The sequence below is a fragment of the Priestia sp. FSL H7-0729 genome, assembly GCF_038005685.1.
Lineage (GTDB): Bacteria > Bacillota > Bacilli > Paenibacillales > Paenibacillaceae > Paenibacillus.
On record NZ_JBBOTQ010000013.1, the window covers coordinates 1 to 57,671 of the forward strand.

Consider the following 57,671-nt stretch of genomic DNA (forward strand, 5'->3'; position numbering starts at 1 on the left):
CGGCGAGTCCGGCGAATGCGGACACGCTGAAGGGCTTGCTGCTGCAGCTTGCCAGCAGCGAAGGTGCACCGGCGGCACTTAAGGATGCCGCCGGACAGGCTGTGCAATATCTGACAGGTCAGCAGTTATTGCTGACGACAGATCGCAGTGCTACTTTTGCACAGATGCACTGGTTTATTCCGATCACTGGACCGGACGGGGAAGAAACGGCGTCTGTTCAGATTCAGTCACGTCGTGGAGCACGTGGAGAGTTGGATGCGTCCAACTGCCGTCTATGGTTCGATCTGGATATGAAAAGTCTTGGACCTACACTGGTAGATGTACATGTGGTTAATAACATTGTCAGTCTGCGTGTATTGAATGACCGCGAAGGAATGGGACCTCTCCTGGAGAGTGGACGAGAGATAATCCATCAGGCATTGGACAAGCTAGGTTATCAACTGCTGACCTTCAAGGCGGAACCGTGGCCTGTGGGCCAGGAGCCGGGAGCGGAACGAAAAATGAGGGCCTCAGACTATAGTCCCGAACGATACAAAGGGGTGGACTTGAAGGTATGAAAGACGAGTCGTCACAACCAGACCTGCTCTCCAAAAAGGCAGTTGCCCTTAAATATGTTCCTGGAGAGAGCGAAGCGCCAGTTGTTGTAGCCAAGGGGCGCGGCAAAGTCGCAGAAGCCATTCTGGATAAAGCGAGAGAAAACGGCGTAGCTGTTCAGGAGGATGCAGCACTTGTGGAGGTGCTCTCCAAGTTGGATCTGGATGAACAGATTCCAGCGGAACTGTATCAACTGGTCGCCGAGGTGCTAACGTATGTCTACCGTGCAGATCGACTCGCCTCAGGACGTGAGGAAAATGAGTCATGGTAGAACGTAGATTGCGCCAGGAACCGGGTGTGAAGCTTACGCGACAACAGAAGGGCCGATTAGGTGAAGAAGCTGCCTGTCAATGGTTACGAGAGAATGATTATCGGATCATTAGACAGAACTGGCGTTGCCGTAGCGGTGAAATTGATATCATTGCTTCTTGCGAGGGGCTGATCGTCTTCGTAGAAGTAAGGAGTAGAAGTGGAGCCGCTCAGTACGGTACACCTCAGGAATCGGTTGATATGCGCAAAATGCAGCAGGTACGTTCAACCGCATCCGTTTATTTGCAAATGACGGGAGAGACAGAACTTCAGGTCCGTTTTGATGTCATCGCCGTGATGCTTGATCAATCAGGAGAGACTGTCTCTGTAAATCATATTGTTAATGCTTTTTAAGAAAAACAATAAAAATTATTGCTGTAATTTAGAGATACGAAATGTATCGTTTTGATGTAAATATATAAGTTGTTACAAAGTACAAGTTTAATTATGTTTTATCTTTGCGTTCGCTTATGTTTTATAATTATTTTCTATATTAAAGTCGTGGTCCCTCATCATACAGGAACTACGGCTTTTTTTGATTGAACTATGAAACCACAAAAATGAGGACAGAGCATTAATCATAAAATCATCGTATTTCAGAAATTTATAGATACAAAATGTATCATTTGTAATAAAATAAAAAAGTTGAAATTTAAAGAGAGGTTGGTGGGATGTATGGAAGAGTTTCGGAATAATTCAAACAACACAGTAAAACAAGTATGGGAGTGCCCTCGGATGGAAGTGTTGGATATCAGTGAGACCATGAACGGTGGGCAAGGGATCTGGCAATATGTATGGGACGGAGAATTCTGGAAGCTTGAACTTATGGTCAGTTAAAGAGTGCTATTGAATCCATTAAAAAATAAATGGTGAGGTGTAGTGAGAAAATGCATACTAGTATCAAATGGATGATTCGACTAAGTGTACTATCTTTATGTTTCATTTTGTTTGGAATTATGTATTCTGGCGATTCTTATGCAGCAGATCCGTCTACACAGGCAAAGGTATCAGGTAAAGTTACGGATCCTGAAGGATTTCCTATCCAGGATGCAACAATCAAGTATTCCCTTAGATATCAAGGGGAACATACTGAAAAAAGCGTGAAGACAGATGGTACTGGAAGTTATTTAATCCTTGAGTCTGTTCAGGATTATACGGAAATTAGTTTTATAATTGAAGCAGAAGGATATGTGACAGACAGGCATCGTAATACTTACTATTTGTCAGAAGGGGAACAGATTTTGGTTAATTTCGAGCTATACGAACCTTCTACGATTGTAGGAACTGTAAACGATCAAACAGGCAAACCGATTCCAGATGCCCTGGTCAAAGTAACAGGGGCGTCGGATCGACCGGTTAAAACAGATCAGCAAGGTCGGTATGCCGTTACTGGGCTTGATTTCGACTATAATCCAAACATTGCCATCTGGGTAGATTCTGCCGATTATATCCTTTATGAGCAGGATCGTTTGAATGTTCAGGCTGGAAAAACCTTAATCGTAGATGTTGTTTTGACAGAAGCAGCACACGTGCGTGGAAAAGTTGTAGATGAGTCGGGCAATCCAGTCACTGGAGCTAAAGTGAATGCTGGAGTCTCGGCAACAACGGATGCTCAAGGCAACTATTTTATAAAACGCGTGCCAACAGGCGCCAGAACAATAACGGGGGAAGCATCAGGATACTTAAAAACTAGCCTTAACGTTACCCTTGTACAAGGGGATCATAATACGTTTAATATCGTACTTAAGAAAGATGCAGATGTTACTCCCCCAGTAACCAAGTACAGATTAGTTCCAATCACAGACACCGTAAATGGGAAGACATACATTAAAGGATTTACCTTTAGACTCCAGGCAACCGACGAAGTCAAAGGATCAGGTGTAAAAAAAACGCAATATCGAATCAATGGAGGAGCATGGAAGAACTATGAAGGGCCTGTCCAATTTTTTGCTCCCGAGGTCAAGGTGGTAGAGTATTACAGTACTGATGTTGCTGGTAACCAGGAGAAGTACAACAAAATGGATTTTGTTAAAGGTACTTTTGAAGGAGCAGGTCCATACTGATTCGAGCGTTGACGTGATCTTAATTTCCTAAAGGTGCAAAATGGCTGGTTTAAATAGACGGCTCTGACTTGATGATCGCCATTAGTGGATCAGGATTTCGGAGTCGTCTTTTCTCTTTCTTAGCACCTGTAGCCTTAGTCGTCGGAGGCATCCCTTTGAATCTCCTGAACAGAAGGGTGTATAATCAAGGGTGTAATCTGGAGTTTTAATCTTTTGATTTGTCATAAACGAGTTATTCAAGACCCTAAGCCTTCGTTACGGTTACAAATCAAATTATAAACAGGGAGGTACGGACGATGAGTAAAATTACTAAAACAATGAATGAAGTAAGAAATGCCATTCAAAACCGTCGCACGGTGAAAAAATTTAAAAAAGAAGCTGTTCCTACACAACAAATCATAGAATTGCTGGACACAGCAGTCTGGGCTCCTAACCATAAACTGCGTGAACCTTGGAGATTTTTGCTGTTTACCGGGAATGGGCGGAAGAAACTGGCTGAAGCCATTGACGCAGAAATGGGAGAAGACAATAAATTCTCAGCCAATATTATGCAAGTGCCAGCTGTTATGCTTGTTGTTCTGGAGGAAGATCCAAGACAGAATATTTGGGACGAAGACTTCGCTGCGGTAAGTGCATTGGTTCAGAACTTTATGCTTGCAGCCTGGAGTGAAGACATTGGAACGTTCTGGGTGACTAAGCCATTCCTGTACGCTCCCAAATTCCGCAAACCTCTTGGAATAGAGGCGGGTGAGAAGATTATAGGGATGGTTTATATGGGGTACCCCGATGTTATTCCTTCTGCGAAAGAACGTACACCTGCCAAGGAGAAACTGACTCTTTTTGAATAATAAATTATTGTAATAAATAGCTACACATGCACTATCTGTTTCAAAAAAATTGACGTACAAGTACCTTTCTCCTCAACAGAGAGGCACATGTACGTTTTTTTGTCATGTTGACATACCGTAAAATAAAACCTGAGTGAATCATCCATTGTCTTGGCCACGTTATTCATTGTACAGGTTGAACTTCGCGTTATTGTATTTGGTAAACCTGTTCTTCCTTCATATGCCCATCAAAATAAATTAAGATCCAATTGACGATACTGTATGGCTTCAGCCACATGAGCTGTCACAATTTCACCTTCATGGTCCAGGTCAGCAATGGTCTGTGCCATCTTGATAATCCGGTCGTGTGCACGCATGCTCAGGTTCAATGTTTGCAGTGTTTGCTCTAACAGTTGTTCTGCCTCTTGGGGGAGATGGATCGTTCGTCGCAAAAGCGTGCCCGAGAGCTGGCTATTCCAGCGAACGGAACTTTGGGCATAACGGGAGGCCTGTATCTGATGAGCGTGAATTACTTTTGCCTGCATTTCTGCAGAAGAAGGCGAGACCGTAGACTTGCGCCACTCGCCTGGTGAAGGGACTTCAACCTGAAGATCAATGCGGTCCAGCAGTGGTCCTGAAATCTTGGCACGATACGCGGCAACACGGGCTGGACTACATATGCAACGCTGTTCCTCCGAATGAGCGGATAAATAACCGCACGGACAGGGATTCATGGAACATGCAAGCATGAACTGGGCCGGAAAGGTGAATGCAGCACGCGCCCGACTAATTGTCACTGTGCGATCCTCTAACGGCTGCCTTAATACCTCCAGCACTTGGCGCTGGAATTCAGGTAGTTCATCGAGAAAGAGTATGCCCCGGTGGGCAAGGCTGACTTCACCCGGTTTCGGGATACCACCGCCTCCAATCAGACCGGAGGTGGATATCGTGTGGTGAGGGGAGCGAAAAGGTCTGTCTGCAATCAGCCCTTGAGGCGCTTCTTTTAACTTGCCTGCGGCACTTAATACTTTGGTCACTTCCAACGCTTCATCTTCTGACAACGGCGGAAGGATGGAAGGCAAACGTTTGATTAACATCGTTTTGCCCGTGCCTGGCGGTCCAACGAGCAATATATTGTGCATGCCTGCTGCAGCGATCATAAGCGCGCGTTTGACATGATGTTGCCCCAAAACATCACTATAGTCATCTGCAAATAAAGCTGTTTGTCTCAGCGTTCTATCCATCGTCTTGTTAGTTTTAACTGTTTTAGGAGCAATAAGGTGAGCATAATTTTTCAACACGATTGGTCCTGCATTCGAATGATGTGGTATCCCCACTGAACGAGCAGGCTCATCTGGTTTTTTCGGAGCAATATCCTGCAAATGGCGAATACCAAACACCTGAACACCTCGAATCAGTGATGCTTCTTCCACGTTATCCAAAGGCAGAAGCACAGACGTAAAGCCTTGTCGCTTAGCCAGATCCACCATGGATAAAATGCCAGGCACGGACCTGACCGAACCGTCCAATGCCAGTTCGCCAACCACGAGTGTTCGTTCCTGGGGAGGAAGTACAAGCTGGCCGCTTGTCATAAGTAAACCCATCGCAATGGCAAGATCAAAGGAAGATCCTTCCTTGCGCAGATCAGCAGGGGCCAGGTTAATTGTGATCCGCTGTAAAGGATACTGATATCCGCAGTTTTTAATCGCCGCACGAACACGTTCAACGGCCTCACGAATGGCTGAATCCGGTAAGCCGATGATGGATGTCTGTGGCAGACCGTTGGATAAATCGGTCTCCACCTCGATCAGAACGCCATCAATTCCGTACAAACACGCACTATGCAATTTTCCGTACATGACAAAGAAACACCTCACTCGATTCTTGGCACCGCATAACACGGGCCAGTCTACGAATTAAGGTGCTTCCTCAGCTTCTACTAAGCATTTTATATAAAAGGAATCAAGGAGTCAACCTGTCATTCTCATCGCTGTAGTCACCATTCCTGATCCCTGAATTTTATTGCTGGATAGAAATTTGTAGATATCATTGGTGAAAAATTTGGCTTGAGAAAGCGTGAACTTAATCGAAGGACCTTATCTAATATATTTGTTAAATCATGCGTATGTACTGTTGGCGAACTATTCAAATTTATATTTTACACAATCTAATTTAACATAATTAAATGGAGAGGTAAAATCATTTGTGCTCAATTATTCTGTTTTTTTTCTAATTTGTGATAAGATAGATTTATAATTCCTTTTTATAAGGAATAGAATGCACAATAGGCAGGTGAGAATGACATATGCAGACTGACAGTTTGAAGCTGGATAACCAATTATGCTTTGCCATATATGCTTGTTCACGTGAGATTACGAAGATGTACCAGCCTTATCTGGAAGTACTTGGTGTGACGTATTCCCAGTATTTGGTTTTAATGGTGTTGTGGGAACGTGAAGAATGTACGGTTAAAGAGATCGGAGAGGCACTTTATCTCGATTCAGGAACATTGACACCACTTCTCAAACGTTTGCAGTCCGCAGGACTTATTAATCGCGAACGCTCGGCTCAGGATGAACGCAAAGTATTAATTACATTAACCGACTCCGGCCGTGAGTTGCAGAACAAGGCATTGTCCATACCTGCATCCATTCAGGGGGACGCTTGTTTGAACAGTGCAGAGTTTGAGGCGTTGCTGGGTCAGTTCAAAGGGTTGCTGGAGAAGGTTCATGAAACCAACACGAACGCAGCAAAAAAATAAAATGTAGATTACATCAAGGAAACCTTAGCTTTTAGCTGAGGTTTTTTCCATATATACCCAAGCATTCACAATATGGGATCATACTCATATCAAAATACTGTCTATTAACCATTAATTTTTTAAGGAAAGCGTTTTAAAAACGTGTTACAATGAATTGGGTTTAAGTGAAAATAGTCAACATTTGTCTTTTGTTAGTCTACCAACCCGCCTTGTTGCAGTCATGTTGATAGGAGGATTCGAGAATGAATATCCATGAATATCAAGGAAAAGAAGTACTGAAACAGTATGGAGTTACCGTTCCAAACGGAAAGGTTGCTTATACAGTCGATGAAGCGGTTGCGGCCGCAGAGGCACTGGGCAGTCCGGTGACTGTTGTTAAAGCGCAAATTCACGCAGGTGGCCGGGGTAAAGCCGGCGGCGTAAAAGTGGCGAAGAGTACGGATGAAGTTCGTGCCTATGCTTCCGAAATTCTGGGTAAAGTATTGGTAACACACCAGACTGGACCAGAAGGCAAAGAAGTGAAACGTCTTCTGATTGAAGAAGGATGCGATATCCGCAAAGAGTATTATGTGGGTGTTGTTGTGGACCGTGCCACAGGCCGTGTAGTTATGATGGCTTCCGAAGAAGGCGGTACTGAGATTGAAGAAGTAGCTGAAGCTACACCTGAGAAAATTTTCAAAGAAATTATTGACCCTGCCATTGGATTGCAAGTGTTCCAGGCGCGTAAACTGGCTTACAGCATTCAAATTCCGAATGAACTGGTGAACAAAGCCGTTAAGTTCATGCTCGCGCTGTACACTGCATTTGTCGAAAAAGATTGCTCTATTGCCGAGATCAATCCTCTCGTTGTTACCGGAGATGGAAACGTTATCGCTCTAGATGCGAAATTGAACTTTGACTCCAACGCGCTGTTCCGTCACAAGGACATTTTGGAACTACGTGACCTGGATGAAGAGGATGAAAAAGAAATCGAAGCTTCCAAATACGACCTCAGCTACATAGCACTCGATGGCAACATCGGCTGTATGGTCAATGGTGCGGGACTTGCGATGGCAACGATGGACATTATCAAATACTACGGTGGAGACCCGGCCAACTTCCTTGACGTTGGGGGCGGTGCTACAACGGAGAAGGTGACTGAAGCATTTAAAATCATCTTGTCCGATGCCAAAGTAGCGGGAATCTTTGTTAACATTTTCGGTGGCATCATGCGCTGTGATGTAATCGCCAATGGTGTTGTTGAAGCCGCGAGGCAGCTTGGCCTGACCAAACCGCTGGTTGTTCGTCTTGAAGGAACTAACGTGGAGCTTGGCAAACGTATTCTAGGTGAGTCTGGCCTGAATATTGTTCCTGCTGATTCCATGGCCGATGGTGCACAGAAAATTGTTGCCCTCGTAAAATAAGTTCATTCCTTAGTACCGGAGCTGTCCGGGAATTGAAAAATAACCGTAAGGATGTGAAGCAACGTGAGTATTTTGATCGATAAAAATACAAAAGTCATTACGCAAGGCATTACGGGTTCAACGGGAATGTTCCACACGAAGGGCGCATTGGACTACGGAACCCAGATGGTAGGCGGAGTTACACCGGGTAAAGGCGGAACTAATGTGGATATCACATTGGAAGACGGAACAGTAGCCAGTCTGCCAGTGTTCAACACTGTGCAGGAAGCGAAGGAAGCTACAGGCGCAACAGCGAGCGTCATTTACGTTCCTCCTGCATTTGCAGCAGATTCTATTATGGAAGCTGTTGATGCTGAGCTGGACCTCGTAATCTGTATTACAGAAGGTATTCCGGTTCTTGACATGATCAAGGTTGATCGCTTCATGGAAGGTAAAGATACTGTCCTGATCGGACCGAACTGTCCAGGTGTCATTACACCGGGCGAATGTAAAATCGGTATCATGCCTGGTTATATCCACATGGCAGGACATGTTGGCGTGGTTTCCCGTAGTGGAACACTTACCTATGAAGCCGTTCATCAACTGACGACGCGTGGCATTGGACAATCTTCTGCTGTAGGAATCGGGGGAGACCCTGTAAAAGGTTCCGAGTTCATTGATATCCTCAAACGATTCAATGAAGATCCACAGACTCATGCAGTCATCATGATTGGTGAGATTGGTGGTACAGCTGAAGAAGATGCTGCAGATTGGGTACGTGAAAACATGACCAAACCGGTTGTTGGCTTTATCGGTGGCGTAACAGCGCCTCCGGGCAAACGGATGGGCCATGCTGGCGCTATTATCTCTGGCGGTAAAGGTACAGCCAAAGAGAAAATTGCGAAGCTGGAATCTTGCGGTATCAAAGTGGCACCAACGCCTGCTGAGATGGGCTCGACTTTGGTGAGCGTACTTGAAGAGCGCGGTATTTTGAATTTGTGCACGACACATTAATTCTTTTTCGTTATAATAGAAGAAACGGCTCGGAAATGAACCATTTCTGCTAGACCGACTATTATGGATACGGAAAAGGTAAGCAACCTTTTGTCCTTAAACAGGGCGAAGGGTTGCTTTTTTGCGTTTGTTTACGGAAAAAAGGAGAGGAATTACTTCTCATCTGCGTAAACGCTTGCATTCCGTGATCACATAACACACAATATGAGGGAAGATTCTCTTCCCGCTCTGGGAGGTTTATGGTATGGAAGAACGATGGATTTTGTTTGGATTGCATGAGATGGAGGGCATTGGCAAGAAAACAATCTCGAAACTAATTCAGGGACAACATCGATTGTCCGATCTTTTGGATTATGAGGAAGGTGACTGGACTGCGGCAGGCTTGCGCAAAGATCAGGCTGCCCGTTTGGCTAGTCAATTTAATATCGACTGGATTGAGTGTAAAAGAGAATACGTTTACAATCAGGGGATAGAGGTTATTACTTATCTGGATCAGAATTATCCTATATTAATGAAGGAAACCGTTCAGCCTCCTTGGGTAATGTATGGTCGAGGAGATGTTAGTTTGTTACACAGCCCTTCAATTGCGATGGTGGGAACTCGTATGCCGACCGTGTATGGGCGCAAAGTTGGTGAGAAACTGGCAGAACAATTATGCAATGCAGGACTGACGATCGTAAGCGGGCTTGCCCGCGGTATTGATAGTGTATGTCATGAGGCCGTATTGCGTGCTAAAGGAAAAACGATTGCGGTTTTCGGAACAGGGATTGATAATATATACCCACCCGAAAATACAAGTCTTGCCGAGCGAATTGCGGAGACGGGTCTGCTTTTGTCGGAATATCCACCAGGTACGAGAGCACGCCAGGGACTATTTCCAGAACGGAATCGAATTATTGCTGGCTTAACGCTGGGAACATTGGTCGTTGAGGCTGACATTCGCAGTGGTTCACTCATCACAGCAGATGCTGCGCTTGAAGCAGGCAGGGATGTATTCGCAGTTCCTGGACCCATTACATCACCGAAGAGTCGGGGGGCACACAATCTAATTCGTCAAGGGGCCAAATTGGTCACTTGTGCAGCAGATATATTGGAAGAGTATCGTTTGGGCTTGCCAAATGCAGATCAACTTCCTTACAATAGAGGACGTTCGACAGAAACAACTGAGCCTTCCGGGAAAGGGATATTCGCTGAGGTTAAGCTCTCTCCAGATGAACAACGTGTGATTTATCTGTTGGAACAGGAGGAGCAATCACTGGATCAACTGGTTGAACAGCTGGGTTGGGATTTTGGACATTTGCATTCAGTTCTGTTATCTTTAATCATAAAAAAGCAGATTAGCCAATTACCAGGCACCAAATATGCGCGGGTATGACGATGCTGCAACCTACGCAGCGTGTGGAAATATATAATTAGCTGAAGTTATTTAACCTATGCATAAGCATACAGAAACAGTTACATGACAGTTTCATGACTGAGAGGAGGATGAACCTATGGCGGATGCACTCGTAATCGTGGAGTCGCCCTCAAAGGCGAAGACGATAGGCAAATATTTAGGCAGCAAGTTCATCGTGAAAGCTTCGATGGGACATGTTCGCGATTTGCCAAAGAGTCAGATCGGCGTTGAGGTGGAGAATGATTTTAATCCGAAATATATTACGATCCGCGGCAAAGGTTCAATTTTGAAAGAACTGAAGGATGCACGAAAGAAAGTGAAAAAAGTGTATCTCGCAGCTGACCCGGATCGCGAAGGCGAGGCTATTGCATGGCATTTGGCCCATGCTCTTGAATTGGACGATACGGCAGATTGCCGTGTAGTATTTAATGAGATTACAAAACAGGCGGTCAAAGATGCGTTCAAAACGCCGCGCAAAATCAATATGGATTTGGTGAACGCGCAGCAGGCAAGACGTATTCTGGATCGACTTGTTGGATATAAAATTAGTCCATTGTTATGGAAAAAAGTTAAAAAAGGTTTATCTGCAGGCCGGGTTCAGTCCGTAGCTGTCAAAATCATTTTGGATCGTGAAAATGAAATTGATGATTTTGAACCGGAGGAATACTGGAGCATTACCGCCAAACTGACAGCAGACGGCAGTCCGTTTGAAGCCAAGTTTCATAAATTGAACGGCGCCAAAACAGAGCTGGGCAGTGAAGCGGAAGTGCAAGCGATCCTTAAACAGATCGAAGGTGCAGACTTTACGATCAAGGAAGTTAAAGAGAAGGAGCGGAGCCGTAACCCGTCCGCCCCGTTTACGACGAGTTCTTTGCAACAGGAAGCAGCTCGTAAATTGAATTTCAGAGCTTCCAAGACGATGTCGGTCGCTCAACAACTATATGAAGGTGTAGACCTTGGAAAAGAAGGCACAGTAGGTCTCATTACGTATATGCGTACGGACTCCACACGAATTGCAGCATCTGCACAAGAGGAAGCCAAAGAATATATCGTTGGGAAATATGGAGAACCATTTGCACCAGAAACACCACGAAATTATTCCAAAAAGGCAGCCAATGCTCAGGATGCGCATGAAGCGATACGTCCAACTTCCATTTTGCGTGATCCTGATTCAATCAAATCATTCATGAGTCGTGATCAGTTCCGGTTGTATAAACTGGTATGGGAACGTTTTGTAGCGAGCCAGATGTCTTCAGCCATCCTGGACACACTCTCTGTAGATATTGCTGCGGGGGATACGATTTTCCGTGCAGCAGGTTCAAAAGTACGGTTCCATGGTTTCATGAAGGTATATGTTGAAGGAAACGACGATGGTACAACCGATGAAGATCGTCTGCTGCCTCCGCTGAAAAGTGGAGATGTGCTTGAGAAGCAGGAGATTGAGCCAAAACAGCATTTTACACAACCACCACCCCGGTATACGGAGGCAAGGTTGGTTAAGACGCTTGAGGAATTGGGTATAGGGCGTCCGAGTACATATGCGCCAACGCTGGAGACCATTCAGAAGCGCGGATATGTTGCGATAGAGGAAAAGAAATTCATGCCGACCGAGCTAGGTGAACTGGTCATTGAACAGATGGAAGAATTCTTCCCGGAAATCCTGAATGTTGAATTTACGGCTAACATGGAAGGCGATCTTGACCATGTGGAAGAGGGTTCGGAGGATTGGGTCAAAGTACTCGCAGAATTCTACGAATCTTTTGAGAAACGGCTTGAGTTTGCGGAAGAAGAAATGAAAGAAATCGAGATCGAAGACGAAGTATCGGATGAGATCTGTGAGAAGTGCGGCAAACCGCTGGTTTATAAACTCGGTCGTTTTGGCAAGTTTCTCGCATGCTCCGGCTTCCCTGATTGCCGGAACACCAAACCAATTATTAAGGATATCGGCGTAACTTGTCCGAAATGTAAGGAAGGTCATGTTGTTGAGCGTCGTAGCAAAAAAGGACGTATTTTCTACGGTTGTGACAAGTATCCTGAATGTGATTTTGTTTCATGGGATAGACCTTCAGCCAAACCATGTCCAAGTTGCGGCTCGTTAATGATCGAAAAGCGGAACAAAAAGGGAGCCCGATTGCAGTGTACTTCATGTGATCATCAGGAGCCAGTGGATGAACCGGATGACGAATCAGCGGATTAGTACTAAATAGAATTCATTTTTGTGAATAATGAAATTGTTTTGTGGGGGTAAATGATTTTGACGAATGAACAACAAGTAACGGTTATTGGTGCCGGGCTGGCAGGAACAGAAGCGGCTTGGCAGATTGCAAGTCGCGGCGTACGCGTAAAATTATATGAGATGAGACCTGTGGTGAAAACGCCAGCTCATCATACCGACAAATTTGCAGAACTGGTATGTAGTAACTCGCTGCGTGCGAATGGATTGAGTAATGCAGTGGGTGTGCTAAAAGAAGAAATGAGAATGCTCAATTCTCTTGTATTGTCAGCGGCAGACAAACATGCAGTTCCCGCAGGTGGAGCACTTGCTGTGGATCGGGATGGATTTTCAGGTGAGATTACATCTACTTTGCACCAGCATCCGCTCATCGAAGTGGTGAATGAGGAACTAACTTCTCTGCCGGAAGATGGCATCGTTGTTGTTGCAACGGGGCCGTTGACTTCCCCTGCATTGTCTGAGCAGATCAAGGCACTGATGGGAGAAGAGTATTTCTACTTCTATGATGCAGCTGCACCGATTATCGAAAAAGATTCCATTGATATGAACAAAGTGTATCTGGCTTCCCGTTATGATAAGGGTGAGGCGGCATATCTGAACTGTCCGATGACAGAAGAAGAGTTTGATGTCTTCTATGAAGCTCTCATCACTGCTGAAGTTGCTCAATTGAAAGAGTTTGAGAAAGAAATCTACTTTGAAGGCTGTATGCCAATTGAAGTGATGATGAAACGCGGAAAACAGACGGCTCTGTTTGGACCCATGAAACCGGTAGGCCTGGTTAACCCGCATACAGGAGAGTTGCCACATGCGGTTGTTCAACTTAGACAGGACAATGCAGCTGGCACCCTGTATAACCTGGTGGGTTTCCAGACGCATCTGAAATGGGGAGAACAAAAACGTGTCTTCTCACTTATCCCGGGACTTGAAAATGCAGAGTTTGTCCGTTATGGTGTGATGCACCGCAATACATTCATTAATTCTCCTAAACTTCTTCTTCCGACGTATCAGTTTAAAGAGCGTCCAAACCTGTTCTTTGCAGGTCAGATGACCGGTGTAGAAGGATATGTGGAATCTGCTGCATCAGGGCTTATTGCCGGCATGAACGCAGCCAAAGCAGCGCTTGGGCAGGAACTGGTGGTATTGCCTGTAGAAACAACACTTGGCAGCATGGCTCAGTATATTACAACGGCTGACTTCAAGCACTTCCAGCCAATGAATGCAAACTTTGGTTTGTTGCCTAAGCTTGAAACGAAAATCCGCAACAAAAAGGAAAAAAATGAAGCTCTTGCACAGCGCGCACTGGATGGAATCACTAGTTTTGCTGCGGCAGAAGGTCTAACTGTTCCGGAACGCGTATAAATTATTCGTGGGAGGAGGCTGATATCATGGATATGTCATTTCATGCTACAACGATCTGTGCTGTTCGTCATAATGGTAAGGCAGCCATCGCCGGTGATGGTCAGGTGACCATGGGCCAAAGTGTTGTGATGAAGAATACAGCCAAGAAGGTAAGACGTTTGTACCGCGGACAGGTTGTGGCTGGGTTTGCTGGTTCTGTGGCGGATGCAATCACCTTGTTTGAGAAATTCGAAGGCAAGCTGGAGGAGCACCATGGTAACTTGCAGCGTGCTGCTGTGGAGCTTGCCAAGGATTGGCGTCAGGATCGGATTTTGCGTAAGCTTGAGGCACTGTTGATTGTAATGGACAAATCAGGCATGCTGCTCATTTCTGGCGGCGGGGAGATTATCGAACCGGATGATGACGTCATTGCTATTGGATCAGGTGGAAACTTTGCCTTATCTGCTGCACGTGCGTTGAAACGTCATGCTGTAAACCTTGAAGCTAAAGATATTGCTCGTGAATCACTTCAGATTGCTTCTGAACTATGTGTATATACCAACAGCAATATTATTGTAGAAGAGTTATAAACCAAAGAAATCTCCCGTAGTGGAGCATGATTCTATAATCTGCTTCAGGACGTTTAGGGGATTCTTTGTCCTTGTTAGGTAAAAATAATCCAACATACTGATAGGAGGGAAGCAATATGAATACTCAAGCGCTAACACCAAGACAGATTGTTGCAGAGCTTGACAAGTATATTGTAGGTCAAAAGAAAGCTAAAAAATCAGTAGCCGTAGCCCTTCGTAATCGCTATCGGCGTAGCCTCTTGCCTGAGCACACTCAGGACGACATTGTGCCTAAAAATATCCTGATGATTGGACCTACAGGTGTGGGTAAAACGGAAATCGCCCGTCGTCTTGCTAAACTGGTAGGTGCGCCATTTGTGAAAGTGGAAGCTACCAAGTTCACTGAAGTAGGTTACGTTGGCCGTGACGTTGAATCGATGGTGCGTGATCTGATTGAGACATCACTGCGGATGGTGAAGCTGGAGCGGACTGAAAAAGTGAAGGACAAAGCTGAAGAAGCTGCCAATGAACGAATTGTACATATTCTGGCTCCCTCACAGTCCAAGTCCAAGAATCAGCGTAATCCGTTTGAGATGATCTTTGGCAATAATGGCAACAACGTACAGGAACAGGATGAGCCAGAACCGGATACAGGAGTTGCGGAGCGTCGACGCAAGATCAAGTTTGATCTGTTGTCCGGCAAGCTGGAGGATGACATCATTGAAATTGATGTGGAGGACACTGCTCCTAACATGATGGATATGTTTGCTGGTCAAGGTAATGATCAGATGGGCATGAACATGCAGGAGATGTTTGGTAGCTTGTTGCCTCGTCGTACGAAAAAACGTAAGCTCGCCATTAAAGAAGCGCGCAAAGTGTTGATCCAGGAAGAAGCAGGAAAATTGATCGATATGGATGATGTTACTCAGGAGTCCATTCGCCGGGCAGAACAGACAGGTATCATTTTCATTGATGAAATCGACAAGGTTGCCAGCCAAGGACGCGGTAGCGGTCCGGATGTATCCCGTGAGGGTGTTCAACGAGACATTCTTCCTATTGTGGAAGGTTCTACAGTGATGACGAAATATGGTCCTGTTAAAACGGACTATATTCTGTTTATGGCAGCTGGTGCATTTCACGTCGCCAAGCCTTCTGATCTGATCCCTGAGCTTCAGGGACGCTTCCCAATTCGTGTGGAACTAAGCAGTCTTACATTGGAGGAGTTTGTATCCATTCTGACCGAACCTCAGAATGCACTGACCAAGCAATATGTGGATCTGCTGCGTACCGAGAATATTGAGATTGAGTTCTCGGATGAGGCCATTCACGAGATTGCCAAATTGGCTGAATCCGTCAATCAAAATACAGAAAATATAGGTGCTCGTCGTTTGCATACGATTCTTGAAAAGCTTTTGGAGGATTTATCCTTTGAGGCGCCTGAGCTTACACTGGAACGTATGGTGATTACTCCGGAGTACGTCCGTGAGAAATTGAATGATATTGCGCTTGATCGTGATTTGAGTCAGTATATACTTTAATATTAGGGCTAGCCATTAATTGCCTAAATGGTCGTATGAATGAACGATATGCACTGAAGAGTAGAGAGCACTTGCGAGATCGACGAAGGAGGGTCATTCCTTAATCGAATCGTGTAAGGTACTCATACTGACCAGTACATATCGTTTATTTTTGTTTCCACCTAAAGGATTGCGTTCTTATAACCGATAAAAGATGTGGGGTTGTTATACGGATCGACAAAAACTAGGACTTGTGCCGCATGTATGCGGAGTTAAAACCTATCGGGTTGGTCGTTATTCCTCGTTTCTGTATCCAATCATTCCCATTAAAAGAATTTTGCTTATTCCAAGTCTGGTCATCGGTTTAGTTGATGGATTGGTAAATGTTGCGTAAATGCGCAAAATGATGAATTGTAGAAAAGTGTGAAGTCACCAATTGTTTTCTGGAGATTAAAATATATAGACCCCACTTAATTGTTAAGAAAGTGTTGTGTAGAAAAGACGAGTTTTCTTCATTCTTGAAAAATATCTTGTCAATTGATTAAGATACAGCTTTATACGTATACCTACCATATTGTCCATAAACCCTTAGTGTGACGCCAAAAAATTCTAATAATAACCATGTTAAAATATTCGAAAATAAACATAAATACGAGCGTTAATCGCTCATGTAGAGACTGGAAAGTCTTTTTTTATTTTAAGAATGTTTAAGAACAATAAGGCAGAGTATTAACATACTTTTGTTTTGGGCCTGAACATTTACGAAAAAATTCATAATTTGCAGAAAATACACAAAAAGCCCTGTCTTTCAGAAAAGATAGGGCTTTTTTCTTATTGTAATAAATCCCAAACTCGAAGAAACTTATGTTATACGACAACATCAGAGTTAATTCTACTTAAGTCCTAGAAAACCGTGTAAAGACGAATGTTTTTGTCGAAAAAACATAAGAATTTTCAAGGGAAAAGATTCAATCTTTTTCCATAACTTCTAAAGAGAGGAGGGGGATTGTGAATCTTTTAAATGATATCAGCTTTAGAAGATTGCAAGGTGCACTCGACGCGGCCAATATCAGACAAGCAACGCTTTCTGACAACATCGCGAATGCCGATACCCCGTATTTCAAGCGTTCGGACGTTTCTTTTGAAGAAATGCTGCAAGGGCAAATGAATGGAGATACGCCTGTTCTTAAAGGTAAAGTAACTGATGCAAGGCATTTTGTCATAGGTCCTTCCTCTTCCATACCAACGCCAGTAGTTAATATGGACCAGTCAACGTCCATGAATAACAACCAGAATAATGTCGATATCGACAGAGAAATGAGTCTTCTGGCGGAGAATCAGCTGCAATATAACGCTTATATTCAGCAAGTGAACGAACAAATTAAAATGATGCGTGTTGGCGTGGAAGGGAGATAACCTAAATTGAACATTAGTAATAGCTTTAGTATCAGTAGCTCGGCACTGACAGCCCAACGGTTGCGGATGGATGTTATATCTTCCAACATTGCCAACGCAGAAACGACGCGCGCGAGCGTATCCAATGGTGAAGCGGTACCTTACAGACGTAAAATGGTTGTGCTTGAGCCGAATAAAACGTCATTCGGTACGATGCTGCAAAATCAGATGAGAGGTAGCGGTTCAGGAGATGGCGTCAGAGTAACTGAGATTCGCGAGGACCAGTCACCATTGAAACCTGTTTACGATCCTTCTCATCCAGATGCCAACGCAGAAGGATATGTATTTATGCCTAATGTGGATATTGCGAAAGAAATGGTCGACATGATCTCTGCTTCGCGTTCCTATGAAGCAAACGTAACGGCACTGAATTCGACCAAAGCGATGATCTCCAAAGCTATGGAGATTGGAAAATAATCTGCCACGAAATGAAAATAAGAAATAAACAAACCAGGGATGAAGGGGAGGGACATTAATGATTCAGAACAACATGTTCAGCACTCAGGCAATACAACCGCTACAGATGAAGAGTGCAGCCGAAAGTAAGCCTTCTACACCAGCCGAAACCATTCAGAGCTTCGGTACATACTTACAGAATGCATTAGGGTCCGTCGCAGCTCAAGAGACTCAATCGCATGAAATGTCGAATCAATTTTTGGTCGGCAAAGCGAACGTGGATCAGGTGTTGATTGCTTCAGAACAGGCCTTGTTAAGCCTGCAACTCACAACTCAAGTCCGAAACAAAGTGGTCGAAGCATACCAGGAAGTTATGAGAACGCAAATATAAAATAACCTACTTGCGCTTCGATAATAGCGCTGATCATTACAACAAAGCAGCTGCGATGCTGCTCCTGATCATCAACCTATCGAACGGCTAAGGTTGAGTAAGGACAGACTAAGCAAAGTTTCGGATGGGGTGACAGAGTGAATGAGAGAATCGCCCAGTACAGGGATAAGGCATCTCAGTATTGGAATAGTTTTAGCAAAAAGCAAAAAATATTATTTATATCCACCTTCCTGTTTCTGATTTTGGCTGCAGTTGTGCTTACGATGCAATTGTCCAAGACGGAATACGAAGTTGCTTTTACAGATTTGAACGCAAGTGATTCAGCAGGCGTAATCAGTTATCTCGATTCATCTAGCATTCCATACAAATTAAGTTCAGATGGCAAGACCATATCCGTACCGAGCACAAGTGTTGCAATCGCAAAGGTGAATGTCGGATCTCAAGGGATTATTCAGAATGGTTCATTAGGGTATAAGTCATTCGAGGAGTCATCATCCCCTATCGGGATGACAGACAAAGAGTTTGATGTAAAGTACAACAACGCTATAAACGGAGAAGTTGAACAGTTACTTCAGCGGATGCAAGGCATACAAGATGCTAAAGTACTGGTGAATATGCCGAAAGATAACATTTTTGCTGGTTTAGAAGAACAAGACAAAGCATCAGCATCTGTAGCTCTCCAATTCAAACCGGGTTATCACCCAAATCAGGCAGCGGTAGATGGCTACTTCAACTTGGTTAAGACTGCAATTCCTAATCTACCTATTGAGAACATTACAATAACGAACACAGATGAAGCAGAATTGATTCCAACTGCCCGGGGTGGCAGTGGAGGTTTGTCTTCCGAAGTCCAAGAAAACATGGCATTACAGAAAAAGTTTGAAAATGATGTCCGCAACAACGTAAAACAATTTCTTTCCCAGATTGTAGGCGAAGACAAAGTTAATGTGTTGGTAGCCTCCAAGCTGAATTTTGACAAAGAAACACGTAAGGAAAATCTGGTCACACCTGTTGATGTAGAGAATATGAAAGGCATCGAGATCAGTGTGCAGGAGATTCAAAAGAGTTACACTGGGGCAAGCAATCCGACAGGTGGCGTTGCTGGCACAGGACAAGAGGAAGTTCCGGGTTATCCATCAGCTGATGCAACAGGTAACTCGACCTCAGAAGAATCATCAAGCACTATAAACTACGATGTTAATCGAATTGCCAAGGATATTATTTCCAGTCCTTATACTGTAAAAGATTTAACCATTAACGTTGCAGTTGAACCACCGAATGGAGAAACAGAATTACAGGGACCGGTTCAAGACGCGATTGAGAACATTCTGGTTAACATTGTTCGCGCTTCATTGGCAGATTCCGGTACTGTAATAAGTGACGCTGATCTAACAAAGAAAGTTTCAGTCATGTCACAAGGGTTCCAAGCTGCATCGACAGCAAATACAGGTTTCCAGTTGTCCCCAGCCATGATGTGGGGCGGAGGCGCACTCATAGCGGCATTGATCGCAGCGGTTGTTATTTTGTTAGTACGCCGTCGCCGCAAACAAAACGAAGTCGAAGAAGAAGAGATTCCTCTTCCAATAGCAACAGAGTTCCCGTCCATTACGCTGGACAGTGTAACGAACGAAAGTCAGGTGCGCAAACAATTGGAGAGTTTGGCCAAGAAAAAGCCAGACGAATTCGTCAATCTGCTGCGTACATGGCTGGCTGACGAATAGAGGTGAACGCATTGGCGAAGGCAAGCAGTCAAGGTTTGACTGGAAGACAAAAAGCAGCAATTTTGCTGATTACATTAGGTCCGGAAGTATCGGCTCAGATCTTCAAACATCTGCGTGACGAGGAGATTGAGCAATTAACGTTGGAGATTGCCAACGTTCGCAAGGTTGATTCTTCCGAAAAGGACATGATCATGGCCGAGTTTCACCAGATCTGTCTGGCACAGGAATACATCTCTCAGGGCGGTATCAACTATGCGAGAGAAATCCTGGAGAAAGCTCTGGGTTCATCAAAAGCACTTGAAGTCATTAATCGTTTGACAGCTACGCTGCAAGTCAGACCGTTTGACTTTGCACGCAAAGCGGATCCAAATCAAATCTTGAACTTTATTCAGAATGAAAGTCCGCAAACGATCGCGCTTGTTCTCTCTTATCTTCAGTTCGAACAGGCTGCAGCGATTCTATCATCCTTGCCACAAGAGAAGCAGGCAGATGTTGCTCGCCGGGTGGCGGTTATGGATAGTACTTCGCCAGAAGTCATCTCTCAAGTGGAGCGGGTCCTGGAACAGAAGTTATCTTCTACCGTAACGCAGGATTACACGAATGCTGGTGGTATCGAATCGATCGTTCAGATTCTGAACGGAGTCGATCGTGGTACAGAGCGTACCATTTTGGACTCACTTGAAATTCAGGACCCGGAGCTTGCAGAGGAAATCAAAAAACGTATGTTTGTATTCGAAGATATCGTCAATGTGGATGATCGTTCGATCCAGCGTATTATTCGGGATATCGACAACGCCGATCTGCAACTTGCACTCAAGGTGGCAAGCGAAGAAGTTCGGGATGCTGTGTTCCGGAATATGTCGAAGCGGATGTCCGAGACATTCAAAGAAGAGATGGAATTCATGGGTCCTGTGCGATTGCGTGATGTTGAGGAAGCTCAGACACGCATTGTAGGAACGATCCGCAGATTGGAAGAAGCCGGTGAAATCATTATCGCACGCGGTGGAGGAGATGATATCATTGTCTAATTTGATTAAATCTTTCCAGTATGTACCTGTTGATGACCGCAAAAGACTTGAAAATCATCATCATTATGGTGGTACTGAGGAGTCTGACACGGAATTATACGGTGAAAGTGCTGAAGGTTCTGAAGCGGAAACGCTTCAAGCACGCGTGGACGAAGAAACACAACGTCTTACCGCAGAAATGCTGGAAGATGCCAAGGAGTTTGCAGAAAAGCAAGTACGTGAAGCTTCAGAAGAGGCAGAGCGCATGCTTCAAGAGGCCCGTGAACAGATCGACAGCTGGTGGCAGGAACAACGACAACAGGATGAACATCTAACTGAAGCGCTTCGTTCACAAGGTTTCCAACAGGGTTTTGAAGAAGGCAAAGTACAAGCTGAACTGGATCTCCAAGTGCAGATCGATAAGATGATGATAGAAGCGCAGGAAGTGCTCAAGGAAGCTTATGTAGCTAAAGATCAGATCATTCAGGAAGCCGAACCGTTCCTTGTGGATCTCGCTTGCGGGATCGCTGAGAAAGTCATTGATAAGCAACTTACCATTGAACCCGATCATACATTGGAACTGATTCGTCAGAGTTTGTCACGTAAACGCGAGCAGGGGTTAATCACACTCTGTGTGGCACCTGATCAGTTTACATTTGTACAGGCAGCTCGTGAAGAATTGTCTCTGTCCATTGACTCCCAGGCAGAATTGCAGATTTTGCCTGATTCAACAGTCAAAGATAAAGGATGTGTCATTCGTTCTTCGTTCGGAAGTGTAGATGCGAGAATTGATACACAGCTTGCTGAAATTAAAAAAGAACTGGTCCGCATAGCACTTGAGGATGAGGAGCGAAAAAATCAACATGAAGGTTCTTAGTTCACAGCGATACATGGAACATTTGCGGCAATTCGATCCTGTTCGTATTAACGGCAAAGTAACTCAGGTCATTGGTCTTATGGTGGAGTCAGAAGGGCCGGATGCGAGTATCGGTGACGTATGTTATATCTATCCTGGTAAATCAGCCAAGCCTCTACAGGCTGAAGTCGTTGGGTTTCGAGATAACAAAGTGTTGCTTATGCCACTGGGGGAACTTCAATCTATCGGTCCTGGTTGCGATGTAGTAGGTACGGGGAAACCACTCGGCGTTCAGGTAGGCTCTGAATTGCTCGGTAAAGTATTGGACGGACTTGGACAACCGCTGGACGGTTCCCTTCTTCCATCCAGAATGCCGATGTACTCTACCTCCAATACTCCGGTCAATCCAATGGATCGTCCACGTGTACTTGAAACGATGGGTGTTGGTGTAAGAGCTATCGATGGATTGCTGACCGTAGGTAAGGGACAGCGTGTAGGTATTTTTGCCGGTTCTGGTGTTGGTAAGAGTACTTTGATGGGCATGATTGCTCGTAATACAGCAGCAGATGTCAATGTTATCGCGCTTGTGGGTGAGCGTGGACGTGAGGTGCGCGACTTTATTGAACGGGATCTGGGTCCGGAAGGGCTGGAACGCTCCGTAGTCATTGTAGCAACATCAGATCAGCCTGCCTTGATTCGGATCAAGGGAGCCGTTATTGCAACGACGATTGCAGAGTATTTCCGGGACCGTGGAATGAACGTGATGCTTATGATGGATTCGGTAACTCGATATGCCATGGCACAAAGGGAAGTTGGTCTGGCTGTAGGTGAACCTCCGGCAATGAGAGGATATACGCCATCGGTTTTTGCAAGTTTGCCCAAACTGCTTGAACGGGCGGGTACTGGACCTACGGGCTCGATTACAGCCTTTTACACCGTTCTGGTCGATGGGGATGACATGAATGAACCGATCGCGGATGCAGTAAGGGGTATTTTGGATGGACACATTGTGTTAAATCGATCTATTGCGAATAAAGGTCACTTTCCAGCGATTGATGTGTTAGCCAGCATAAGTCGTGTTATGAAGGATATTGCTCCGGAAGAACAGTTGGAAGCTGTTAATAATATGAAACGTTTAATGGCTGTGTACAAAGAATCGGAAGATTTGATTAATATTGGGGCTTACCAGCGGGGATCAAATGCAGCCATTGATGAATCGATAGACCAGATTGATAGTATATGGAACTTTACCAAGCAGAAAGTCGACGAGAAAGTCACCTTAAGTGAAGTACAGGAACGTTTGATTCTTGAATTTGCAAGGAGATGAATGGGTAAACGATGAAATTTCGATATCATTTCCAGAAAGTTGTTGACCTGAAGAGTAATGAAAAAACACAGGCAGAGTGGATGTTATCCACAGCGATCGGTAAACTTCAGACGGAGGAAGAACATCTGATACAACTTCTTAATGATAGAAGTAATCTGGTCAGCATTATCCAATCTGCTACGGAAAATACAGCGTCTGTAAACAGTCTGCAGGAGATGCAACGTTATGTACATCACCTTGACGAGTGCATTTCACGCAAAAACAGTGATGTTAAACATGCTCAGGTCAATGTGCAGCGGAATCAGACCTTTCTCAACGGTAAGATGATTGACGAAAAAGTATGGCTTGGAGCGAGAGACAAGGCCAAAATCAAATTTCAGCAGGAGATGCTCCTCCGGGAACAGAACGATCTGGACGAGATGGCTACTGTACGCTTCGCTGCCAAAGCCGGACGCGCGAATTGATGTGAGCCGGAAGCGAAGTTGTCTCGTGAAGGAGGAATGAACGATGGCTGTTAAAGATGATAGCGACATGGAAAAAGAGTCGGGAGGCGGTTGGGAAAAATTTCTAATGATCTCGATCCCGATTGTATTCACCGTAGTATTGCTGGGTGTATTACTTACGCTATTTAATGTAGATATTCGTAATAATTTGTTTGAATTCGCCAACAAGATCCCGGTAGTCAAGGAATGGGTACCTGATCCTGTACTGGATCCGGAGAAAGAGCAGCTGGAGAAGAGTGAGCAGCAGGTTGAAAGTGCTGAAGCCACAATCGAAAAGCTGAAGTCCCAGGTAACTGCCAAAGAAACAGAGCTTAAGGCAGCACAGGAAGCAAAAACAACCGAAGCGAAGAAGGCCACGGAACTTCAGAAGAAGTTGGATGATGCGGAAAAAGCGGCTGAAACGGCTGCAGCAGCAACGCCTGAAACGGAATCCGATTATCAAAAGCAAATTAAAGATTTGGCTAAAATGTATGCTGACATGAGCCCGAGCAAAGCTGCACCGATCTTGCAAAATATGACGAATGAGGAAATGGTGTTGTTATTGAATGCCATGCAATCATCTGCTCGGACCAAAGTGCTTGAAAAGATGGACCCAAAAACAGCAGCCGATGTCACCATGATGATGAAGGATGCCAAACCATCCGGAGATCTGGCACTGGATGCACTGCAATCCAGATTGAAGAAAGAAACCGCAGCAACTTCAACTGCATCCACAACAACAAGTAAAAACCTGGATAAAAACCAGCTTAGTCAAACATTTGCTTCGATGTCTGCTTCAAGTGGTGCCAAGTTATTGTTGGAAACCTATAAGTTAAGTCCTGACAAAACATTGACCATTCTGAATTCGGTAGATGATGCAACACGCTCTCAATTACTTGAGAACATGTCTTCAGAGGACTCGGTTGAAACTGCAAAAATTTTGAACAGATTGATGGGCAACAAGTAAAAAGGATTACACTGAACTAATTGAGAGGAGGTGAAAATAAATGTCGATTGTATATCAAATGGCATCCACAGCATCTGCAAAAGCAACGGGAACAGGTCAGACGACTGGAGCACAATCGAAAGGTTCAGCTGCAGGTACTAGCGGTGAATTTCTCCAAACTCTTGCACAATCGTTATCGGGTGGAAACACAGAAGGTGATAGTTCAAGCGCTACTGGAAGCCTAACTGCTAATCCGTTGGTCTTTTCCTTTGCTACAAGTGAAGAAGATGGGGAAGCGACATCAATCACGGATGTACTGAATTCATTGTTCACGGACTTGGATTCGCTTGACGAAGCTTTGGAAAATGATCCAACTCTACTTGCAGGCTTACAGACTCTGATTCAACAGTTGTATGCACAACTAAATGATGCTTCTGGTACGAACGCAGAAGGTTCCGACGAGCCTTCGGATGGAGCGAAGAGCGCGAGTGTAGTACCTGCAATTGAACTGTCGCAACATCCGGCAGCAGTACGTTTTGTTCTGCAGGATGTGCTTACACAATTAGTAGCTGCGTTGAATGAACCTGAGAGTACTGTTGCGAAGAATGCTCCTGAATTCAAGCATCTGCTACAATCTCTGCAGAGTCAGCTTCAAGAGGCTGGAGTAGATACGGCGAGTAACAAGGGATGGACTGAATTGAAATCCATACTGGATACACTGACTGCAGTTAAGGATCAGGTTGTGCAAGTCGCTCCAACGACTTCGCTTCAAGCGTCGAAACAAGATTCGGTTGTACCTCAGGTTCTTGTTGCGGCAGTGGCAAACTCTGGAACCCAGGTGAAAGATGAGACGGAAACGACATCTGCTTCAAAAGCAGGTGGAGAATTGGAACACTCCACCATCATTACTGCGGGAGAGCTGTCCTTGCGTTCATCAGGTACAACAGCAGGAAAACCGGCTGAACCTGTAATGCAGACCTCACAGTTTGCCAAAGAAATGACACAATTTGTAGTCAACAAGCTGGATATTGTACAGCAAAAAGGATTTTCCGAGGCGACCATCTCACTTCGACCTGAACATTTAGGGAAGTTGGACGTTCAAATTACTTTACAGAACGGGCAATTGGTAGCACGGTTTATGACTGAGCATACGATGGCCAAAGACATGCTTGAACAACAAATGACTCAGCTGCGTTCTTCACTTCAAGCCCAGGGAATTCAAGTGGAACGACTTGAGGTTACCCAGAACAGTTCAATCGGATCACAGATGTATCAGGACGGAGGCCGTCAGCCAGGAAGTAATTCTCAGCAACAACGCCGTTCGCGTGAGCGTGAAGAACAATCGGAGGATGCTATAGCTACAGCAGGAATTCAAGAAGAATTGCGTAACTGGCGTAGCGAGCAAGTTGAAGGAAATGAATTACAGAGAGATACATTTAGTGCAGAGGCTTAAACAGAAATGAGGTGAGCAAATGGCTAACGAAATTGTTTCAATGAATAATACCTGGCCGAACTATTCGGCAGCTAATAAAGCAACCACCAGTGCTGCAACAAAAGAGTTAGGTAAAGATCAGTTTCTAAAAATCCTGATTACCCAACTGCAAAACCAAGACCCTATGCAGCCGATGGAGGATAAGGAATTTATCGCTCAAATGGCACAGTTCAGCTCCGTGGAACAACTGGTCAACATTTCTACACAGCTTAAAACATTGAACCAGTCACTTGGTGCTGTATCCGGCATGATTGGCATGGAGGTAAGTTGGCTTTCTTCTAATAAAGACGACAACGGAACTCTTCGTCAGGGTATTGTGGATTCCATCATTGTAAGAGATAGTGTTCAATACGCAAAAGTGGGCAACGATGAGATCAAGCTTGATGAGATCATTCAGGTGAATTATCCAAAACAGGCAGAAGAGAGTCAAACTCCGGTACAGAACGTTCAGGACGTAGCCCCTGAAACGAACGAGAGCCAGGAAGTTGAATCTTCCACTGAAACGGGTGATATAGAAGATAGCGAGAAAACGATATGAGTGATCGCATAACGGTTGGACAATTATATGCAGGCTCAATTAAACCGAATATACTTCAAAGACCCAAAACGGGAGAAGCATCAGCTGTACCCGAAAAGCCTTTTGCAAAGGTACTGGAAGATAACCTTCTGAAGTTGAGTAATCATGCTGCCAAACGATTGGAACAGCGCGGTATTGAACTCAAGACCGAACAAATGGAACAAATTGGTTCTGCTTTGGACAAAGCAGCTGCCAAGGGAGCCAAAGAGTCATTGATTTTAATGCAGGATATGGCTTTTATCGTCAATGTCAAAAATCGTACTGTGGTTACAGCTATGGATAGTGAGAGCATGAAGGATAATGTGTTCACTCAGATTGATAGTGCCGTAATTATTTCTTGACCGGCTGGCCCTTCTCGGGAGCCGGAATGCCGCTGACCGACTGATGCGGTAACCAAATGAAAAACTGGGAGGATTTTTAAAAATGTTGAAATCAATGTACTCAGGCGTTTCCGGGATGCGGGGTTTTCAAACCAAACTCGACGTAATTGGTAACAATATTGCGAACGTAAATACGGTTGGCTTCAAAGGTAGCCGGGTTATGTTCAAAGATATTATGAGTCAAACGACCGCGGGGGTAACTGCCCCGACTGATGCTCCATCTGGTGGTGTGAATGCAAAACAAATTGGTTTAGGTGTATCGGTAGGATCTATAGATACACTGCATCTCGCAGGAAGCCCAATGACTACAAACAATCCGACAGACTTACGTATTAACGGAGATGGCTTTTTTCTTGTCTCCTTGGGTGGAGATCAGGAAATTCCTTACTTGACACGTGCAGGGGATTTCCATGTTGATGCTGCTCGAAATCTTGTAACTTCTGATGGTTTGTTCGTCTTAAGTAGTGAGGGAGAGCCCATTACAATTGGGGATGATGTTGTTTCGTTCACCATCGGTCAGAACGGTATGATTAATGAAACACTGGCTGACGGCACAACTCAAGGGGACACTCAGCTTGGTATAGGAAAAGTAGTCAATCCTGAAGGTTTGGAGAAAATTGGCGGTAACCTGTACAGAATGACAGCGAATGCTAATCCAGATGGTGCACTGGACCCGTTGACAGCGAACAGTGCTGAGGACGGAACGGGAGCAATCATTGCTGGACAACTCGAAATGTCTAATGTCGATCTGACTGGAGAGTTTACTGAGATGATCGTAGCTCAGCGTGGATTCCAGGCCAACTCCCGGATCATTACAACGTCGGATGAAATACTTCAGGAAGTTGTTAACCTGAAACGTTAATAATTGATTTATGAATTTTTAAAACGTGGGGGAGCTTGCTCCTCCCACTCTGATCAAGGGGGCTTAGCATGATTTCGGTTACGCGGTTAAATGGTTCTCCCATGTGGTTAAATGCGCTGATGGTTGAAATTGTGGAAGAGACGCCGGATACGTATATTACTCTGGTAACTGGAAAGAGGCTCATTGTGCTTGAAAAAGCCGCTGACGTTATTTCCAAGATTAAAGATTACAACCGTGAAATCGGGGTTCAGGCAGCCACTATTAAAGTGCAGCAAACGGAGGAATCCTGATGAAAAAAATGATGCCCTGGCTTGCAACCATGTTGCTTGCAATAACACTCATTGTGGTGGTTGTGTTTGTATTTATGCAAGGACAGAACGGGAATAAGAACGACACACATACTGCTTCAGCTTCAGAAGCCAAGAAGATGACTGCGGATGAGATTGTAGAAGTTTCCTCTGAGCTTGGAGAAATTAAAACCAATTTGGCTGATACAGATCATGTTATTGTCGTTAGCTTCTCATTCAAGTTGGCTGACGTAAAAGCCAAGGAAGATTTCGAGAAAATTAAAGAAATTGTCGTAAAACCGATTATCATTCAGACGCTTGCAGATACGAAGTCTGATGAACTGGCTACAGCAAAGGGTCGGATACTATTTAATGAGAAATTAACAGGTCTTATTAATGAAGCTTTACCAGAAGGAAATTTAAGTAGTACGAGCTTTTCATCCATTGTGATAGCAACGATGTAAATGAACAGAACATGCTGTAGACCTGTAAGGGGGTGAGAACATGGTGGATGTATTATCACAAAATGAGATTGACGCCCTATTAGCAGCCCTTTCTTCTGGTGAAATGGATGCAGAAGAATTGAAGAAGGAAGAAACTCAGAAAAAAATCAGATCGTACGATTTTAAGCGAGCAGTGCGTTTTTCCAAAGACCATATCAGAAGCTTGACTCGTATTCACGAAAACTTTGCACGCTTTCTCACCACTTATTTTTCAGCCCAACTGCGGACGTTCGTTCAAATCAATGTCGTTCAGGTCGAACAGTTGCCTTATGATGAGTTTATCCGTTCTATTCCTAAGATGACGATATTGAACATTTTTGAAGCGGAGCCACTACAGGGGCGAATGGTGATGGAAGTCCATCCAAACGTGGGATATGCGATGTTGGATCGCCTGCTTGGTGGAACCGGAACTGCTCCAACCAAGATCGCATCCATGACGGAGATAGAGACGACCATCATGGAGCGGATATTCAGTCGAGCATTTGAAAGTTTGCAGGAAGCATGGAAGACTGTGTTGGATATTTCCCCAAGGATGGAAGCACTCGAGACCAATCCGCAATTTATGCAGATTGTATCTCCCAATGAGACCATTGCTCTAATCTCGCTTAGTACCAAAATTGGTGACACGACAGGCATGATCAACCTATGTATTCCGCATGTCGTTCTTGAACCTATTATGTCACGGTTGTCAACTCATCAATGGTTTGTTTCGGAGAAGAAAACGAGAGCTCCGGAAGAATATGAAGCTTTAAGAGAGCGTGTGAACAAAGCCAAATTACCTATCGTTGCGGAGTTAGGCGAATCCAGAATTTCAATTGCAGAATTTTTGGGTCTGTCCGTTGGTGATGTCATTACGTTGAACAAACCCGTTGATGAGGGACTTTCCATTAAAGTGGGTGACAAACTGAAATACATGGGCAGTCCGGGAACAATCAAGGACCGTGTGGCTGTGCAAATAGACGAGATTGTCACCGAAGGAGTTGAAGAATTTGACGAGTAAGGATTATTTATCCCAAGAAGAAATCGATGCTCTGCTCAGGCAATCAGAATCGATAAACAGCTCCGAACCCGCTGAAAAGACGGTTGATGATTTTTTGACCGAGCTGGAGCAAGATGCCTTGGGAGAGATTGGTAACATTACATTTGGTAGCGCGGCAACAGCTTTGTCTACGCTATTGGGCCTAAAAGTAGATATTACAACACCTAAGGTTTCCATCATTAGTCGAACACAGTTTGAAGAAGCTTTTCCTAAGCCGCATGTTGCCGTTCATGTGAATTACGTGGATGGATTCGAAGGCATTAACTCACTTGTTATCAAGAAGAGAGATGCTCAAGTCATCGCGGATCTGATGCTGGGTGGGGAAGGAAATCCCATCGACGAAGAACTGAATGAAATCCATATTAGTGCGGTACAGGAAGCGATGAACCAAATGATGGGGTCATCTGCTACTTCCATGTCCACGATCTTCAACCGCTTTGTGAATATTTCTCCTCCAGGAATCGATATTCTCAATTTGGAGAGTGGTGAGGGTGTAAGTAATCTTCCAGAAGATGAGACACTCATCCAAGTTTCATTTCGTCTGTTAATCGGGGATCTGATCGATTCCAATCTGATGCAGTTGCTTCCAGTGCATTTTGCCAAAAGCATGGTAGACATGCTGATTGGAGGCGCTCAGGAGTCAACTGCCAGCGCACCAGTGGCATCAACACCTGAACCTGCACCAGTACCAGTGCCAGCAACACCACCACCAGTGGCTGAGCAGCCGCCCGTCCAGCACCAGCAGCCTCCACAGGCTCCTCAGCAGCCTGTTCAGGACTATAATGGATATGGACAAGCTCCAATGGGAATGCCGCAAGGAATGCCGCCACAGCAGCCATATGGCATGCCGCCGCAACAACCTTACGGTGCACCTCAGCATTACGGTGGAATGCCAAATAGGAATGTTAACGTACAACCAGTTCAATTCGCTAATTTGCAAAATGGGGCGTTTGGTCAGGTAGACGAAAACAATTTGAATTTATTGATGGACATTCCCCTTAAAGTCACCGTAGAATTAGGAAGGACCCAGAAGCAAATTAAAGATATTTTGGAACTGTCACAGGGTTCGATTGTCGAACTGGATAAATTAGCCGGGGAACCTGTCGATATTTTGGTGAATAACAAACTGATCGCCAAGGGAGAAGTTGTCGTTATTGACGAAAACTTTGGTGTTCGTGTTATAGATATCGTTAGCCAATGGGACCGAATTCAGAAATTACAATAAGCACAATTTAGGGAGGACTTGAATCAAGATGGCAAACCGAATTTTAGTCGTAGACGACGCAGCATTTATGAGAATGATGATCCGGGACATTTTGTCCAAAAATGGATATGAGGTTGTTGGTGAGGCACAGGATGGTTCACAAGCGATTGAGAAATTTAAAGAGCTTCGTCCGGATCTGATCACAATGGATATCACAATGCCTGAGATGGATGGCATTGCAGCTTTGAAAGAAATCAAGAAAATTGATGCTAACGCAAAAGTAATTATGTGCTCTGCGATGGGTCAACAAGCGATGGTAATCGATGCTATTCAAGCAGGTGCCAAAGACTTTATCGTTAAACCGTTCCAATCTGACCGCGTTATCGAAGCGATTAGCAAGACACTGGGCGTTTAAGAGGCATGATGATGGCTCAGGGTGATTTTCCAGAAGGAGCTGGCGCGGGAGCCAATTATTATTTACAGCTTGTATGGGTGATTGTTGTCCTGGTCGTCATCCTGGTTCTTATTGTTTATCTGATCCGTTTTTTAAACAAACGGAATCAGCAAATGTTCCGGCACGGCACAATTCGTACCCTCGGCGGGGTCGGACTGGGACAAAACAAGTCGCTGCAAATTATAGAAATTGGTGGAAGTGTATATCTGCTTGGTGTAGGTGAAGATATCCAGTTAATAGATAAGGTTTCGGATATGGAAGAGGCGCAAAGAATTATTGATTCATTCGAACGAGATGCTGCTGCACAGCAAGGGAATCTCTCGCCTCTCATCGCCAAGCTAGCAAACCGCTTCCGTAAAGAAGAACCGCCGCGGGAAATGGAACTAGAGGACACAACTTCTTTTCACGAAATGTTTGAATCTAAACTTCGGCAGATGCCTAACCGTAAAGAGAAGATGGAAAAGCTCCTGGATAAAGACAATACTACAGATCGGTCGAGGGATTCATGAAGAAAAAGATTTGGTTAGCGTGTTGTTTATTAGGACTTATCAGTCTGGCATCTGTAACGGTTGCCTTTGCCGAACCTATCCCGAATATTGATATTCAGATCGGAAACGGTGACGGAGGAACACCAAGTACGAGTTCACTGTCCATTATTTTGTTAATTACAGTGCTTAGTATTGCTCCAGCAATGCTTGTACTGATGACCAGTTTTACTCGAATTGTGATTGTGCTCGGTTTTGTACGTACATCTTTGGGTACACAACAAATGCCACCCAATCAGGTGCTGGTCGGTTTGGCGTTATTTCTGACACTTTTCATTATGTCGCCGACGTTGTCTTCCATAAATCAGGTAGCGCTTCAGCCCTATCTCCAGGGAGACCTTACGCAAACTGAGGCACTTGAAAAAGCAGCAGATCCCATAAAGAAATTTATGTTTACTCATACCAGAGAAAAAGATCTGTTGCTATTTATGAAGTACAATCAGACTGAACAACCAAAAACATACCAGGATATCCCAATTACTGTTATGGTGCCGGCATATGTAATCAGTGAGTTGAAGACAGCATTCCAGATGGGGTTTATGATTTTTATTCCGTTTCTGGTCATAGATATTGTTGTCGCGAGTACACTCATGGCAATGGGGATGATGATGCTTCCGCCGGTCATGATCTCATTACCTTTCAAAATACTACTCTTTGTCCTTGTGGACGGGTGGTATCTGGTAGTCAAGTCACTGTTACTGAGTTTTAACACTTGATCCGGAAAGTTAAAGGAGGACGGTCATGACTTCGGAATTTATTATCGGTCTGGCCGGGAAAGCGGTATACACGTCATTGCTGGCCAGTGCACCCATGCTTATACTAGCTCTGGTTGTAGGACTTGCAATCAGTATTTTTCAAGCGACAACTCAAATTCAGGAACAAACATTAGCTTTTGTGCCCAAGATTGTGGCTGTACTTCTGGCGGTACTTTTGTTTGGACCCTGGATCTTGAATATATTGGTCGATTTTACGTTCAACATTCTCGATAATCTATACAGATACATAGGGTAGGCTTTAGCAGATGGAGACATTATTGCAAAGTTTCCCTGTCGCTCTGCTTATGTTTTGTCGAATCACATCATTTTTTGTAACTGCGCCGATTTTTTCGGCTCGAAATGTACCGGCTTCAGTCAAAATTGGACTGTCTGCTTTTGTCACATTGACTGTATATATGATATATGGCATAAACCAGACGGTACCTACAGATCTGAGTTATATCTTGCTCATCATCAGAGAGATTTTGATTGGTTTGCTTTTGGGATTTGTTGCGTATCTTTTGATGACCGCTGTACAGACAGCAGGTGCTTTTATTGATATACAAATTGGTTTTGGTATCGCCAACGTATATGATCCGATGACAGGTGCTTCAGCGCCGCTCACAGGTAACTTCAAATATGCATTTGCAGTACTTTTATTCCTTACCATGAATGGACATCATTATCTGCTGGATGCTCTCGTATACAGTTATCGATGGATCCCATTGTCAAATGTATTTTTCTTAAGATTGGCTGATGGAAGTATTGCTGAATTTTTGATTCGTACGTTAGGTGAATCATTTATGCTTGCTTTTCAGATGGCTGCACCGATGGTAGTTGCTTTGTTTTTGACGGATGTAGGATTAGGATTTTTGGCAAAAACGGCTCCTCAATTTAATGTGTTTGCAGTCGGAATGCCGCTCAAAGTGCTCGTCGGGCTTGCTATTTTGCTTTTGCTGGTTCCCAGCTTCGCCTTTGTATTTAGTCAATTGTTCGAAGTAATGTTCAGATCTATGGAAAAATTGCTTGGGACCATTGGGCAAAGGCCGGGATGAGTGAAACGGAGGACAAGATTCGAATGAAACTTCAACTCGACCTCCAGTTGTTTTCAGGGGAAAAGACAGAGAAAGCTACCCCGAAAAAGAGACAGGATACACGTAAAAAGGGACAGGTTGTCAAAAGCATGGAGATATCGGGTGCTTCAATCCTCCTGTTCACCTTTTTAATCATGATGGTTTTTAGTGATTTTTACAAGGAGCGTACGGTTCGACTCTTTACGGATATTTTCATCAATCGGTTGAGCATGGAAGTGACTGACGAAAATGTAATGTCGCTCATGATGCGATACGGTATAGAAGTGATGTTGTTGCTTGCTCCTGTGCTGCTCGGTGTAGCATTAGTTGCTTTGATCGTTAACTACATGCAGGTAGGTTTTCTGCTTGTAGGTGAAGGTTTAAAGCCGAAACTGGAGAAGTTGAATCCGATCAAGGGGTTCAAAAACATTTTTTCTCTTCGTTCTTTAGTCGAATTTGCTAAATCCATTTTGAAGATGACGATCATCGGCTACCTTGTGTATAGCACAATAACAAGTTACCAGTCCGATATAGCATCGCTTTCTCATTATTCAATGGATGCCATTTTACATTTTGCTGCTTCAATTACTTTAAGTCTTGGAGTCAAGATTGCGGTAGCTCTGTTGGTACTTGCTATATTTGATTACATGTACCAGAAGTATGATTATGAGAAGAATATTCGAATGTCCAAGCAAGACATCAAGGACGAGTACAAGAAAATGGAAGGTGATCCGCTGATCAAAGGTAAAATCCGGGAACGTCAGCGTCGTATGGCTATGCAGCGTATGATGCAGGAAGTGCCGAATGCGGATGTAATCATCACGAACCCGACTCACTTTGCAGTTGCGCTAAAGTATGAAGGTTCCGAGATGGAGGCACCGCAGATTATTGCCAAAGGTCAGGATTATGTCGCCTTGCGTATTAAGGAAATTGCCAAAGAGAACGGTGTTATTACGATGGAAAACAAGCCGTTAGCACGGGCATTGTTCCAGAGAGCCGAGATTGGTGACTCCATACCGGCCGATTTGTTTCAAGCGGTAGCCGAAGTGCTGGCTTATGTATATAAACTAAAGGGCAGAACGAAATAAAAGGGGATCGGAGGCCGTACATTCATTGAAGACTAAAGATATTGCTGTCCTTGCGGGTATCATTGGCATTGTGTTGATGATGATTCTCCCGATCCCGACCTGGCTGTTGGACTTGTTACTGGTCGTCAATATTTCAATTGCACTAATGATACTCCTAGTTGCCATGAACAGCAAAGAAGCGTTGCAGTTTTCTATTTTTCCAGCTTTGCTGCTGATCACTACACTATTTCGATTGGCTTTGAATATTTCGACAACCAAGCTAATTCTTGGTGAAGGGGATGCCGGAGCCGTTGTTGCTACCTTTGGTAGCTGGATTGCCGGAGGGCAAATTGCAATTGGGTTTATTGTGTTTTTGATCCTGGTTGTGGTTCAATTCATCGTTATTACTAAGGGGTCTGAACGTGTAGCAGAAGTTGCTGCCCGATTTACCCTTGATGCGATGCCAGGTAAACAAATGAGTATTGATGCGGATCTGAATGCAGGTCTGATTAACGAGCAACAAGCTCGTGAGCGTCGTTCCAAAATTGAACGTGAAGCCGATTTCTATGGAGCGATGGATGGAGCAAGTAAATTTGTAAAAGGTGACGCAATTGCAAGTATTATCATCCTCCTGATCAATCTCATTGGTGGATTTATTATCGGTATGACTGTACATGGGATGGCTTTCGCAGATGCAATGTCAACGTACTCAGTATTGACAATTGGAGATGGATTGGTAAGCCAAATCCCCGCTCTGCTCATTTCCACAGCAGCAGGACTTATCGTCACCAGAGCGTCATCCGAAGGAAACTTGGCTGATGATATTACGGGGCAACTGTTTACATATCCAATACTTATTTATATCGTAGCTTTCGTTATTGCCATGCTGGGTTTCTTCACCCCAATTCATGTTATTACTACGCTTCCGTTGGCAGGTGTGTTGGCATATGCCGCTTGGCGCATGCAGAATAATCTGAATCTCAAACAGGAAGCAGAAGAACAGTTGGAAGAGGAACAGCAGATTGAAGAGGTCAGAAGTCCTGAAAGTGTAATTAACCTGCTTCAGGTTGACCCTATCGAGTTTGAATTTGGTTATGGTTTAATCCCGCTTGCTGATAATCAGCAGGGTGGGGACTTATTGGATCGGATCATTATGATTCGGAGACAGTGTGCTCTTGAACTGGGGTTGGTCGTTCCGGTCATACGGATTCGAGATAATATCCAGCTCAGACCCAATGAGTATGTGATCAAAATCAAGGGTAATGTGGTAGGTGGAGGAGAGCTCTTGTTGAATCATTACCTTGCCATGAGTCCTGGCTATGATGAGGAGTCCGTGACAGGTATTGAAACGACGGAGCCTGCTTTTGGACTTCCGGCACTATGGATTGATGAAGTAACCAAAGACAGAGCGGAACTTGCAGGATATACGGTCGTAGACCCGCCTTCCGTTGTGGCTACACATCTGACAGAATTGATTAAGAAGCATGCACATGAGTTACTTGGAAGACAAGAAACGAAAGCCCTTGTGGATAATCTCAGAGAGAATTATTCTGCTCTGGTGGATGAACTGATCCCTTCACTACTTTCCATTGGTGATGTACAGAAAGTACTTGCCAAGTTATTGCGTGAGAAAATTTCTATTCGGGATATGGTTACCATCTTCGAGACACTAGCTGACTATGGTACATATACGAAGGACCCTGATGTGTTAACTGAGTACGTCAGACAATCCCTATCACGTCAGATTACTCAGCAGTTCTCACAGAAAGGTGAGACACTTCGGGTGATCACCGTTGGACCTGGTCTTGAGAAGAAAATTGCTGAAAGTGTTCAACAATCGGATCAAGGCAGCTATCTTGCGCTAGACCCTGTTTCTACACAGAGTGTATATCAGAAGCTGAGTGAACAAGTGAATCGTTTGATTCAATCAGGTCAACAACCTGTTGTATTAACTTCTCCAACCATTCGGATGTATCTGCGTCAGGTTATTGAACGTACTATGCAGGACATTCCTGTGCTTTCCTACAGCGAGTTGGAGCCGAATGTTGAAATTCAAAGTATCGGGGTGGTGAACTTATGAGAGTAAAACAATACGTTGTTGAGACCATGCCCGAAGCTATGCTTCAAATTCGCAAAGACCTGGGAAGTGATGCCGTCATTCTGTCCACCAAAGAGATTAAGGTGGGCGGTGTGATGGGAATGTTCCGCAAAAAACGGATCGAAGTTGTAGCTGCCGTGGATAAGGAAGAGAGCAAGCAAGCGTCAAAGCCCGTACAAAATCAATTCACACCTGTACCTCGTGCATTTGTACCTGAGGCTTATCGGCAAACGGCTCGTTCGTTTGTTGCGGCTTCTGATGAGTCGTCGACAACGAATACAGCTGATCAAAGTGTAGAGGAACAATCTGCGGCTGTGCCGTCAGTGTTTGAATCGCGTAATATCAGTTCAGACATAGACAGCGGCTCAGGTTTTCCTAGCACGGATCATAAACCGCGACCGCAAGGGGCGGATTTTTCGGGTTCAACATCTGGCATGAAGCCAACAGGTACAGACCTGCAACAGGATAAGTTGATGAATGAATTGCAGGATCTTAAACAGATGGTGACCAAGCTTTCAAAGCAAGGTACTTCTGCGGACCCTGTACCAGAGGAACTGCAACCGATCCGAGAGCGTTTGACAGAACAAGATGTTTGGCCTGAAGTATGGGAATCCTGGTTCAATTCCATTCAAGCAAAATTTTCTGAGGATGGATTGAAAGAACAGGATGTAGAACAATTGGTGAAGCTTGAAGTCATGCACTTTTTGGAGCAACGTATTGAAGAAGGAATTCTTCCTACCACTCGAATCGTATATGTTGCTGGACCAACCGGTGTAGGGAAAACGACAACTATTGCAAAATTGGCTGCTGAACAAATGTTCAAAAAACAGCGTAAAGTCGGATTCATTACATCAGATACGTATCGGATCTCTGCGGTGGAACAGCTTAGAACATATGCGTCTATACTGAATGTTCCACTTGAGGTGGTACAATCACCCGGTGATACACAACGTGCCATTTCTCGATTAGAGAATTGTGACTTGATCTTTATGGATACAGCGGGCAGAAACTACAGAAATGAATTACTTGTTTCGGAACTGCAAAGTTTGCTTGCTCCTGTAGAGAACAGCGAAACCTTTCTGGTCATGAGTATGACTTCCAAAAGTGCTGATATGGTTCAGATCACGGAGCATTTCAGTAAATATGGACTGGATAATGTGATTTTCACCAAAATGGATGAGACTGGGAGCTGCGGTCCACTATTTAACTTGTTACACCGTTTTCCACTCAAGCTCGCATATGTGGCAAATGGACAAAATGTTCCGGACGATTTGTTGAAGCCGGATGCAGATTCGTTGTCTAAACAGTTGCTGGGAGAATGGTCACAATGAAGGATCAAGCAGCTGGACTTCGAAGTATGGTCTCCACGCCATTGGAATTGGAAGGCATTGAACGAGATATTCGATCCTCGAAAATCATTACTGTAGCCAGTGGTAAGGGAGGTGTTGGGAAATCCAATTTTACACTGAACTTTGCCTTGGCTTTGCAGGCTTTGGGGAAAAAGGTACTTGTGTTTGATGCCGATATTGGAATGGCAAATATTGATGTTCTTATGGGTACTTCTTCTTCCTATAATCTTTACCACCTGTTGTACCGACAAAAATCTATAAGGGAGATCATACAACTGGGTGCCAGCGGCTTGCCTTACATTGCTGGAGGATCAGGCATGAAAGAGTTGTTCTCATTGTCTGATCGTGATCTGGAGTTCTTCGCCAGTCAAGTGGAGGATATTGCCCAGGAAATGGATTATGTCATCTTCGACACTGGGGCAGGACTCTCCAGGGAGAATATGAAGTTCATCGGTGCTGCCGATGAATGCCTGATTATAACCACACCTGAACCGACTTCAATAACCGATGCTTATGCTTTAGTCAAAGTTATGCACGGCCAGGAAAATGCTACGCCCTTTCGGATGATCGTTAACCGGGTGGAGGACGAACGAGAAGCGGAACGGGTGGCAGAAAAAATAGCTGGAGTAGCAAGGCGGTTTTTGCAAACGGATATTCCGCTGCTTGGGTATATCTCAGAAGACGCCCAAGTAGTCAAGGCGGTTAAAAGGCAAATGCCTTATAGTCTGGCTTATCCCAATGGCAAAGCCTCCAAAGATATAGAGAAACTTGCTCTTCGCTATTTGGCTGTACCTGCAACTCCGGGATCCGGAACCTTGACAGGAATCAGGGGATTTATGAATAAGTGGCTTAAACGGACAACATGATTTCTGAATAAAGGAAACAGGGGTGACACAACATGGCGGTGTATCAAGTATTGGTTGTCGATGATTCCGCTTTTATGCGTAAGATTGTTACGGATTTGATCCAAGCGGATCCGGAATTCAAGGTTACGGCAACGGCATCAAACGGTAGAGAAGCGATTCAAAAATCACTAGAATTGAAACCCGATATTATTACGATGGATGTTGAGATGCCCGAAATGAATGGGTTGGACGCATTAAAATCAATTATGAAGGAATCCTTCGTTCCTGTAATTATGCTCTCTGGTATCAATGAACAAGGCATGAAAGAAACCATTATGGCACTTGAAGCTGGGGCATTTGACTTCATTCGCAAACCATCTATTTCACATGACCAAGATATTGCTCAAGTCGGTAAAGCCTTGGTGGAGCGCATGCGTGCTGCAATGAATGAGATCAAACGAAAAGCTGATCGTGATTTGTCTTTAAAAAATAGAGACATGTTGCGAGGAGCAGTAGCTCCCCCAACTCAGCCAGAGCTGAAAGAATTACCAGGCAGAGATCGAGTAGAGCCTGTGAAAAAAACGATTGAACCTGCCAAGACGACTCCACGCTCTCTTCAAGAACGGACTGAAGTCTTTCAGGCCAAATCCAAGAAAACAATTGAACCATTATCACCTTCGAAGCCAGGTCGAGTAGAAAATAGACCTGAGTCATTACCGAAGGTGGAGCGTAATTCGGTGTCAAATGCAGAAAGAGTAGTGAGGTCAGCTAATCCAGTGCAGACTCCGAAGGAGGTTCGACTACCTAATGCATCTAGAGTGGCAGCTGATCAAATAGCAGCAGCTTCTGCAAAAGCCAAGGATGTAATCAAGCCTAATCCTGTCCCTAAAAGTGTAACGGGGTCGGAAGGAACATTCAACAAGCTTGTGGCGATAGGTTGCTCTACAGGTGGACCGAGGGCTCTCAAGACATTACTCGAGCAGTTGCCTGCTGATTTGCCTGCACCGGTCATTATTGTGCAGCATATGCCGCCCAATTTCACACGTTCTCTGGCTCAACGACTGAATACGTTCAGTCCACTACATGTAGTTGAAGCTGAAGAGGGCATGGTTCTGAAAAAAGGGACTGCCTATATAGCACCTGGTGGATTCCATGTGAAAGTTAACAAAACAGCAGACGGGAAGTATGTCGTGAAGCTGACTGAAGATCAACCAGTAAATGGACATAGACCTTCAGTGGATACGATGTTTGAGTCGCTTCTGCCGTTTACATCTTTACAAAGGCATCTTGTTTTGCTGACGGGAATGGGAAGTGATGGCGCACGTATGATGAAGAGATTATACGAAGCTGGAGTTACATCAACCTTTGCCGAGAATGAAGAAACATGTGTTGTATATGGTATGCCGCGTTCTGCTGTAGAGCTGCAATGCGTTCGCCATCTTCTGCCACTACAGGAGATTGCATCTAAACTTGTTCAAGCAGTGAAATAACGGAGTGTAACTCACGAAGGAGGTGCCTCACAATGGACATGAACCAATATTTATCCATGTTTATTGATGAGTCTAATGATCATCTGCAATCGCTTAACGAAAACATGCTTCAACTTGAAGGCAATCCGGAAGATCTGGGCATAGTTCAGGTTATATTCCGCTCTGCTCATACCTTAAAGGGTATGGCAGCAACCATGGGTTTTGAAGATTTGGCATCCCTGACACATAAAATGGAAAATGTGCTGGATCTGGTTCGTAATGAGAAGTTGAAAATGCAGGATTACATTTTTGACACCATGTTTAAGAGTCTGGACGCTTTGGAAACCATGGTTCAGGATATTACCGAAGGTGGACAAGGTAAAGCAGATGTATCATCAATCGTTGCTTCACTTCAGGCAATTGAAAATGGTGAAATGACAAGCGGAGCTGCTCCTGCAACTGAAAAAAACAAACCGGCTAACGCCTCAATTGCTTCGGCAGTGGAACTGGATGAATTCCAGTATTCAGTGTTGGATCAGTCGATTGCTGAAGGCCACCGTGTGTTTTATGTGGATGTACTTGTCAGCGAGCATAGCCAGTTAAAAGGTGTACGGGCTTATATGGTCTTTGATATGCTGGAACGTTCAGGTGAAGTCGTTAAAGCCTACCCGTCCGTTCAGGATATTGAGCAAGAGAAGTTTGAGCGCAGTTTCTCGTTGTATTACATAACAACTAAAGAGGCGCACGAACTGGAAGAAGGCATCATGAGTATCTCTGAAATTGAAAGTGCAAAGCTCATTCAACTGGATCAAGAGACTCTTCAGCAGATGGCCAATCAGGTAGCAGCTACAGTGGAAGCGCCAGAAGCACCGACAGCTGTGACGGAGGTTGCTTCATCCGATAATAATTCTGCACCTACAGAAGAATCCAAAACGGCACCAGCCAAAACAGCTGCACCGAAGCAAGCTGCTGCACCTTCACGTACCATTCGTGTAGATATTGAACGTCTTGATGTATTGATGAACCTGTTCAGTGAATTGTTGATTGACCGTTCACGTCTGGAGCAACTCGCCAGTGAGACAGGCAACAATGATTTATCCGATACGGTAGCACATTTAAGCAGAGTTAGCACAGATTTGCAAAACATTGTATTGAAATTGCGGATGGTTCCAGTGGATACCGTATTTAATCGATTCCCGCGCATGATCCGTGATTTGGCTAAGACACTTGATAAGAAAATCGATTTGGTCATTACAGGTGCTGAGACGGAACTGGATCGTACGGTAATTGATGAGATTGGTGATCCGCTGGTGCATTTGCTTCGTAACGCGGTTGACCATGGTGTGGAATCCATTGCAGAGCGTGTAGCTGCAGGTAAACCAGAGATGGGTACAGTCAACCTGCGCGCTTTCCACAGTGGAAATCACGTATTTATCGAGATTGAAGATGATGGTAAAGGTATCTATCGCGACAAGCTTTTGAAAACCGCGATCAAGCGTGGAGTTGTTACTGAAGAACAAGGTGCCAAGATGAGCGACGATGAAGTAAATCAACTGTTGTTCGCACCTGGTTTTAGTACTGCGGATATTATCTCGGACATCTCTGGCCGGGGCGTTGGTTTGGACGTAGTAAAATCGAAGATCACTTCGCTTGGCGGTAATGTAACCATTCATTCGACTCCAGGCAAAGGCACGAACTTCTCTGTTCAGCTTCCATTGACCCTTTCCATTATCGCAGCAATGCTTGTACGACTTGGTTCAGAGAAATACGCTGTTCCATTGTCCTCCATTGTAGAGACGGCCATTGTACAACGTGAACAAGTTCGTAATATTCACGGCAATAAAATGATCACGTTCCGTGAGTCACTGATTCCGTACTTGTCTTTGAGCGAAGTATTCTCTGTACCGGATTTCAATGACGCAGATGAGCAAGAAACAGAAATAGTCGTGATTCGTAAAGGCGACCGTCTTGCAGCGGTAGCTGTTGAGGAATTCATTGGACAAAGTGAGATTGTTCTCAAATCAATGGGAACCTATCTTCCTGCTATCGAAGGAATCTCTGGAGCAACCATTCTCGGAGATGGACAAGTAGCCCTGATTCTTGATCCTAATGCATTTATTAAATAAGCATAGAGCTAAGTCTTACATTTAATAGGGAGGTTTTTTACATGGAAGAAGAGTTGAAAGTCATCGTCTTTAAATTGGGTTCCGAAGAGTATGGTATTGAGGTAGACAAGGTTCAGACAATTGAGCGCATGATGCCAATTACTCGTGTTCCCAAGACACTTTCTTTTGTAAAAGGAGTTATTAATCTACGTGGTGTTGTCATTCCGGTCATTGATCTACGCGGTCGTTTCTCCCTGCCGGAATCGGAATACACGGATCAGACGCGTATTGTTATCGTAGGTGTAGACGATATGCAAGTTGGCTTTATCGTTGATTCGGCCAATGATGTTATTGATATCAAGAGCAGTGCGATCGATAGCCCACCAGAAGTGGTTGGCGGCGTCAAAGCGAGATACCTGCGAGGTGTTGCTAAATTGGAGGATTCACGCTTGCTGATTATGCTTAACTTGAACGAAGTATTAAATAAAAGCGAGATTGTACAGCTGGAAAGTGTTGAGGGCTAGTACCGTGGAGATGTTCAACCGATTTGAGGTATTCCAGATGGATGTGCTCAAAGAGGTCGGTAACATTGGAGCAGGCAACGCCGCAACGGCGTTGTCTCAACTCCTCAACAGACCGATTGACATGGGTGTACCTAAAGTACAAATGCTCCCTTTTGAAGAAGTTGCCGAAAAAGTAGGCGGAGATGAACGTATCGTTGTTACCGTATTTCTTCGTGTAGAAGGGGAAGCACCGGGAAATCTTTTCTTTATGATGACACCAGAGGCTGCTAAAATGTTGTTGAATAGACTTGCCGGGTTTGATCTGAAAGAAGGACTCGATTTTACAGATATGGAGCAATCAGCGCTTTCCGAGATTGGAAATATATTGGCCGGTTCTTACCTTTCTTCTTTGGCAGATTTCACGAAGTTGTCCATGTATCCAACCGTTCCTGGACTTGCCATTGACATGGCAGGTGCCATTCTAAGTTATGGCTTGTTGCAGTTTGGTGAGATGGGTGACGCTGCATTGTTGATTGACACATCTTTCTTTGAAGGTGAAGATCAGGTTGAGGGTCAGTTTTTCCTCATTCCGGACCCACCATCCTTTGCAAAGATATTTGAATCGCTAGGGGTGCCACTGAGCCATGATTGAGGACAAAAGCGTCGTTAAAGTCGGTATGGCGGATTTAAACATCGCTCAGCTTCCTGGTGTTATCCGTACGACTGGCTTGGGTTCGTGTGTGGGATTAACAATGTATGACCCACATTTGAAGCTGGCTGGAATGGCGCATGTCATGCTTCCTACTTCAGAGATCGCACGCGAAGGGAAACTGAACACTGCTAAATATGCGGATACGGCGTTGCCTGAGCTTTTGGAAAAGATGATAAAACTAGGCGCTTCTCACTCACGTATTGTGTCTAAAATGGCCGGAGGCTCTCAGATGTTTGCTTTTGCCGGGGCTGGAGATACCATGCGCATTGGACCGCGTAATGCAGATTCTTGTCGAGAGTGGCTTCAAAAACTCAATATCCCTCTTCTTGCAGAAGATACCGGTGGAAATTATGGACGAACAATTGAAATGGATTGTGAAACTGGACTTTTGACTATTCGAAGTGTACAAATGGGTGTAAAGGAATTATAAGACTATGATAGGAAACTACCGCATTAATCTTGGAGCAGGCATCGTTGGGTTTATTATTACTTTTTTTGTAGCATACAGCAGCAATGTGTTGATGACCAGTTTAATTCGCGGATTGATCGGATTCGTAGCCTGGTTTGTCCTTGCCTACGGTTTACGCTGGGGATTGGGATTGCTGCTGAACCCTCAGGTCGAGGGAAATGGATATGGTTATGATTCACCAAATGCTCAAGATCAAAGAGGTTCACAGGTGGACATTAAAATCGAAGACGATGGACAAGAGCTGAATGATTTGCTCAAGAGTGGACAGAACGCTTCAACTGGGGACGATCTTCCGCCATCTGAGACGAAAGCTCCAACGGGATTCGCCCCTTTGGATCCGCCTAAACTTGTCCGGACCAAGGATCCGGAGGAATTGGCGCAGGCCGTTCGTCACCTGACAGACAAATAAGGAGGGTGAAAGCAATTGAACGAGCGTAAAGCTTCACATTTGAACCATTCTGATCTGTGGGAAAAGTGGAAAGAACATGGAGATCTTGAAGCCAAGAAAACTTTGATTGAAAAGTATCTTCATATTGTTAACTATGTATCCGGTCGACTGGCTGTTGGTTTGCCCAAAAATGTTCCCAAGGATGATTTGGAGAGCAATGGTGTTATGGGGTTAATTGATGCCTTGGAGAAATTCGACTATGAGCGTGGTTTGCAGTTTGAAACGTATGCATCATGGAGGGTCCGCGGAGCCATTCTTGACGGTCTGCGTCAAGGTGATTGGGTTCCGCGTTCTGTTCGGGAGAAGGCCAAGCGAATCGAAGACGCCTACCAACAGCTGGAACAAAGCTATCTTAGGTCCGTTAGTGATGAAGAAATGAGTCAGTATCTGGACGTGTCTACCAAAGATTTTCAACATATGCTTCAGGAAGTGGCAGTCATGTCACTTTGTTCACTGGAAGACCCGATTCGTGAAGAAGAGTCTGAGACTCGTCTTTCGTTGATGGTAGATGAGAAAGCCAAAAATCCGGATTATAAAGTAAATGAGTTTTATTTGAAGGAAGCTTTGGTGCAGGGGCTTGACAAGTTGACGGTAAAAGAGAGAACGGTTGTTTCACTCTTGTATTACGAAGATCTTTCTCTTAGTGAAATTGCGGAGGTCATGTCTCTTTCTCCGTCTCGCATATCCCAGTTACATTCCAAGGCAATATTACGACTACGCGGCACGTTGGACAAACAGAAAGATTTGTTGATGCGTAAAGATTAATAGAGAAAAGTAATATCATTGGAGTTTGGGGAGTGGAAAGTCTAAAAGGGGGAAGAACTGCAGTGACACAGCGGACTGCTTTGGAACAATGTTTAAACATTGTTTTATCGGACGACAAATGCACAGCCTACCTTGAATTTTCCAAAGAGGAAGAAGGCTTTGCCTGCACGATCGATGAGCTTGAACAATTTGTGGCGAGCAAGGGCATCAAACAAGGAGTATTGCGAGAGGCGTTATTGCTTTTTGTGAGCAACCCTGAAACCTATTTAAAAGATAAATACAAGATTGCCGAAGGTATCGCTCCTATTCAGGGAACCGATGGATTCATCAAGATTCTGGTTGGAATGGATGACACGGACGAACGGCGACCGCTTGAATCGGAAGATGGAACCGTTGATTACAAAGAAGTGACCCGCTTAAACAATGTCCGTAGTGGTCAGATTATTGCAGAGCGAATCGCTCCTAGCGAGGGCATACCAGGCAGGGCAGTAACGGGTGAAGAAATTCCTTATCGTCCGGGTAAAGAAGCTCGGTTTAAAGTTGGGAAAAACGTTGTCATTAACCCGGATGGTTCTGCGATGTATGCTGCACTTGATGGGCTGGTAACCAAAACCGACGGTAACAAACTTAATGTGTTTCCGGTGTATGAAGTCAATGGTGACGTTGATTACAATAACGGCAATATCGACTTTGTAGGCACGGTTGTCATACGAGGCAATGTACTTACCGGATTTAAAGTAAAAGCAGCAGGTGACATTCGTGTCGTCGGTGGTGTCGAAGGAGCGGAACTGGAAGCAGGCGGCTCAATCGAAATTACCGGTGGTATTATTGGTTATAACAAAGGTCTGGTACAGGCAGGCCATAATGTTAAATGTACGTTTATTCAAGAGGGCAACGTGGATGCTGGTGAAGATGTTCTTGTTTCCCAAAGTATTATGCATTCCAATATTCGTGCTGGCCATGGTGTCATCTGTGCAGGAACTAAAGGTCTAATCGTTGGTGGTTCAATTCAGGCAGGTCAGCATGTATCAGCTCGTGTTGTAGGTAACAGTATGTCGACGGTCACTTCCATTGAAGTGGGTGTTCTGCCAAGGCTGCGTAACGAACTGAATGATCTGCGCAAGGAAGCCAGAGAACAGATGGACTCCTTGGACAAAACGAAGAAGGCTCTGACTTTGTTAGACCAGTTAGCTGCCGCTGGACAGTTAAGTCCGGATAAGATGTCGATGCGAATCAAGTTAGGTGCTACGCAGAAATCTGCTCTTCGCATAAGTGAAGAAACGAAAATGCGTATCTTTGAAATCGAGAAGGCACTCGAAGATACAAGTAAGGCTCGTGTTGATATTCTGAAGATGATTTATGGAGGCTCTAAAATAGTTATCGGCAGATACACGAAATTTATTAAAGATCCAGTGAGTCGAATTTCATTTTATTATCATGATGGCGATATTACGATGGTTCCATACGTTTAAGTACAGCATTCAGGCACAGAAAGAAATCCATTCGAAACCGTGAGGTGAACGTATGAGTTTCAAAGCAGTGGAGTTGCAGATTGCGGTACCACGAACAAGTGAGGCAGGTCGCTATCAAAGTGAAGCTCAGCAGCGACCGATTACGGATCAGAATCTTTTGGCAGAGCAAACGTCGAAAGAAGCAAATGAAGCAAGGCAACGAAGTGAAGCTATGGACGAAACTTCACAGACTTCGGTGCGCGATGGTCATACCAATGATGGGAATCAGCAGAGTGGTTCCGATGCACAGGAGAATGCTCAGGCTCAAGAAACTGTCAAACCTGCAGAACATCCGTATAAAGGAAAACACATAGATCTGTCTTTATAATAAATAGCTGTTGTGGATATGCAGTCTTGCGCACCGATGGTTGAATCAGAAGGAGAGAACCCAATTTGTCACCATGGATCATTATTGTCATATTAGGGGCCTGCGCCATCGCCTACGCTTATATTATGCCTCGAAAAAACAAGGCGCAAGAGCCAGGACATCAACTGGTGCAGGAGATGGAAACTACGCTTGAACACTACATGACCGAGATCGAAAATGATAATGATGCTCTTATTCAACGTGTGGCTGAGATGAAGGGAGAAGCGACTGCAGCCGATCAACGTATGCAATTGCAACTTCAGGAACTACAGCAACGATTGGATCAGCTGGAACAGAGCAAAAAAAACGAACCTGTCGCATCACCTGTACAACACTCAGCCAATGTACCCGTACAAGCTTCCGAAGGTTTGCAAGCACAAGCGCTTGTGAAAAGTGTACAAGCAGAGGCAGCTCAGCAGGCGTCAGAAGCAGATCTACAGTCGAGCAAAGTGGAATCATTGCCACAACGTGAATCAATTAAAGATCGATATGCAGAACTCTTTAATCTACATGCTGAAGGTAAGTCGATGGATGCCATATCCAAGCAGACAGGCATTCAGCGTGGTGAGGTACAGTTAATACTGCAACTGGCGGAACGGGAGGAGAGCTAAGTCATGGACAAGCGATCCTTATGGATTGGTCTGGGGAGCGGTATGATTATTGGTGCAGTTTTGCTTCAACTGGCCACAGTCGGACAAAATGCATTATCGGATAGCAATCTGGATCCCGAGCAGACCACCAATATGACTAAAGAACAGCTTGAAACAGCCGCGAAAAGCATGGATATGAAATTGGTCGGTTCTGAAGAGGAATTATACACAGAGGCAGAGTGGGTAACGAAGAAAAAACAGGAGAGCAGTGAGTTGCAAGGGAATACAGCAACACCTCCTGAGACAGTAACCTCTACGGAGACACCTGCAGAGCCTGAGAAACCACAAGAGCCTGCTACAAGTGAAGTTGATGGGCAGAAAGAGATAACTGAGCCAAAAACAACAGATCCTGTAACGCCGAGCAAACCGAACGGTGCAACAGTATCATTCAAAGTACGCTCAGGAAATAGTCTGGCGATCGTCGCAGCAAACCTGAAAAATGCGGGAATTGTAGATGATGCTCAGGCCTTCATAAAAGCTGGCAAAGCCGAGAGAATCAATACCAAAATCCAAGTGGGTACTTATGCGCTTGAAAAGGGCGAAAGTTTCAAATCCATTATCGCAAAAATTACGAAAGAACCGTCAAACTGAGCATGCTCGGACAGGGCGGTTCTTTTCGAATTAAATCAGGCATTGTTAAGGCTTGATATTAATTAGCGATGAATTACATATGAAGTGTAAAATGATTCAATACTTGCAAAAAGTAAAAAGTAGATTTTAGCTTTAAAGACTGTTGCATCAGATATCCAGATGTGCTATATTAAATAACGGTGTTAAAACACACGCATGTGCTAATTTTGTTGAGGGTGCTTTCCTTATGGAGAGTCTTGGCGAAAAATGATGCCGGCGGAGGACACAATAAAAACCATATTAGGAGGTGTGTGAAGATGGCAGTAATCTCCATGAAACAGCTTCTCGAAGCAGGGGTACACTTCGGTCACCAGACTCGTCGTTGGAACCCAAAAATGGATCGTTATATCTTCACTGAAAGAAACGGAATTTATATCATCGACTTGCAAAAGACGGTGAAAAAAGTCGAAGAGGCTTACAACTTCGTTAAAGGAATCGCAGGAGAGAATGGTACAATTCTTTTCGTGGGTACTAAGAAACAAGCTCAAGATTCCGTTAAAGAAGAAGCTGAACGCGCTGGTCAATTTTACATCAACCAACGTTGGTTGGGCGGTACCCTGACTAACTTCTCAACTATTCAAAAACGTATTGATCGTTTGAAACAGTTGGAAGCTTGGGAAGAAGACGGTACATTCGCTGTATTGCCTAAAAAAGAAGTTATTTTGCTTCGCAAAGAAAAAGATCGTCTGGAGAAATTCTTGGGCGGTATTAAAAATATGAAAGGCCTGCCAAGCGCCCTGTTCATTATCGATCCACGCAAAGAGCGTATCGCTGTTGCGGAAGCTCGCAAATTGGGTATCCCAATTGTTGGTATCGTTGATACTAACTGCGATCCGGATGAGATCGATTATGTTATCCCAGGTAATGACGACGCGATTCGCGCTGTTAAATTGCTGACAGGTAAAATGGCTGATGCTGTAATCGAAGCTAATCAAGGCGAAGAAACTTCCGCTTAATAGATTCGAACATATGCTATAAACTAAATGAAAAGGGTGGTTGGCAGGTGGATAACCTCTCACTGCCCTTTTTTTAGAGTGTACGTACAATACTTAATTTTGGAGGGAATTTATAATGGCAGTTAATGCGAGTGCAGTAAAAGAACTTCGCGAAAAAACGGGCGCTGGAATGCTCGATTGCAAAAAAGCACTGGAAGAAGCAAACGGTGATGTGACGAAAGCAGCTGAATTGTTGCGTGAGAAAGGTCTTTCTGCAGCAGCAAGCAAAGCAGGCCGTGCAGCAACTGAAGGTGTTGTTGAATCTTACATCCACGCTGGTGGACGTATTGGTGTCTTGGTTGAAGTTAACTGTGAAACAGACTTCGTTGGTAAAACGGATCAATTTAAGGATTTCGTTAAAGATGTAGCTATGCAAATCGCTGCAGCTAATCCTAAATTCGTTACACGTGAAGAAGTTCCTACAGATGAGCTGGAAAAAGAAAAAGAAATCCTGAAAGCTCAAGCTCTTAACGAAGGCAAACCAGAGAAAATTATTGAAAAAATGGTTGAAGGCCGTATCGGTAAATACTACGAAGAATACTGCCTGATGGAACAAACTTTCGTTAAAGATCCAGACAAAACGATCTCCCAATTGCTGAACGAAAAAATCAGCCAAATTGGTGAAAATATCTCCATCCGTCGTTTCGTTCGTTACGAACTGGGTGAAGGTCTTGAGAAAAAAGTAGACAACTTCGTTGAAGAAGTAATGTCCCAAGTAAACAAATAAGACGGTTTATTTAACCGGCAAGCAGGATTGATTTTCGAAGATATAAGAATGATGATAAAACTTCGAAGCGTAAACTCCCTTATATCTCAGGAAAACAGTGCCTTACCGGTTAAACGTTTTTCCTAAAAGAGCGGAACACAACTGTGTTCCTTTCTTTTTAAGCAGGAGGCCATGCGCGAGAAGTTTTGTTGGTTGAACACCGAGCGTGTTCGATTCAAAGTGGAGGGTGAATAATTGGAACAGCCAGTATTTAAACGTGTTGTCTTAAAGGTCAGCGGAGAGTCCCTTTCCGGTCAAAACGGCTACGGTATTGATGCAGATACGATCTCGTCGATTGCCCAACAGGTAAAAGAGGTTGTTGCACTTGGTGTACAGGTTGCTATCGTATGTGGCGGCGGAAACATCTGGCGTGGAATTGCCGGTAGCGAAAATGGTATCGATCGTGCAACTGCCGATTATATGGGTATGCTGGCGACAGTAATGAACTCGCTGGCATTGCAGGATGCTTTGGAACAGATTGAAGTACCTACGCGTGTACAGACATCTATTGCAATGCAACAAATTGCAGAACCTTATATTCGTCGTAGAGCTATTCGCCATTTGGAGAAAGGCCGGGTCGTTATTTTTGCAGCAGGTACAGGTAACCCGTTCTTTTCCACGGATACAACAGCAGCACTGCGCGCAGCGGAGATTGAAGCAGAAGTTATCTTGATGGCCAAAAATAAAGTTGATGGTGTATACTCAGCAGATCCGTTTAAGGACAATACAGCTGTGAAATTTGATCAGTTGACTTACATGGATATTCTTAACAAAGACCTTGGTGTAATGGATTCGACGGCATCCTCGCTTTGTAAGGACAACAACATCCCGTTGATCGTATTTGCCATTACGGAACAAGGTAACATCAAGCGTGTTGTTCTGGGCGAACGTATCGGAACAATCGTTAAAGGGAGTGTAGATTAATGCCACAAGCGGTTAAACAACATGCCGAAGAGCGTATGGAAAAAGCAATTCAAGCATTGCGTCGTGACTTGGCTACTTTGCGCGCAGGCCGCGCAACTCCAGCTCTTCTGGACCGAATTCAGGTAGAGTATTATGGAGCAATGACGCCATTGAATCAACTTGCTAATATCAGTACTCCGGATTCCCGTACACTGATGATTCAGCCTTGGGACAAATCTTCTATGGGTGAAATCGAGCGTGCCATTATGAAATCGGATCTGGGTCTTACTCCAGCCAATGATGGCAACATGATCCGTTTGTCTATTCCGGCATTAACGGAAGAACGTAGAGGGGAACTTGTAAAGCTGACGAAGAAGTTCGGTGAAGAAGGTAAAGTAGCGATTCGTAACATCCGTCGTGATGCGAATGATGATATCAAGAAAATGGAGAAGTCCGATATTTCCGAGGATGAATCCCGGAGACATCAGGACGACATCCAAAAATCGACCGACAAGTTTATTGCTGAAGTCGATAAGGTACTCGCTGCCAAAGAAAAAGAAATCATGGAAGTGTAAGACAAGCGCAGCCCCTCCAATACGGTGGGGTTTTGTCTCTTTTTCCAAGCTTCAGATGAAGAAACTTCAGGGATTTTGGAGGAACAGGAATGATCAAACGGGTTCGGTCGTGGTGGAATGGGGCTGACAAGCAGGAAACGCTGACTATATCCGAGGACAATATCCCGCAGCACGTCGCCATCATCATGGACGGTAATGGACGATGGGCCAAACGTTTGGGACTCCCGCGTATAGCCGGGCACCAAAATGGCATGAAGGCGGTCAAACGTGCGACCATCGCGGCGGATGAACTGGGCATCAAATATCTGACGATGTACGCTTTTTCGACAGAAAACTGGACGCGTCCAAAAGAAGAAGTGGATTTTCTGATGCGACTTCCGCAGGAATTTCTGGCTATAGAGCTGGATGAACTTATAGAAAAAAATGTGCGCATTCGCATGATGGGACAAGAGGAACACTTACCTTCTCATACCATCAATGCTTTGCGGGAAGCCATTCGTCTTACGGAACATAATACAGGTCTCGTTTTGAACTTTGCAATGAACTACGGAAGTCGTCGTGAAATGACGGACTGTGTTAAACAGATCGCTCTGCAGGTGAAATCGGGGGAACTATCAGCGGAGGACATAACACCTGAACTCATTGATAGACATATGCTGACGGTTGACATGCCTGATCCGGATTTGCTGATCCGGACGAGCGGAGAGCTGAGATTAAGCAACTTTATGCTTTGGCAGCTTGCATATAGTGAATTATGGTTTACGGATATATACTGGCCCGAATTTGGCAAAAAGCATTTGCTTGAAGCAGTAGCCGAATATCAGCGCAGAACAAGGCGTTACGGCGGTTTGAAATAGATGGAGGATGAAGCCGTTGAAACAGCGATTAACGACAGGAATCATAGCAGGTGTGTTGTTTTTGGGTTTTTGCATGCTGGGCGGACCCTGGTACCATGGTTTGGTTTTGCTTATGGCTCTCATCGGTTATTATGAATTTGTTAAAATGACCGGGGTGATGCCTTTTTCAGGTGTGGCCCTGATTGGATATGCTGGTGTTTTTGCCATCGTGTTTCCTTGGGAAATGGTCTGGGAAGCAAGACCGCTATCCTTATTTCAGGTCATCTGGATTGTAATGCTTGTACTGATGACAGCTTCGGTTGTCACCAAAAATAAGGTCCCCGTGAATACGGTGGCCATGCTTTTCCTCGGCGTGTTGTATATAGGGATTGGTTTCTATTACATTGCAGAATCCAGACATCTGCATCATGGGTTGTTCTGGACGTTCCTGCTACTGGGCTCCATATGGGCCAGTGATGCAGGCGCTTATTTTGTAGGGAAACTAATTGGCAGAAACAAACTATGGCCTTCCATCAGTCCAAACAAAACCGTGGAGGGTGCACTAGGTGGCATCGTGATTGCAATTGTTACTTCTGTTATTTTTGCATTGGTATCAGATGGTTTGCTTTCCTGGCAGAGAGCAATTGTAATTGGAATTGCCTGTGCAGTCGTAGGTCAGATGGGTGACTTGATCCAGTCTGCATACAAACGTGTATATAATATCAAGGATTCAGGCAGTCTTCTCCCAGGGCATGGAGGCATTCTTGATCGGTGCGACAGCTGGATTGTTGTATTTCCATTCGTACATATACTAATGCTACTGCCCTACTAAAGAAGAACATAATTCTGAGGTATCAGATTGTTCGCCGTAGGCATTGGATAAATAAAGATGAGGTGCAGCATGAAAAAAATTGCGATTCTCGGCTCGACCGGTTCCATTGGAACCCAGACACTGGATGTAATTGACATGCATCCAGAACTCTTTCAAGTGGAGGGACTGGCTGCCGGAGGCAATACAGACCTGCTGATCGAACAAACCAAACGTTACCGACCGAAGAAGGTATCGGTGGGGTCCAAAGAATTAGCGGAGAAGGTAGCTCCACATTTGCCTGCAGGAACGGAACTGTTTTATGGTACGGAAGGACTTGTAGAAGTTGCGGCAGGAACGGATGCGCATACAGTTGTTACAGCGGTGGTAGGAAGTGTTGGGTTGGAGTCAACGCTTGCTGCTATAGACGCAGGCAAACAAATCGGGCTGGCGAACAAGGAGACTCTGGTTACGGCGGGGCATATTGTTACTACAAGAGCAGCTGCCAAAGGAGTCTCTTTACTGCCCATCGATAGTGAGCACTCTGCGATATACCAGTGTTTGAATGGTGAGAACAGAGAACGTCTGACAGGTATTACACTCACCGCTTCAGGTGGATCATTCCGTGATCTTACCCGTGAACAGTTGAAGAGCGTGACGATAGAAGATGCCCTTAAACATCCGAATTGGTCAATGGGGTCCAAAATTACGATAGACTCGGCAACCATGGTGAACAAGGGACTTGAGGTCATTGAAGCCCATTGGTTATTTGGTCTTCGATATGATCAGATTAACGTATTGCTTCACCCAGAGAGTGTTATTCATTCCTATGTGGAATTTGATGATACCAGTATCATCGCTCAATTGGGGAATCCGGATATGCGAGTTCCTATTCAATATGCACTGACTTACCCTGACCGCTTGCCATCACCTGCACAGCGTCTGTCTCTTGCTCAAGCTGGGAAATTACATTTCCGTGAGATGGATATGGAGCGGTTCCCATGTTTAAGAATGGCATATGACTGTGGTAAAATGGGAGGAACCGCAACAACGGCGTTCAACGCAGCCAACGAGGTTGCTGTAGCCCGTTTCTTGCGTAAAGAGATTTCATTCCTTAAAATAGAAGATATTATTGCTTCTGTGCTGGAAGCACACCACAATGTGGACGAGCCTGATCTACAGGAGATCGCCCGTTGTGATCAGGAGAGCCGTAAACTTGCGTCCAGTCTGTAATCTCTTTTTTTCATAACAAATTGGAAGAAGTGATTCTCTTGTGCGGCATCAGAGAATAATGATAATCTATAGGGACAGACTGCGGTATGTGCCGTGAAGGAGGATGGATAGGGATTGGAAACCATACAAGTGGTATTTCTAACGGTGCTCATGTTCTTTGTCATCGTGACGGTTCATGAATGGGGGCATTATTATTTTGCCAAACGCGCCGGTATTCTTGTACGGGAATTTGCGATCGGTTTTGGTCCCAAATTGTTCTCATATAAAAGAAACGAGACCCAGTTTACATTGCGTTTGTTGCCTTTTGGTGGATATGCAAGGATGGCAGGAGAAGATCCGGAACTGGTAGAGATCCAGGAAGGACAGACCATTGCGGTAAGATCTGTGGATGACCAGGTGAAGATGATCTATCTGGACCAGCTGGATAACCGTAAAAATGTAATCCGTGGTGAAGTCATCTCCATTGATATGGAAAATGCCCTGAAACTGCAATTGGACGTAGATGGTGAAATTCAGGAGTATCGAATTCATCCCCAAGCGATGTTGGTAAGTCGGGGTAAACAAACGCAGATCGCACCAAAAGATCGTCAATTCGGCAGCAAAACGGTTGGACAGCGGGCATTGGCTATTTTTGCGGGACCACTGATGAACTTTATCCTGGCATTTGTGTTGTTTGCTGTATATGCGCAAATGGCAGGAGTGCCGGTGGAGAATCCCAAAAATCTAGAAATCGGTGAGGTGCTTGAAGGTGGGGCAGCCGATCAGGCCAACCTGCAAAAGGGCGATATTATTGAGACGATCAATGGTACTGTTATTGGTACAGATTCACAAAAAATGGTGTCGATGATTGCCGATTCCAAAGACAAGCCGATGGAATGGACGCTGCGTCGGGGTTCGGATACGTTTAATATAACGATTACTCCACGTGCTGTAGAAGGACAAGAAGGCGGTAAAGTAGGGATCGTACCTACGCTACCAACCCGATCTGTTGGATTTGCAGAGACATTTAAAGTCTCAGGCGTGGCCATGGTTGATACAACCAAAGTGATATTTGAAGGTTTTAAACACTTGATCAATCAATTCAACATGGATGATATTGGTGGTCCAGTTCGTACATTTGAAGTGACAGGGCAGATTGCTAAACAAGGGATTGAGCAGTTAACAAGATGGGCAGCGATTTTGAGTCTGTATCTTGGTATTTTCAACTTGCTACCAATACCTGCACTGGACGGCAGCCGTCTTGTATTTTTGGGGATTGAAGCGCTGCGCGGCAGACCTGTTGATCCCAATCGCGAAGGCATGGTGCATTTCATCGGATTTGCGATGTTGTTTGTGTTGATGCTGGCAGTAACTTACAATGATATATTACGTTTAATTAACGGATAATTACGGTTGGACTACGCTCTGAACATTTCGTTCAGAGTATAGTCGTTATGGGAGGACGCTGGAGTCTTATGTCAAAGGAAAATGATAAACAGTTCGTGACTGAAATCACACCACAGGGTGAGGATTTCTCACGCTGGTATATTGATGTTATCAAAAAAGCTGATCTTATGGACTATGCACCCGTACGTGGTTGTATTGTGTTCAAGCCAGACGGATTTGAAATCTGGGAACATATTAAGGATGAGTTGGATCGTCGTTTCCGGGAAACTGGACATCGCAATGCGTATTTCCCAATGTTCATTCCTGAGAGCTTCTTTCAAAAGGAAAAAGAGCATGTGGAAGGTTTCAACCCTGAATTACCGTGGGTTACGGAAGCTGGCGGAGAGAAGCTGGAAGAACGACTGGCAATTCGTCCTACATCCGAAACGATTATTGGTCACATGTATTCCAAGTGGATTCAGTCTTATCGGGACCTTCCGGTACTGATCAACCAGTGGGCTAACGTAGTTCGTTGGGAAAAAAGAACGTTGCCTTTCCTTCGCACAAGTGAGTTCCTGTGGCAGGAAGGTCATACTGCGCATGAGACCGAAGAAGAAGCTCGTGAAGAAACGATGAAAATGCTTGAGATTTATCGTGAAGTAGTCGAGGAGTACTTGGCTATTCCTGTGATTGTGGGTCAGAAAACCAAATCCGAGAAGTTTGCGGGTGCGGTGGATACGTACTCCATCGAAGCCATGATGAAGGATGGACGTGCTGTACAAGCAGGTACATCTCACTATATGGGCACGAACTTTGCAAAAGCATTTGAAATCCAGTACCTTAGCCGCAACAATGTGCTGGAGCTGGCTTACACTACTTCATGGGGAGTAAGCACACGTTTGATTGGTGCGTTAATTATGGTTCACGGGGATGACCGTGGTCTCGTGCTTCCTCCTAAAGTCGCACCGACACAAGTGGTCATGATTCCAATTGGACCTCCAAAAACGCGTGATGCTGTGGTTGGGCGTGCAGATGAGTTGTTCGCTGAGTTGAAAAAAGCTGGAGTTCGTGTGAAAATGGATGATCGTAGCGATGTTCGTCCAGGTTGGAAGTTCAACGAATACGAAATGCGCGGTGTTCCGATTCGTCTGGAGATTGGTCCACGTGATATGGAAAATGGCGTTTGTGTACTCGTATCACGGATTACAGGTGAGAAAAAAGTTGTAGAACAAGCGAACCTGGTAGAAGAAATCCAGTCTATGCTGACACAGATACAGGTAGATATGTTAGAGCGCGCTCGCACATTTATGTCGGATAATTTCTACTCCGTGGATACACTCGATGAGATGAAAGAACTGATGGAAAATAAACGCGGGTTTACTCTGGCTGGATGGTGCGGTTCAGAAGCTTGCGAAGATAAAGTAAGAGAAGTCACTGGTGCAACAAG

Annotated in this window: 60 protein-coding genes and 1 pseudogene (1 of these 61 running past the window's edge); 60 read left to right on the forward strand and 1 reads right to left on the reverse strand. The window is 44.6% G+C overall.

Annotated features, from left to right (window positions below):
- From MHH93_RS22675 to MHH93_RS22700, 6 genes and pseudogenes are all read left to right on the forward strand, one after another.
- Positions 1–557: pseudogene (locus MHH93_RS22675) on the forward strand (DNA ligase); the annotation flags it as partial.
- A complete protein-coding gene (locus MHH93_RS22680) occupies positions 554–865 on the forward strand; it encodes an EscU/YscU/HrcU family type III secretion system export apparatus switch protein (protein WP_124114058.1) in 312 nt (103 codons plus the stop codon). The pseudogene MHH93_RS22675 and the gene MHH93_RS22680, both read left to right, overlap by 4 nt.
- Positions 859–1,257 carry a YraN family protein gene (locus MHH93_RS22685; RefSeq protein WP_500055876.1) on the forward strand — a complete coding sequence of 133 codons (399 nt, stop codon included), beginning with the start codon at positions 859–861 and terminating at the stop codon, positions 1,255–1,257. The genes MHH93_RS22680 and MHH93_RS22685 overlap by 7 nt, the downstream gene beginning before the upstream one ends.
- Positions 1,258–1,578: 321 nt before the next feature.
- Positions 1,579–1,740 carry a paeninodin family lasso peptide gene (locus tag MHH93_RS22690; protein ID WP_500055877.1) on the forward strand — a complete coding sequence of 54 codons (162 nt, stop codon included), beginning with the start codon at positions 1,579–1,581 and terminating at the stop codon, positions 1,738–1,740.
- 50 nt (positions 1,741–1,790) lie between these two features.
- Entirely contained in the window at positions 1,791–2,966 is a 1,176-nt protein-coding gene (locus tag MHH93_RS22695; protein ID WP_500055878.1) for a carboxypeptidase-like regulatory domain-containing protein, read from the forward strand.
- A 305-nt stretch (positions 2,967–3,271) separates the two neighbouring features.
- Positions 3,272–3,814, forward strand: a complete 543-nt coding sequence (locus MHH93_RS22700; RefSeq protein WP_500055971.1) for a nitroreductase family protein — start codon at positions 3,272–3,274, stop codon at positions 3,812–3,814.
- Between the two features lie 227 nt (positions 3,815–4,041).
- Here MHH93_RS22700 and MHH93_RS22705 read toward each other — a convergent pair whose 3' ends face one another.
- Positions 4,042–5,652: a YifB family Mg chelatase-like AAA ATPase gene (locus MHH93_RS22705; RefSeq protein ID WP_500055879.1), complete on the reverse strand. Its 1,611-nt coding sequence runs from the start codon at positions 5,650–5,652 to the stop codon at positions 4,042–4,044.
- Between the two features lie 446 nt (positions 5,653–6,098).
- Between MHH93_RS22705 and MHH93_RS22710 the strand changes: the two genes are divergently transcribed.
- From MHH93_RS22710 to proS, 54 genes are all read left to right on the forward strand, one after another.
- Positions 6,099–6,554 (forward strand): MarR family winged helix-turn-helix transcriptional regulator, encoded by a 456-nt coding sequence (locus tag MHH93_RS22710; protein WP_278295739.1) that lies wholly within the window; start codon positions 6,099–6,101, stop codon positions 6,552–6,554.
- A gap of 242 nt (positions 6,555–6,796) precedes the next feature.
- Positions 6,797–7,957: an ADP-forming succinate--CoA ligase subunit beta gene (gene sucC, locus MHH93_RS22715; RefSeq protein WP_500055880.1), complete on the forward strand. Its 1,161-nt coding sequence runs from the start codon at positions 6,797–6,799 to the stop codon at positions 7,955–7,957.
- A 63-nt stretch (positions 7,958–8,020) separates the two neighbouring features.
- Positions 8,021–8,950, forward strand: coding sequence for a succinate--CoA ligase subunit alpha (gene sucD / locus MHH93_RS22720; protein WP_074094556.1), 930 nt, complete (start codon positions 8,021–8,023; stop codon positions 8,948–8,950).
- Between the two features lie 244 nt (positions 8,951–9,194).
- The gene (gene dprA, locus MHH93_RS22725; RefSeq protein WP_500055881.1) at positions 9,195–10,325 is read left to right on the forward strand and encodes a DNA-processing protein DprA; all 1,131 of its coding nucleotides are present in this window, start codon (positions 9,195–9,197) and stop codon (positions 10,323–10,325) included.
- A gap of 118 nt (positions 10,326–10,443) precedes the next feature.
- The gene (topA, locus tag MHH93_RS22730) at positions 10,444–12,543 is read left to right on the forward strand and encodes a type I DNA topoisomerase (RefSeq protein WP_500055882.1); all 2,100 of its coding nucleotides are present in this window, start codon (positions 10,444–10,446) and stop codon (positions 12,541–12,543) included.
- A 51-nt stretch (positions 12,544–12,594) separates the two neighbouring features.
- Entirely contained in the window at positions 12,595–13,938 is a 1,344-nt protein-coding gene (gene trmFO / locus MHH93_RS22735; protein WP_500055883.1) for an FADH(2)-oxidizing methylenetetrahydrofolate--tRNA-(uracil(54)-C(5))-methyltransferase TrmFO, read from the forward strand.
- Between the two features lie 26 nt (positions 13,939–13,964).
- Positions 13,965–14,507, forward strand: a complete 543-nt coding sequence (gene hslV / locus MHH93_RS22740) for an ATP-dependent protease subunit HslV (protein WP_076208907.1) — start codon at positions 13,965–13,967, stop codon at positions 14,505–14,507.
- Positions 14,508–14,623: 116 nt separating this feature from the next.
- Positions 14,624–16,024, forward strand: coding sequence for an ATP-dependent protease ATPase subunit HslU (gene hslU, locus MHH93_RS22745; protein ID WP_500055884.1), 1,401 nt, complete (start codon positions 14,624–14,626; stop codon positions 16,022–16,024).
- Positions 16,025–17,011: 987 nt separating this feature from the next.
- The gene (flgB, locus tag MHH93_RS22750; RefSeq protein ID WP_500055885.1) at positions 17,012–17,419 is read left to right on the forward strand and encodes a flagellar basal body rod protein FlgB; all 408 of its coding nucleotides are present in this window, start codon (positions 17,012–17,014) and stop codon (positions 17,417–17,419) included.
- Between the two features lie 6 nt (positions 17,420–17,425).
- Positions 17,426–17,875, forward strand: coding sequence for a flagellar basal body rod protein FlgC (flgC, locus tag MHH93_RS22755; RefSeq protein ID WP_500055886.1), 450 nt, complete (start codon positions 17,426–17,428; stop codon positions 17,873–17,875).
- Positions 17,876–17,933: 58 nt separating this feature from the next.
- Positions 17,934–18,245 (forward strand): flagellar hook-basal body complex protein FliE, encoded by a 312-nt coding sequence (gene fliE / locus MHH93_RS22760; protein ID WP_500055887.1) that lies wholly within the window; start codon positions 17,934–17,936, stop codon positions 18,243–18,245.
- 137 nt (positions 18,246–18,382) lie between these two features.
- Complete coding sequence (fliF, locus tag MHH93_RS22765) at positions 18,383–19,966, forward strand: flagellar basal-body MS-ring/collar protein FliF (protein WP_500055888.1); 1,584 nt, start codon at positions 18,383–18,385, stop codon at positions 19,964–19,966.
- 11 nt (positions 19,967–19,977) lie between these two features.
- Complete coding sequence (gene fliG / locus MHH93_RS22770; protein WP_047842476.1) at positions 19,978–20,994, forward strand: flagellar motor switch protein FliG; 1,017 nt, start codon at positions 19,978–19,980, stop codon at positions 20,992–20,994.
- On the forward strand, positions 20,987–21,850 hold the full coding sequence (locus MHH93_RS22775) for a FliH/SctL family protein (protein WP_500055889.1): 864 nt from the start codon (positions 20,987–20,989) through the stop codon (positions 21,848–21,850). Before fliG ends, MHH93_RS22775 begins: the two co-directional genes overlap by 8 nt.
- Positions 21,837–23,156: a flagellar protein export ATPase FliI gene (gene fliI / locus MHH93_RS22780; protein WP_036609365.1), complete on the forward strand. Its 1,320-nt coding sequence runs from the start codon at positions 21,837–21,839 to the stop codon at positions 23,154–23,156. The genes MHH93_RS22775 and fliI overlap by 14 nt, the downstream gene beginning before the upstream one ends.
- An 11-nt stretch (positions 23,157–23,167) precedes the next feature.
- The gene (gene fliJ / locus MHH93_RS22785) at positions 23,168–23,620 is read left to right on the forward strand and encodes a flagellar export protein FliJ (protein ID WP_278295730.1); all 453 of its coding nucleotides are present in this window, start codon (positions 23,168–23,170) and stop codon (positions 23,618–23,620) included.
- A gap of 43 nt (positions 23,621–23,663) precedes the next feature.
- Entirely contained in the window at positions 23,664–24,605 is a 942-nt protein-coding gene (locus tag MHH93_RS22790; protein WP_500055890.1) for a MotE family protein, read from the forward strand.
- A 40-nt stretch (positions 24,606–24,645) separates the two neighbouring features.
- Positions 24,646–26,037 (forward strand): flagellar hook-length control protein FliK, encoded by a 1,392-nt coding sequence (locus tag MHH93_RS22795; RefSeq protein WP_500055891.1) that lies wholly within the window; start codon positions 24,646–24,648, stop codon positions 26,035–26,037.
- 19 nt (positions 26,038–26,056) lie between these two features.
- Positions 26,057–26,614 (forward strand): flagellar hook capping FlgD N-terminal domain-containing protein, encoded by a 558-nt coding sequence (locus tag MHH93_RS22800; protein ID WP_500055892.1) that lies wholly within the window; start codon positions 26,057–26,059, stop codon positions 26,612–26,614.
- Entirely contained in the window at positions 26,611–26,994 is a 384-nt protein-coding gene (locus tag MHH93_RS22805; RefSeq protein ID WP_500055893.1) for a TIGR02530 family flagellar biosynthesis protein, read from the forward strand. Before MHH93_RS22800 ends, MHH93_RS22805 begins: the two co-directional genes overlap by 4 nt.
- A gap of 82 nt (positions 26,995–27,076) precedes the next feature.
- A complete protein-coding gene (gene flgG / locus MHH93_RS22810) occupies positions 27,077–27,895 on the forward strand; it encodes a flagellar basal body rod protein FlgG (protein WP_500055894.1) in 819 nt (272 codons plus the stop codon).
- A gap of 68 nt (positions 27,896–27,963) precedes the next feature.
- Positions 27,964–28,185: a flagellar FlbD family protein gene (locus MHH93_RS22815; protein WP_017689179.1), complete on the forward strand. Its 222-nt coding sequence runs from the start codon at positions 27,964–27,966 to the stop codon at positions 28,183–28,185.
- Complete coding sequence (locus MHH93_RS22820) at positions 28,185–28,646, forward strand: flagellar basal body-associated FliL family protein (protein ID WP_500055895.1); 462 nt, start codon at positions 28,185–28,187, stop codon at positions 28,644–28,646. Before MHH93_RS22815 ends, MHH93_RS22820 begins: the two co-directional genes overlap by 1 nt.
- A 40-nt stretch (positions 28,647–28,686) precedes the next feature.
- On the forward strand, positions 28,687–29,685 hold the full coding sequence (gene fliM / locus MHH93_RS22825; RefSeq protein WP_500055896.1) for a flagellar motor switch protein FliM: 999 nt from the start codon (positions 28,687–28,689) through the stop codon (positions 29,683–29,685).
- The gene (gene fliY, locus MHH93_RS22830; RefSeq protein WP_500055897.1) at positions 29,675–30,949 is read left to right on the forward strand and encodes a flagellar motor switch phosphatase FliY; all 1,275 of its coding nucleotides are present in this window, start codon (positions 29,675–29,677) and stop codon (positions 30,947–30,949) included. Before fliM ends, fliY begins: the two co-directional genes overlap by 11 nt.
- Positions 30,950–30,977: 28 nt before the next feature.
- The gene (locus MHH93_RS22835) at positions 30,978–31,343 is read left to right on the forward strand and encodes a response regulator (protein ID WP_017689175.1); all 366 of its coding nucleotides are present in this window, start codon (positions 30,978–30,980) and stop codon (positions 31,341–31,343) included.
- 11 nt (positions 31,344–31,354) lie between these two features.
- On the forward strand, positions 31,355–31,891 hold the full coding sequence (locus tag MHH93_RS22840) for a flagellar biosynthetic protein FliO (RefSeq protein ID WP_500055972.1): 537 nt from the start codon (positions 31,355–31,357) through the stop codon (positions 31,889–31,891).
- Positions 31,888–32,643 (forward strand): flagellar type III secretion system pore protein FliP, encoded by a 756-nt coding sequence (gene fliP, locus MHH93_RS22845; RefSeq protein ID WP_253433793.1) that lies wholly within the window; start codon positions 31,888–31,890, stop codon positions 32,641–32,643. Before MHH93_RS22840 ends, fliP begins: the two co-directional genes overlap by 4 nt.
- Before the next feature lie 25 nt (positions 32,644–32,668).
- Positions 32,669–32,938 (forward strand): flagellar biosynthesis protein FliQ, encoded by a 270-nt coding sequence (fliQ, locus tag MHH93_RS22850; protein ID WP_047842485.1) that lies wholly within the window; start codon positions 32,669–32,671, stop codon positions 32,936–32,938.
- Between the two features lie 10 nt (positions 32,939–32,948).
- Complete coding sequence (fliR, locus tag MHH93_RS22855) at positions 32,949–33,737, forward strand: flagellar biosynthetic protein FliR (protein WP_500055898.1); 789 nt, start codon at positions 32,949–32,951, stop codon at positions 33,735–33,737.
- Between the two features lie 23 nt (positions 33,738–33,760).
- Positions 33,761–34,843, forward strand: a complete 1,083-nt coding sequence (gene flhB, locus MHH93_RS22860) for a flagellar biosynthesis protein FlhB (RefSeq protein ID WP_500055899.1) — start codon at positions 33,761–33,763, stop codon at positions 34,841–34,843.
- 25 nt (positions 34,844–34,868) lie between these two features.
- Positions 34,869–36,902, forward strand: coding sequence for a flagellar biosynthesis protein FlhA (gene flhA, locus MHH93_RS22865; protein ID WP_500055900.1), 2,034 nt, complete (start codon positions 34,869–34,871; stop codon positions 36,900–36,902).
- The gene (gene flhF / locus MHH93_RS22870; protein ID WP_500055901.1) at positions 36,899–38,251 is read left to right on the forward strand and encodes a flagellar biosynthesis GTPase FlhF; all 1,353 of its coding nucleotides are present in this window, start codon (positions 36,899–36,901) and stop codon (positions 38,249–38,251) included. The genes flhA and flhF overlap by 4 nt, the downstream gene beginning before the upstream one ends.
- A complete protein-coding gene (locus MHH93_RS22875) occupies positions 38,248–39,135 on the forward strand; it encodes a MinD/ParA family protein (RefSeq protein ID WP_500055902.1) in 888 nt (295 codons plus the stop codon). The genes flhF and MHH93_RS22875 overlap by 4 nt, the downstream gene beginning before the upstream one ends.
- A 32-nt stretch (positions 39,136–39,167) precedes the next feature.
- Positions 39,168–40,604: a protein-glutamate methylesterase/protein-glutamine glutaminase gene (locus tag MHH93_RS22880; RefSeq protein WP_500055903.1), complete on the forward strand. Its 1,437-nt coding sequence runs from the start codon at positions 39,168–39,170 to the stop codon at positions 40,602–40,604.
- A gap of 32 nt (positions 40,605–40,636) precedes the next feature.
- Positions 40,637–42,709: a chemotaxis protein CheW gene (locus MHH93_RS22885; protein ID WP_500055904.1), complete on the forward strand. Its 2,073-nt coding sequence runs from the start codon at positions 40,637–40,639 to the stop codon at positions 42,707–42,709.
- A 41-nt stretch (positions 42,710–42,750) separates the two neighbouring features.
- Positions 42,751–43,212, forward strand: coding sequence for a chemotaxis protein CheW (locus tag MHH93_RS22890; RefSeq protein WP_145318865.1), 462 nt, complete (start codon positions 42,751–42,753; stop codon positions 43,210–43,212).
- A gap of 10 nt (positions 43,213–43,222) precedes the next feature.
- Positions 43,223–43,843 carry a chemotaxis protein CheC gene (locus MHH93_RS22895; RefSeq protein ID WP_440390152.1) on the forward strand — a complete coding sequence of 207 codons (621 nt, stop codon included), beginning with the start codon at positions 43,223–43,225 and terminating at the stop codon, positions 43,841–43,843.
- Positions 43,836–44,333, forward strand: coding sequence for a chemotaxis protein CheD (locus tag MHH93_RS22900; protein WP_500055905.1), 498 nt, complete (start codon positions 43,836–43,838; stop codon positions 44,331–44,333). Before MHH93_RS22895 ends, MHH93_RS22900 begins: the two co-directional genes overlap by 8 nt.
- Positions 44,334–44,337: 4 nt before the next feature.
- The gene (locus tag MHH93_RS22905) at positions 44,338–44,781 is read left to right on the forward strand and encodes a hypothetical protein (RefSeq protein ID WP_500055906.1); all 444 of its coding nucleotides are present in this window, start codon (positions 44,338–44,340) and stop codon (positions 44,779–44,781) included.
- A 15-nt stretch (positions 44,782–44,796) separates the two neighbouring features.
- Positions 44,797–45,585: a FliA/WhiG family RNA polymerase sigma factor gene (locus tag MHH93_RS22910; RefSeq protein ID WP_253433820.1), complete on the forward strand. Its 789-nt coding sequence runs from the start codon at positions 44,797–44,799 to the stop codon at positions 45,583–45,585.
- A 62-nt stretch (positions 45,586–45,647) separates the two neighbouring features.
- Positions 45,648–47,057, forward strand: a complete 1,410-nt coding sequence (locus tag MHH93_RS22915) for a flagellar assembly protein A (protein WP_500055907.1) — start codon at positions 45,648–45,650, stop codon at positions 47,055–47,057.
- A 52-nt stretch (positions 47,058–47,109) separates the two neighbouring features.
- On the forward strand, positions 47,110–47,424 hold the full coding sequence (locus MHH93_RS22920) for a hypothetical protein (RefSeq protein ID WP_500055908.1): 315 nt from the start codon (positions 47,110–47,112) through the stop codon (positions 47,422–47,424).
- 65 nt (positions 47,425–47,489) lie between these two features.
- The gene (locus MHH93_RS22925; RefSeq protein ID WP_500055909.1) at positions 47,490–48,074 is read left to right on the forward strand and encodes a hypothetical protein; all 585 of its coding nucleotides are present in this window, start codon (positions 47,490–47,492) and stop codon (positions 48,072–48,074) included.
- 3 nt (positions 48,075–48,077) lie between these two features.
- Positions 48,078–48,704, forward strand: a complete 627-nt coding sequence (locus MHH93_RS22930; protein WP_500055910.1) for a hypothetical protein — start codon at positions 48,078–48,080, stop codon at positions 48,702–48,704.
- A gap of 296 nt (positions 48,705–49,000) precedes the next feature.
- Entirely contained in the window at positions 49,001–49,699 is a 699-nt protein-coding gene (rpsB, locus tag MHH93_RS22935) for a 30S ribosomal protein S2 (protein WP_024630243.1), read from the forward strand.
- A gap of 115 nt (positions 49,700–49,814) precedes the next feature.
- Positions 49,815–50,465 (forward strand): translation elongation factor Ts, encoded by a 651-nt coding sequence (gene tsf, locus MHH93_RS22940; RefSeq protein WP_500055911.1) that lies wholly within the window; start codon positions 49,815–49,817, stop codon positions 50,463–50,465.
- 234 nt (positions 50,466–50,699) lie between these two features.
- On the forward strand, positions 50,700–51,428 hold the full coding sequence (pyrH, locus tag MHH93_RS22945) for a UMP kinase (RefSeq protein ID WP_500055912.1): 729 nt from the start codon (positions 50,700–50,702) through the stop codon (positions 51,426–51,428).
- Complete coding sequence (frr, locus tag MHH93_RS22950; RefSeq protein WP_500055913.1) at positions 51,428–51,982, forward strand: ribosome recycling factor; 555 nt, start codon at positions 51,428–51,430, stop codon at positions 51,980–51,982. The genes pyrH and frr overlap by 1 nt, the downstream gene beginning before the upstream one ends.
- 89 nt (positions 51,983–52,071) lie before the next feature.
- Entirely contained in the window at positions 52,072–52,839 is a 768-nt protein-coding gene (uppS, locus tag MHH93_RS22955; RefSeq protein ID WP_017689151.1) for an undecaprenyl pyrophosphate synthase, read from the forward strand.
- A 16-nt stretch (positions 52,840–52,855) separates the two neighbouring features.
- A complete protein-coding gene (locus tag MHH93_RS22960) occupies positions 52,856–53,650 on the forward strand; it encodes a phosphatidate cytidylyltransferase (protein WP_500055914.1) in 795 nt (264 codons plus the stop codon).
- A 69-nt stretch (positions 53,651–53,719) separates the two neighbouring features.
- A complete protein-coding gene (locus tag MHH93_RS22965) occupies positions 53,720–54,859 on the forward strand; it encodes a 1-deoxy-D-xylulose-5-phosphate reductoisomerase (protein ID WP_500055915.1) in 1,140 nt (379 codons plus the stop codon).
- Positions 54,860–54,973: 114 nt separating this feature from the next.
- On the forward strand, positions 54,974–56,245 hold the full coding sequence (gene rseP / locus MHH93_RS22970) for an RIP metalloprotease RseP (RefSeq protein ID WP_500055916.1): 1,272 nt from the start codon (positions 54,974–54,976) through the stop codon (positions 56,243–56,245).
- Between the two features lie 68 nt (positions 56,246–56,313).
- Positions 56,314–57,671: the 5' portion of a proline--tRNA ligase gene (gene proS, locus MHH93_RS22975; protein ID WP_500055917.1), read on the forward strand. 97 nt of this gene lie beyond the right edge of the window; only the first 1,358 of its 1,455 coding nucleotides appear in the window; it begins with the start codon at positions 56,314–56,316; its stop codon lies off the right edge, out of view.

Coding starts and splice junctions, on each gene's coding strand:
- flhF (WP_500055901.1), top strand. CDS start 36,899: ATGAGAGTAAAACAATACGTTGTTGAGACCATGCCCGAAGCTATGCTT.
- fliP (WP_253433793.1), top strand. CDS start 31,888: ATGAAGAAAAAGATTTGGTTAGCGTGTTGTTTATTAGGACTTATCAGT.
- tsf (WP_500055911.1), top strand. CDS start 49,815: ATGGCAGTTAATGCGAGTGCAGTAAAAGAACTTCGCGAAAAAACGGGC.
- hslU (WP_500055884.1), top strand. CDS start 14,624: ATGAATACTCAAGCGCTAACACCAAGACAGATTGTTGCAGAGCTTGAC.
- fliE (WP_500055887.1), top strand. CDS start 17,934: ATGATTCAGAACAACATGTTCAGCACTCAGGCAATACAACCGCTACAG.
- uppS (WP_017689151.1), top strand. CDS start 52,072: ATGATCAAACGGGTTCGGTCGTGGTGGAATGGGGCTGACAAGCAGGAA.
- MHH93_RS22680 (WP_124114058.1), top strand. CDS start 554: ATGAAAGACGAGTCGTCACAACCAGACCTGCTCTCCAAAAAGGCAGTT.
- MHH93_RS22885 (WP_500055904.1), top strand. CDS start 40,637: ATGGACATGAACCAATATTTATCCATGTTTATTGATGAGTCTAATGAT.
- MHH93_RS22835 (WP_017689175.1), top strand. CDS start 30,978: ATGGCAAACCGAATTTTAGTCGTAGACGACGCAGCATTTATGAGAATG.
- MHH93_RS22815 (WP_017689179.1), top strand. CDS start 27,964: ATGATTTCGGTTACGCGGTTAAATGGTTCTCCCATGTGGTTAAATGCG.
- MHH93_RS22690 (WP_500055877.1), top strand. CDS start 1,579: ATGGAAGAGTTTCGGAATAATTCAAACAACACAGTAAAACAAGTATGG.
- MHH93_RS22705 (WP_500055879.1), bottom strand. CDS start 5,652: ATGTACGGAAAATTGCATAGTGCGTGTTTGTACGGAATTGATGGCGTT.
- MHH93_RS22965 (WP_500055915.1), top strand. CDS start 53,720: ATGAAAAAAATTGCGATTCTCGGCTCGACCGGTTCCATTGGAACCCAG.
- frr (WP_500055913.1), top strand. CDS start 51,428: ATGCCACAAGCGGTTAAACAACATGCCGAAGAGCGTATGGAAAAAGCA.
- MHH93_RS22895 (WP_440390152.1), top strand. CDS start 43,223: ATGTTCAACCGATTTGAGGTATTCCAGATGGATGTGCTCAAAGAGGTC.
- MHH93_RS22685 (WP_500055876.1), top strand. CDS start 859: ATGGTAGAACGTAGATTGCGCCAGGAACCGGGTGTGAAGCTTACGCGA.
- MHH93_RS22880 (WP_500055903.1), top strand. CDS start 39,168: ATGGCGGTGTATCAAGTATTGGTTGTCGATGATTCCGCTTTTATGCGT.
- MHH93_RS22900 (WP_500055905.1), top strand. CDS start 43,836: ATGATTGAGGACAAAAGCGTCGTTAAAGTCGGTATGGCGGATTTAAAC.
- MHH93_RS22820 (WP_500055895.1), top strand. CDS start 28,185: ATGAAAAAAATGATGCCCTGGCTTGCAACCATGTTGCTTGCAATAACA.
- MHH93_RS22930 (WP_500055910.1), top strand. CDS start 48,078: ATGGACAAGCGATCCTTATGGATTGGTCTGGGGAGCGGTATGATTATT.
- fliI (WP_036609365.1), top strand. CDS start 21,837: ATGAAGGTTCTTAGTTCACAGCGATACATGGAACATTTGCGGCAATTC.
- MHH93_RS22905 (WP_500055906.1), top strand. CDS start 44,338: ATGATAGGAAACTACCGCATTAATCTTGGAGCAGGCATCGTTGGGTTT.
- hslV (WP_076208907.1), top strand. CDS start 13,965: ATGGATATGTCATTTCATGCTACAACGATCTGTGCTGTTCGTCATAAT.
- flgG (WP_500055894.1), top strand. CDS start 27,077: ATGTTGAAATCAATGTACTCAGGCGTTTCCGGGATGCGGGGTTTTCAA.
- fliQ (WP_047842485.1), top strand. CDS start 32,669: ATGACTTCGGAATTTATTATCGGTCTGGCCGGGAAAGCGGTATACACG.
- MHH93_RS22710 (WP_278295739.1), top strand. CDS start 6,099: ATGCAGACTGACAGTTTGAAGCTGGATAACCAATTATGCTTTGCCATA.
- MHH93_RS22890 (WP_145318865.1), top strand. CDS start 42,751: ATGGAAGAAGAGTTGAAAGTCATCGTCTTTAAATTGGGTTCCGAAGAG.
- fliM (WP_500055896.1), top strand. CDS start 28,687: ATGGTGGATGTATTATCACAAAATGAGATTGACGCCCTATTAGCAGCC.
- flhB (WP_500055899.1), top strand. CDS start 33,761: ATGAAACTTCAACTCGACCTCCAGTTGTTTTCAGGGGAAAAGACAGAG.
- MHH93_RS22840 (WP_500055972.1), top strand. CDS start 31,355: ATGGCTCAGGGTGATTTTCCAGAAGGAGCTGGCGCGGGAGCCAATTAT.
- MHH93_RS22920 (WP_500055908.1), top strand. CDS start 47,110: ATGAGTTTCAAAGCAGTGGAGTTGCAGATTGCGGTACCACGAACAAGT.
- topA (WP_500055882.1), top strand. CDS start 10,444: ATGGCGGATGCACTCGTAATCGTGGAGTCGCCCTCAAAGGCGAAGACG.
- MHH93_RS22795 (WP_500055891.1), top strand. CDS start 24,646: ATGTCGATTGTATATCAAATGGCATCCACAGCATCTGCAAAAGCAACG.
- rpsB (WP_024630243.1), top strand. CDS start 49,001: ATGGCAGTAATCTCCATGAAACAGCTTCTCGAAGCAGGGGTACACTTC.
- sucC (WP_500055880.1), top strand. CDS start 6,797: ATGAATATCCATGAATATCAAGGAAAAGAAGTACTGAAACAGTATGGA.
- fliJ (WP_278295730.1), top strand. CDS start 23,168: ATGAAATTTCGATATCATTTCCAGAAAGTTGTTGACCTGAAGAGTAAT.
- trmFO (WP_500055883.1), top strand. CDS start 12,595: ATGATTTTGACGAATGAACAACAAGTAACGGTTATTGGTGCCGGGCTG.
- MHH93_RS22790 (WP_500055890.1), top strand. CDS start 23,664: ATGGCTGTTAAAGATGATAGCGACATGGAAAAAGAGTCGGGAGGCGGT.
- MHH93_RS22695 (WP_500055878.1), top strand. CDS start 1,791: ATGCATACTAGTATCAAATGGATGATTCGACTAAGTGTACTATCTTTA.
- MHH93_RS22875 (WP_500055902.1), top strand. CDS start 38,248: ATGAAGGATCAAGCAGCTGGACTTCGAAGTATGGTCTCCACGCCATTG.
- dprA (WP_500055881.1), top strand. CDS start 9,195: ATGGAAGAACGATGGATTTTGTTTGGATTGCATGAGATGGAGGGCATT.
- fliR (WP_500055898.1), top strand. CDS start 32,949: ATGGAGACATTATTGCAAAGTTTCCCTGTCGCTCTGCTTATGTTTTGT.
- MHH93_RS22800 (WP_500055892.1), top strand. CDS start 26,057: ATGGCTAACGAAATTGTTTCAATGAATAATACCTGGCCGAACTATTCG.
- MHH93_RS22805 (WP_500055893.1), top strand. CDS start 26,611: ATGAGTGATCGCATAACGGTTGGACAATTATATGCAGGCTCAATTAAA.